The 55,910-nt window shown below is 61.4% G+C and carries 54 protein-coding genes (2 of these 54 only partly in view); 29 read left to right on the forward strand and 25 right to left on the reverse strand.

Annotation, left to right across the window (positions count from 1 at the left end; genetic code table 11):
* Both selD and mnmH read left to right on the forward strand, forming a co-directional pair.
* Positions 1–386, forward strand: the final stretch of a protein-coding gene (gene selD, locus EGM97_RS19465; RefSeq protein WP_238964477.1) for a selenide, water dikinase SelD. 649 nt of this gene lie to the left of the window's left edge; the window shows 386 of its 1,035 coding nt (coding positions 650–1,035); its start codon lies off the left edge, out of view; its stop codon occupies positions 384–386.
* Positions 386–1,489: a tRNA 2-selenouridine(34) synthase MnmH gene (mnmH, locus tag EGM97_RS19470; RefSeq protein WP_238964572.1), complete on the forward strand. Its 1,104-nt coding sequence runs from the start codon at positions 386–388 to the stop codon at positions 1,487–1,489. The genes selD and mnmH overlap by 1 nt, the downstream gene beginning before the upstream one ends.
* 59 nt (positions 1,490–1,548) lie before the next feature.
* On the opposite strand, the gene EGM97_RS19475 is transcribed toward mnmH, so the two are convergent.
* Both EGM97_RS19475 and EGM97_RS19480 read right to left on the reverse strand, forming a co-directional pair.
* Positions 1,549–2,601, reverse strand: coding sequence for a permease (locus EGM97_RS19475; RefSeq protein ID WP_238964478.1), 1,053 nt, complete (start codon positions 2,599–2,601; stop codon positions 1,549–1,551).
* A gap of 90 nt (positions 2,602–2,691) precedes the next feature.
* Positions 2,692–3,366 (reverse strand): histidine phosphatase family protein, encoded by a 675-nt coding sequence (locus tag EGM97_RS19480; protein ID WP_238964479.1) that lies wholly within the window; start codon positions 3,364–3,366, stop codon positions 2,692–2,694.
* Positions 3,367–3,725: 359 nt separating this feature from the next.
* Here EGM97_RS19480 and EGM97_RS19485 point away from each other — a divergent pair, with 359 nt between their 5' ends.
* The 3 genes from EGM97_RS19485 (at position 3,726) to EGM97_RS19495 (ending at position 6,548) form a co-directional block, all read left to right on the forward strand.
* Positions 3,726–4,424 carry a glutathione binding-like protein gene (locus tag EGM97_RS19485; protein WP_238964480.1) on the forward strand — a complete coding sequence of 233 codons (699 nt, stop codon included), beginning with the start codon at positions 3,726–3,728 and terminating at the stop codon, positions 4,422–4,424.
* Positions 4,425–4,432: 8 nt separating this feature from the next.
* Positions 4,433–5,278, forward strand: coding sequence for a PhzF family phenazine biosynthesis protein (locus EGM97_RS19490; RefSeq protein ID WP_238964481.1), 846 nt, complete (start codon positions 4,433–4,435; stop codon positions 5,276–5,278).
* Between the two features lie 175 nt (positions 5,279–5,453).
* Positions 5,454–6,548, forward strand: coding sequence for a DUF1615 domain-containing protein (locus EGM97_RS19495; RefSeq protein WP_238964482.1), 1,095 nt, complete (start codon positions 5,454–5,456; stop codon positions 6,546–6,548).
* Positions 6,549–6,611: 63 nt separating this feature from the next.
* Here the strand turns inward: EGM97_RS19495 and EGM97_RS19500 are convergent, their stop codons facing one another.
* Positions 6,612–7,007 (reverse strand): hypothetical protein, encoded by a 396-nt coding sequence (locus EGM97_RS19500; RefSeq protein WP_238964483.1) that lies wholly within the window; start codon positions 7,005–7,007, stop codon positions 6,612–6,614.
* Between the two features lie 197 nt (positions 7,008–7,204).
* Here EGM97_RS19500 and EGM97_RS19505 point away from each other — a divergent pair, with 197 nt between their 5' ends.
* Positions 7,205–7,831, forward strand: coding sequence for a glutathione S-transferase family protein (locus EGM97_RS19505; protein ID WP_238964484.1), 627 nt, complete (start codon positions 7,205–7,207; stop codon positions 7,829–7,831).
* 15 nt (positions 7,832–7,846) lie between these two features.
* On the opposite strand, the gene EGM97_RS19510 is transcribed toward EGM97_RS19505, so the two are convergent.
* The 5 genes from EGM97_RS19510 to EGM97_RS19530 form a co-directional block, all read right to left on the reverse strand.
* Complete coding sequence (locus EGM97_RS19510) at positions 7,847–8,383, reverse strand: PqiC family protein (RefSeq protein ID WP_238964485.1); 537 nt, start codon at positions 8,381–8,383, stop codon at positions 7,847–7,849.
* Positions 8,384–8,400: 17 nt separating this feature from the next.
* Positions 8,401–10,059 (reverse strand): PqiB family protein, encoded by a 1,659-nt coding sequence (locus tag EGM97_RS19515; RefSeq protein WP_238964486.1) that lies wholly within the window; start codon positions 10,057–10,059, stop codon positions 8,401–8,403.
* Positions 10,040–10,684, reverse strand: coding sequence for a paraquat-inducible protein A (locus EGM97_RS19520; RefSeq protein WP_238964574.1), 645 nt, complete (start codon positions 10,682–10,684; stop codon positions 10,040–10,042). The genes EGM97_RS19515 and EGM97_RS19520 overlap by 20 nt, the downstream gene beginning before the upstream one ends.
* Positions 10,685–10,695: 11 nt before the next feature.
* Positions 10,696–11,292, reverse strand: coding sequence for a paraquat-inducible protein A (locus EGM97_RS19525; protein WP_238964487.1), 597 nt, complete (start codon positions 11,290–11,292; stop codon positions 10,696–10,698).
* 104 nt (positions 11,293–11,396) lie between these two features.
* Complete coding sequence (locus EGM97_RS19530) at positions 11,397–11,837, reverse strand: CBS domain-containing protein (protein ID WP_053154498.1); 441 nt, start codon at positions 11,835–11,837, stop codon at positions 11,397–11,399.
* A gap of 332 nt (positions 11,838–12,169) precedes the next feature.
* Here EGM97_RS19530 and EGM97_RS19535 point away from each other — a divergent pair, with 332 nt between their 5' ends.
* A complete protein-coding gene (locus tag EGM97_RS19535; protein WP_238964488.1) occupies positions 12,170–14,533 on the forward strand; it encodes a DNA polymerase II in 2,364 nt (787 codons plus the stop codon).
* A 143-nt stretch (positions 14,534–14,676) separates the two neighbouring features.
* Here EGM97_RS19535 and EGM97_RS19540 read toward each other — a convergent pair whose 3' ends face one another.
* The 4 genes from EGM97_RS19540 to EGM97_RS19555 all read right to left on the reverse strand — a co-directional run bounded on the left by EGM97_RS19540 (position 14,677) and on the right by EGM97_RS19555 (position 18,269).
* Entirely contained in the window at positions 14,677–16,185 is a 1,509-nt protein-coding gene (locus EGM97_RS19540; protein ID WP_238964489.1) for a tripartite tricarboxylate transporter permease, read from the reverse strand.
* 23 nt (positions 16,186–16,208) lie between these two features.
* Complete coding sequence (locus EGM97_RS19545) at positions 16,209–16,700, reverse strand: tripartite tricarboxylate transporter TctB family protein (protein WP_238964490.1); 492 nt, start codon at positions 16,698–16,700, stop codon at positions 16,209–16,211.
* Between the two features lies 1 nt (position 16,701).
* The gene (locus EGM97_RS19550) at positions 16,702–17,673 is read right to left on the reverse strand and encodes a Bug family tripartite tricarboxylate transporter substrate binding protein (protein WP_238964491.1); all 972 of its coding nucleotides are present in this window, start codon (positions 17,671–17,673) and stop codon (positions 16,702–16,704) included.
* Positions 17,674–17,807: 134 nt separating this feature from the next.
* Positions 17,808–18,269 (reverse strand): Lrp/AsnC family transcriptional regulator, encoded by a 462-nt coding sequence (locus EGM97_RS19555; protein WP_238964492.1) that lies wholly within the window; start codon positions 18,267–18,269, stop codon positions 17,808–17,810.
* A gap of 251 nt (positions 18,270–18,520) precedes the next feature.
* Here EGM97_RS19555 and EGM97_RS19560 point away from each other — a divergent pair, with 251 nt between their 5' ends.
* Entirely contained in the window at positions 18,521–19,762 is a 1,242-nt protein-coding gene (locus tag EGM97_RS19560) for a Zn-dependent hydrolase (protein ID WP_238964493.1), read from the forward strand.
* An 80-nt stretch (positions 19,763–19,842) separates the two neighbouring features.
* Positions 19,843–21,066 (forward strand): diaminopropionate ammonia-lyase, encoded by a 1,224-nt coding sequence (locus tag EGM97_RS19565; RefSeq protein ID WP_238964494.1) that lies wholly within the window; start codon positions 19,843–19,845, stop codon positions 21,064–21,066.
* A 112-nt stretch (positions 21,067–21,178) separates the two neighbouring features.
* Here the strand turns inward: EGM97_RS19565 and EGM97_RS19570 are convergent, their stop codons facing one another.
* Together EGM97_RS19570 and EGM97_RS19575 are read right to left on the reverse strand one after the other, a co-directional pair.
* Positions 21,179–22,000, reverse strand: coding sequence for an aldo/keto reductase (locus tag EGM97_RS19570; RefSeq protein ID WP_238964495.1), 822 nt, complete (start codon positions 21,998–22,000; stop codon positions 21,179–21,181).
* Positions 22,001–22,207: 207 nt separating this feature from the next.
* Positions 22,208–23,359, reverse strand: coding sequence for an aldose epimerase family protein (locus tag EGM97_RS19575; protein ID WP_238964496.1), 1,152 nt, complete (start codon positions 23,357–23,359; stop codon positions 22,208–22,210).
* Positions 23,360–23,652: 293 nt separating this feature from the next.
* Here EGM97_RS19575 and EGM97_RS19580 point away from each other — a divergent pair, with 293 nt between their 5' ends.
* From EGM97_RS19580 to EGM97_RS19590, 3 genes are all read left to right on the forward strand, one after another.
* Positions 23,653–24,402, forward strand: coding sequence for a hypothetical protein (locus tag EGM97_RS19580; protein ID WP_477788836.1), 750 nt, complete (start codon positions 23,653–23,655; stop codon positions 24,400–24,402).
* A gap of 110 nt (positions 24,403–24,512) precedes the next feature.
* Complete coding sequence (locus tag EGM97_RS19585; protein WP_238964497.1) at positions 24,513–25,298, forward strand: sulfite exporter TauE/SafE family protein; 786 nt, start codon at positions 24,513–24,515, stop codon at positions 25,296–25,298.
* Positions 25,299–25,480: 182 nt separating this feature from the next.
* Positions 25,481–26,038, forward strand: coding sequence for a DUF4174 domain-containing protein (locus tag EGM97_RS19590; RefSeq protein ID WP_238964498.1), 558 nt, complete (start codon positions 25,481–25,483; stop codon positions 26,036–26,038).
* Between the two features lie 33 nt (positions 26,039–26,071).
* Here the strand turns inward: EGM97_RS19590 and ampC are convergent, their stop codons facing one another.
* Positions 26,072–27,220 carry a class C beta-lactamase gene (gene ampC / locus EGM97_RS19595; protein WP_238964499.1) on the reverse strand — a complete coding sequence of 383 codons (1,149 nt, stop codon included), beginning with the start codon at positions 27,218–27,220 and terminating at the stop codon, positions 26,072–26,074.
* 291 nt (positions 27,221–27,511) lie between these two features.
* Here ampC and EGM97_RS19600 point away from each other — a divergent pair, with 291 nt between their 5' ends.
* Both EGM97_RS19600 and EGM97_RS19605 read left to right on the forward strand, forming a co-directional pair.
* Positions 27,512–28,390, forward strand: coding sequence for a Dyp-type peroxidase (locus tag EGM97_RS19600; protein WP_238964500.1), 879 nt, complete (start codon positions 27,512–27,514; stop codon positions 28,388–28,390).
* Positions 28,391–28,468: 78 nt separating this feature from the next.
* The gene (locus EGM97_RS19605; protein ID WP_238964501.1) at positions 28,469–29,215 is read left to right on the forward strand and encodes an SDR family oxidoreductase; all 747 of its coding nucleotides are present in this window, start codon (positions 28,469–28,471) and stop codon (positions 29,213–29,215) included.
* A gap of 140 nt (positions 29,216–29,355) precedes the next feature.
* Here the strand turns inward: EGM97_RS19605 and mapR are convergent, their stop codons facing one another.
* From mapR to EGM97_RS19620, 3 genes are all read right to left on the reverse strand, one after another.
* A complete protein-coding gene (mapR, locus tag EGM97_RS19610; protein ID WP_238964503.1) occupies positions 29,356–30,765 on the reverse strand; it encodes a GntR family transcriptional regulator MpaR in 1,410 nt (469 codons plus the stop codon).
* Between the two features lie 172 nt (positions 30,766–30,937).
* Positions 30,938–32,350: a cytochrome c oxidase accessory protein CcoG gene (gene ccoG / locus EGM97_RS19615; protein ID WP_238964506.1), complete on the reverse strand. Its 1,413-nt coding sequence runs from the start codon at positions 32,348–32,350 to the stop codon at positions 30,938–30,940.
* Positions 32,351–32,548: 198 nt separating this feature from the next.
* Positions 32,549–32,782, reverse strand: coding sequence for a DUF3203 family protein (locus tag EGM97_RS19620; RefSeq protein ID WP_238964507.1), 234 nt, complete (start codon positions 32,780–32,782; stop codon positions 32,549–32,551).
* A gap of 134 nt (positions 32,783–32,916) precedes the next feature.
* Here EGM97_RS19620 and EGM97_RS19625 point away from each other — a divergent pair, with 134 nt between their 5' ends.
* Positions 32,917–33,417 carry an MgtC/SapB family protein gene (locus tag EGM97_RS19625; RefSeq protein WP_238964508.1) on the forward strand — a complete coding sequence of 167 codons (501 nt, stop codon included), beginning with the start codon at positions 32,917–32,919 and terminating at the stop codon, positions 33,415–33,417.
* A gap of 136 nt (positions 33,418–33,553) precedes the next feature.
* Here EGM97_RS19625 and EGM97_RS19630 read toward each other — a convergent pair whose 3' ends face one another.
* Positions 33,554–33,718 carry a hypothetical protein gene (locus tag EGM97_RS19630; RefSeq protein WP_238964509.1) on the reverse strand — a complete coding sequence of 55 codons (165 nt, stop codon included), beginning with the start codon at positions 33,716–33,718 and terminating at the stop codon, positions 33,554–33,556.
* A gap of 218 nt (positions 33,719–33,936) precedes the next feature.
* On the opposite strand from EGM97_RS19630, the gene EGM97_RS19635 reads away from it, so the two are divergent.
* From EGM97_RS19635 to glgB, 3 genes are all read left to right on the forward strand, one after another.
* On the forward strand, positions 33,937–35,934 hold the full coding sequence (locus tag EGM97_RS19635; RefSeq protein ID WP_238964511.1) for an alpha-1,4-glucan--maltose-1-phosphate maltosyltransferase: 1,998 nt from the start codon (positions 33,937–33,939) through the stop codon (positions 35,932–35,934).
* A 113-nt stretch (positions 35,935–36,047) separates the two neighbouring features.
* Positions 36,048–39,392, forward strand: a complete 3,345-nt coding sequence (treS, locus tag EGM97_RS19640) for a maltose alpha-D-glucosyltransferase (protein WP_238964512.1) — start codon at positions 36,048–36,050, stop codon at positions 39,390–39,392.
* 11 nt (positions 39,393–39,403) lie between these two features.
* Positions 39,404–41,638: a 1,4-alpha-glucan branching protein GlgB gene (glgB, locus tag EGM97_RS19645; RefSeq protein ID WP_238964514.1), complete on the forward strand. Its 2,235-nt coding sequence runs from the start codon at positions 39,404–39,406 to the stop codon at positions 41,636–41,638.
* 165 nt (positions 41,639–41,803) lie between these two features.
* Here glgB and gudD read toward each other — a convergent pair whose 3' ends face one another.
* Together gudD and EGM97_RS19655 are read right to left on the reverse strand one after the other, a co-directional pair.
* Complete coding sequence (gene gudD / locus EGM97_RS19650; RefSeq protein WP_238964516.1) at positions 41,804–43,147, reverse strand: glucarate dehydratase; 1,344 nt, start codon at positions 43,145–43,147, stop codon at positions 41,804–41,806.
* 28 nt (positions 43,148–43,175) lie between these two features.
* Positions 43,176–44,522 (reverse strand): MFS transporter, encoded by a 1,347-nt coding sequence (locus tag EGM97_RS19655; RefSeq protein WP_238964518.1) that lies wholly within the window; start codon positions 44,520–44,522, stop codon positions 43,176–43,178.
* A gap of 340 nt (positions 44,523–44,862) precedes the next feature.
* Between EGM97_RS19655 and EGM97_RS19660 the strand changes: the two genes are divergently transcribed.
* A complete protein-coding gene (locus EGM97_RS19660) occupies positions 44,863–45,576 on the forward strand; it encodes a FadR/GntR family transcriptional regulator (RefSeq protein WP_053154438.1) in 714 nt (237 codons plus the stop codon).
* Positions 45,577–45,824: 248 nt separating this feature from the next.
* On the opposite strand, the gene EGM97_RS19665 is transcribed toward EGM97_RS19660, so the two are convergent.
* Genes EGM97_RS19665 through EGM97_RS19675 form a run of 3 tightly spaced genes read right to left on the reverse strand, consistent with a single transcriptional unit; the run spans position 45,825 to position 48,417 of the window.
* A complete protein-coding gene (locus EGM97_RS19665) occupies positions 45,825–47,006 on the reverse strand; it encodes an acetyl-CoA C-acetyltransferase (protein WP_238964525.1) in 1,182 nt (393 codons plus the stop codon).
* An 11-nt stretch (positions 47,007–47,017) separates the two neighbouring features.
* A complete protein-coding gene (locus tag EGM97_RS19670) occupies positions 47,018–47,683 on the reverse strand; it encodes a CoA transferase subunit B (protein ID WP_238964527.1) in 666 nt (221 codons plus the stop codon).
* A gap of 35 nt (positions 47,684–47,718) precedes the next feature.
* Positions 47,719–48,417, reverse strand: coding sequence for a CoA transferase subunit A (locus EGM97_RS19675; RefSeq protein ID WP_053154429.1), 699 nt, complete (start codon positions 48,415–48,417; stop codon positions 47,719–47,721).
* 129 nt (positions 48,418–48,546) lie between these two features.
* Between EGM97_RS19675 and EGM97_RS19680 the strand changes: the two genes are divergently transcribed.
* On the forward strand, positions 48,547–49,449 hold the full coding sequence (locus EGM97_RS19680; RefSeq protein ID WP_238964528.1) for a LysR family transcriptional regulator: 903 nt from the start codon (positions 48,547–48,549) through the stop codon (positions 49,447–49,449).
* Between the two features lie 33 nt (positions 49,450–49,482).
* On the opposite strand, the gene EGM97_RS19685 is transcribed toward EGM97_RS19680, so the two are convergent.
* Positions 49,483–50,322: an NAD-dependent protein deacetylase gene (locus EGM97_RS19685; RefSeq protein ID WP_238964530.1), complete on the reverse strand. Its 840-nt coding sequence runs from the start codon at positions 50,320–50,322 to the stop codon at positions 49,483–49,485.
* Positions 50,323–50,513: 191 nt separating this feature from the next.
* On the opposite strand from EGM97_RS19685, the gene EGM97_RS19690 reads away from it, so the two are divergent.
* From EGM97_RS19690 to EGM97_RS19730, 9 genes are all read left to right on the forward strand, one after another.
* Complete coding sequence (locus tag EGM97_RS19690) at positions 50,514–51,023, forward strand: ferritin-like domain-containing protein (protein ID WP_238964531.1); 510 nt, start codon at positions 50,514–50,516, stop codon at positions 51,021–51,023.
* A gap of 61 nt (positions 51,024–51,084) precedes the next feature.
* Complete coding sequence (locus tag EGM97_RS19695) at positions 51,085–51,354, forward strand: hypothetical protein (RefSeq protein WP_238964532.1); 270 nt, start codon at positions 51,085–51,087, stop codon at positions 51,352–51,354.
* A 33-nt stretch (positions 51,355–51,387) separates the two neighbouring features.
* A complete protein-coding gene (locus tag EGM97_RS19700; RefSeq protein WP_238964533.1) occupies positions 51,388–51,642 on the forward strand; it encodes a metallothionein in 255 nt (84 codons plus the stop codon).
* A 413-nt stretch (positions 51,643–52,055) separates the two neighbouring features.
* The gene (locus EGM97_RS19705; protein WP_238964534.1) at positions 52,056–52,433 is read left to right on the forward strand and encodes a con-10 family general stress protein; all 378 of its coding nucleotides are present in this window, start codon (positions 52,056–52,058) and stop codon (positions 52,431–52,433) included.
* A 230-nt stretch (positions 52,434–52,663) separates the two neighbouring features.
* On the forward strand, positions 52,664–53,545 hold the full coding sequence (locus EGM97_RS19710; RefSeq protein WP_238964535.1) for a manganese catalase family protein: 882 nt from the start codon (positions 52,664–52,666) through the stop codon (positions 53,543–53,545).
* Between the two features lie 72 nt (positions 53,546–53,617).
* Positions 53,618–54,547: a ZIP family metal transporter gene (locus EGM97_RS19715; RefSeq protein WP_238964536.1), complete on the forward strand. Its 930-nt coding sequence runs from the start codon at positions 53,618–53,620 to the stop codon at positions 54,545–54,547.
* 213 nt (positions 54,548–54,760) lie between these two features.
* Entirely contained in the window at positions 54,761–55,417 is a 657-nt protein-coding gene (locus EGM97_RS19720; RefSeq protein WP_238964537.1) for a hypothetical protein, read from the forward strand.
* The gene (locus EGM97_RS19725) at positions 55,414–55,845 is read left to right on the forward strand and encodes a phage holin family protein (protein WP_238964539.1); all 432 of its coding nucleotides are present in this window, start codon (positions 55,414–55,416) and stop codon (positions 55,843–55,845) included. The genes EGM97_RS19720 and EGM97_RS19725 overlap by 4 nt, the downstream gene beginning before the upstream one ends.
* Positions 55,842–55,910, forward strand: the start of a protein-coding gene (locus tag EGM97_RS19730) for a DUF3618 domain-containing protein (protein WP_238964544.1). It continues 732 nt past the right edge of the window; the window shows 69 of its 801 coding nt (coding positions 1–69); the start codon lies at positions 55,842–55,844; its stop codon lies off the right edge, out of view. Before EGM97_RS19725 ends, EGM97_RS19730 begins: the two co-directional genes overlap by 4 nt.

A 55,910-nucleotide genomic window follows, 5' to 3' on the forward strand; every position in this document is an offset into this window, starting at 1 on the left:
AGCTCGACGGTGTGACGGCGATGACTGACGTCACCGGCTTCGGCCTGCTTGGGCATCTCGTGGAAATGGCCGATGGCAGCGGCCTCACGGCACGCATCCGCTACGACGCCGTGCCACGCTTGCCGGGTGTCGAGTATTACCTCGACCTGGGCTGCGTGCCGGGCGGCACGTTGCGTAACTACGACAGCTACGCCAGCAAGGTCGGTCGGGTCCAGGAACTGCACAAGCGTGTGTTGTGCGATCCGCAGACCAGTGGCGGGTTGTTGATTGCGGTCAGCCCCGAGGGCAACGAGTCGTTCCTGGCGATGGCCGCCGAGCTGGGCCTTGCGCTGGAACCGATTGGCGAGCTGGTCGAGCGACAGACCAACGCGGTCGAGGTGTCATGATGGCCAATGACATTACCGATTACCGCGAGATTTTCCTCAACGACCGGCCGATGATGGATACCCGCGCGCCCATCGAATTTCACAAGGGGGCGTTCCCCGGCGCGGTCAACCTGCCGCTGATGACGGACATCGAACGGCAGCGGGTCGGTACCTGCTACAAGCAGCAAGGCCAACAGGCGGCCATTGTGCTGGGGCATCAATTGGTGTCCGGTGAGATCAAGGCGCAACGCATCCAGGCCTGGGCCGAGTTCGCCCAGGCTCACCCGGACGGCCTGCTGTATTGCTTCCGGGGTGGTTTGCGCTCGCAGATCGTCCAGCAATGGCTCAAGGACGAAGCGGGTATCGAATATCCCCGGGTTGGCGGCGGCTACAAGGCCATGCGTACCTTCCTGCTGAACACTGTCGAACAGGCAGTTGCCCAGTGCGATCTGGTGTTGCTGGGCGGCATGACGGGCACCGGCAAGACGGAGGTCCTGACCCAGTTGAACAACGGCCTCGACCTGGAAGGCTTCGCCAATCACCGCGGTTCAAGCTTCGGCAAACGTGCTACCGGACAACCTTCGAACATCGATTTCGAGAACCGCCTGGCGGTGGACGTGCTGAAAAAGCGCGCCGCCGGCATCGAGCAGTTCGTGGTCGAGGACGAAAGTCGTGCAGTCGGCAGCTGTGCCTTGCCGTTGCCGTTGTACCAGCGCATGCAGCAGGTTCCGATGGTCTGGCTTGAAGACAGCGTGGAGCGGCGGGTCGAGCGGATCTTGCGGGACTACGTCATCAACCTGAGTGCCGAGTTTGTCGCGGTACACGGCGATGAGGGGTTTACGTTGTTCTCCGAGCGGTTGCTGGCGAGCCTGGACAATATCCATAAGCGCCTGGGCGGTGACCGCCATCGGCGCTTGATGACGATCATGGAAGCCGCCCTGGCCGAGCAGGCCGATAGCGGTGCCGTCGACCTTCATCGTGGCTGGATCGAAGGTCTGCTGCGTGAATACTACGACCCGATGTACGCATTCCAGCGGGAAAAGAAGGGCAGGCGGATCGAGTTTTCCGGCGAGCAGGCCGCTGTGCTGGAATACCTGCGTGAGCGAGCGGCCCGGACAAAGTGAGCAAGCTCAACTCCCACATCGACGGAGGTAGGAGTCCTGCCAAGGGGGCGATAGATGCCTTAAAGCAGCACTGCCCCGATCAACCCGAAGACGATGCCTACCAGGATGGTCAGCAGCGCCACGGTCACCAGCACCCGGGCGTCGAAATCCTTGCGCAACATCAGCAATGACGGCAGGCTGATGCTCGGCAGGGTCATCAACAATGCCACGGCCGGTCCGGTGCCCATGCCCAGGGACATCATGGTCTGGACAATAGGGATCTCTGCCGCGGTCGGTATCACGAACAGCGTGCCGACAATCGCCAGCGGTACCAGCCACACCAGACTGTCGGCCATGGCGCCGTCGACATGAGGAAACAGCCAGACCCGCGCCGCGCCCAGTACCAGCACGGCCAGCACATAGACCGGGATGGTGCTCCAGAACAATTGCCATAAGGTCCGGGCCCAACGGGCCAGGAAGGGTTGCGCATCGACCACCCTGGCCTCGGTCACCGCTTCCACCGCCGCTTCGGGCAGGACCTCCGGTCGTGCGATGCGCTGTGCCACCATCGACACGCCAAACACCAGCACGATACCCGCCACCAGGCGCAGGGCGGTGAAGCCCCAGCCCAGCACGAACCCCATGAAGACCAGGGTCGCGGGGTTGAGTACCGGGTTACCGATCCAGAAAGCCAGCGCCGCGCCCACCGAGACGTTCTGCCGGCGCATGCTGGCCGCCACCGGCGCCGCGCAACATGAGCACATCATGCCGGGCAGGGCGAACAGCCCGCCGCGCAAGGTCGAGGCAAAGCCGGCCTGGCCGAACAGGCGTAACAGCCAGTCGCGGGGGATCAGCACCTGCAACAGGGAGCCGAGGATCACCGCCAGCACGGCAGCTTTCCAGATGGCCAGGAAATACACCTTGGCGTAGGCCAGTGCCGCCATCAGCGGCGCGGTCTGGGCATCGTTGAGAATCGAGTTGCCGATGGTGTGGCTATCGGCGGCGACGAACGCCTTCAGATAATAGGGCGACCATTTGACATAGTAGAGCCCGACAACGGCCACGAGCAGGAACAGGGCGGGTTTCCACCAGAACGACCAGCTCCGGTCGTGGGTGGCAGAGATTGGAGACATGAAAAGCGTCCGGTCAGCTGGAGAGTGGACGCATCATACCTCAGCCTGCCCTGTCCGTGATCTGCCCGGCCTGTAGGAAGTGCCGACAGGTCAGGTCGGACAGGTTTCCTGCCCGTCGTCGAGGCCTTGCTTGTAGGTCCGGCTGGAGAGGCTGGCCTTGCCGTTGTGCCAGGTCAGCGTCAGCACGTACAGCGAATCGAAATCCCCCGACGCCCAGTCTTCGGTGATGGTCTGCTTCTTGCCCACGGCTTCGCCGGCGACCTTGTTGATCAGTTCCGGCAGATAGCCATGTGACCAGGCCGTGTAGATAGTGGCGTTGTGGTATTTGTCTTCCAGCAGTTCATTGGCGAGGTCACTGGTGTCATTGGCCGAATATTCGATATTGACGGGAAGCCCGAGCTTGATGGCGCTGGGACTGATGGTCATCAGCGGACGAATATAGCTGTATGAATTATCCAGCTCACCCTCTTCGACGTTGCGGGTCGGATTGGCCGCGAACACGTAGTCGGCCTTGCCGAATTTTTCCGGCAGCAGGGTAGCCAGATCGATGGCGCGATTAAGTCCTCGGCAGTTGAGCTGGCCCAGGCCGCCGGCGGGTTTCTCGGCGTGGCGCAGGAACACCAGGGTCTGGACGCCATCCACCGGCTGGGCGCGGCTGACACTGGACTCCAGTGACAACACCAGACCGCAGGCTACCAGCAGTGTCGGTAGCATCAGCCATGAACGGGGTTTGAAGCGTCTGGCGAAATTCAGTGGCTTGATCATTGATAGTAGTCTTCGGCTGTCTCGAATCGAACATCGAGTCAGGCTGACAAACCCTGGCACCGCGAAGCGTTTGGCCTCGGGTGTTTTCCCTGTCGTTACGCCCGCTTCGATTCCTCGGGGCATTGCTCAGAGTCCTCTGAAGCCCTTTGGTTCGATCCTGCGGCGGCTTCTTCCATGAGATGGGATGAACGTTAGCGACAGGATGTTGCGAAATTAAGAAGCGTCGGTGTGAATCCCATGACGGTTGCATAGGGACCGGAGCCCGTCATCGACGACGAGCCGGGCGAGGAAACCTCTGATGCCTCCAGGGCGATCCTGAATTATGCTCCATCCTTTTCCAGTCGCTGTGGAGCCCTCCCGTGCCCAACCTGACCTCATTCCCCATCACCCAGAAATGGCCCGCCCAATATCCCGAGTGGATCCAGCTCTATTCCCTGCCAACCCCCAACGGGGTAAAGGTCTCGATCATGCTGGAGGAGATCGGCCTGCCTTACGAGCCCCATAAAGTGGACTTCGGCAGCAACGACCAGTTCTCTCCCGAGTTCCTGTCCCTGAACCCCAACAACAAGATTCCGGCGATCCTCGACCCCCATGGGCCTGGAGACCAGCCGTTGGCGTTGTTCGAGTCCGGCGCGATTCTGATTTATCTCGCGGACAAGAGCGGTCAGTTACTGGCCCAGGAGTCGGCAGCGCGCTACGAGACGATTCAGTGGCTGATGTTCCAGATGGGCGGGATCGGGCCGATGTTCGGGCAGTTGGGCTTCTTCAACAAGTTCGCCGGCAAGGACTACGAGGATAAGCGGCCTCGTGATCGCTATGTCGATGAGAGCAAGCGCCTGCTCAAGGTGCTCGACGGTCGTCTGCAAGGACGGGACTGGATCATGGGCGAGCGCTACACCATTGCCGATATCGCCACGTTCCCCTGGGTGCGCAACTTGATCGGCTTCTATGAGGCGGCTGATCTGGTGGGCATCCAGCATTTCCCGAATGTAACGCGGGTGCTGGAGCGCTTTCTGGCGCGACCGGCAGTGATTCGCGGACTGAAGATTCCGGAGTGAACACCCCCATGGCCCGCCGATTCGATTTCAAGCAACTGGATGTGTTCAGCGAAGTGCCACTCAAGGGCAATCCATTGGCCGTGGTGCTGGGGGGCGACGGGCTCAGTGAGGAGCAAATGATCGCGTTTGCCAATTGGACGAATCTCAGCGAAACCACTGTTTTGCTGGAGCCTCGGCATCCGGAGGCGGATTACCGGGTCCGGATTTTTACCACCTCGACCGAGCTGCCCTTTGCCGGCCATCCGACGCTGGGCAGTTGCCATGCCTGGCTGGAAGCGGGAGGCGTGCCGAAAGGGCAGGAGATCGTGCAGGAGTGCGGTATTGGCCTGGTCAGAATTCGTCGCAGCGAACACGGCTTGGCGTTCCTGGCGCCGCCCTTGATCAAATCCGGTCCGCTGCCTGCGGACATGCTTGAGCGGGTGCGTAACGGGCTCGGGCTGGCGGCCGAAGCGATCGTCGAGGCGCAATGGGTCGACAACGGTGCCGGTTGGCTGGCCCTGATGCTCAGGAACCGGCAACAAGTCTTGACCCTCAAGCCCGATTATCACCAATTGCTGGATCTGGCCGTGGGCGTCGTGGCGCCCTGGGACCCGGTCGTCGATGGTGTCGACGCGCAATTCGAAGTCCGGGGTTTCATTGCCGGCGACGGAATGCCGGAGGACCCGGCCACCGGCAGCCTGAACGCGGGCCTTGCCCAATGGATGCTTGCCAAGGGGCTGGCACCGTCGTCTTATGTGGTCAGCCAGGGGTTGACCATGGGCCGGGCCGGGCGAATTCATGTGGACCAAGTGGGTGAGGAAGTCTGGATTGGCGGCGCGGTGGTGACCTGCATCGATGGCTCGCTGACTTTGTGAGCCGGGAGTCTGCGAACACACGAAACCCAATATGGGAGCGAGCCTGCTCGCGATTGCGGTGGGTCAGTTGCATCGATGTTGAATGTGCCCCCGTCATCGCGGCCAGTTCAGCCTTGCTCCCACATGTCCACCACAGGGTGTCTGGCCACAGAAATAACAAAACTGTTGGAGTTTTATGCGATTCAATCGAGGGTTGATCGGTCTGTTTTCCCTGCTGGCCCTGGCCGGTTGCGGCACTCGTCAGGCCCAGGAGCCTGAACGCCAGCCAGCGCAGGTCAAGGCGCAGATCGTTCAGTTGCTGCCCGCCAGGACGGTAGACCGAGAGGGCTGGGCCACTGATATATACGTTGCGTTTGCCGCACAGCAGATCCCGCCCACCACACAGAATATCTGCTCGGTGCTGGCGGTGACCGAACAAGAGTCCACTTTCCAGGCCGATCCGACGGTGCCGGGGTTGGGCAGGATTGCCCGCCAGGAAATCGACCGGCGCGCGGCGAAGCTGCACATCCCCAATGTATTGGTCAGCGGCGCGCTCCAGGTGCGTTCACCCAATGGCAAGAGCTATGCCGACCGGCTCAACGGGGCGCGCAGCGAGAAGGAACTGAGCGGCATCTTCGATGATTTCATCGGTATGGTGCCATTGGGCAAGACGCTGTTCGATGGCTTCAACCCGGTGCATACCGGCGGGCCGATGCAAGTCAGCATTGCCTTTGCCCAGGCCAACGCCCGTAACTACCCCTACACGGTGGACGGCTCGATTCGTCGCGAAGTGTTCAGTCGTCGAGGCGGCATGTATTTCGGCATCGCTCATTTGCTGGGATACCCGGTGAGCTACACCGAACCGCTGTACCGTTTTGCCGATTTCAATGCCGGCTGGTATGCCAGTCGCAACGCGGCATTCCAGCACGCGGTGAGTCGCGCCTCAGGGATTTCCCTGGCATTGGACGGCGACCTGATCCTGCATGATTCGATCATGCCCGGCAGCACCGAACTGGCGGTGCGCACGCTGGGTAAATCCTTGGGGATGCGTAATCCGACCATCCGTGACCAGTTGGAGTTGGGCGACAGCCTGGCGTTCGAAGACAGCAAACTTTACAAGCGGGTGTTCGAACTGGCCGAGAAAGCCGAAGGTAAACCGTTGCCCCGAGCGGTGTTGCCGGGCATTGTGCTCAAGAGTCCGAAAATCACACGCAAGTTGACCACGGCTTGGTTTGCCAAGCGGGTGGATGAGCGTTACCAGCGATGCATGAGCCGTGCATCACGATCATGAAAAAGCCCGGCGGGTTAGGCCGGGCTTGTATTGGGACGCTTTCGGGTGTTGCGGTTAGAAAACTCATACGCGGTTCTGCGGCAGACGGTCGGAACCCCCTTCAGCTACACGATTCTCGATCAGGCGGTCAGAGCCACCTTCGGCAACGCGATTCTCGATCAGGCGGTCAGAGCCACCTTCGGCAACGCGATTCTCGATCAGGCGATCAGAGCCACCTTCGGCAACGCGATTCTCGATCAGGCGATCAGAGCCACCTTCGGCAACGCGTTTTTCGATCAGACGATCAGAGCCATCTTGTGCAACACGTTTCTCCATCAGGCGGTCGGAACCCCCTTCGGCGACGCGTTGTTCGATCAGTCGATCAGAGCCATCCTGGGCGACGAGCGGATGGGAGGAGGCGGCAAATACGTTAGCGGCCAGAACCGAGAAAGCGAGGCTGAGGATGATTTGGCGTTTCATGATGGTGTGCTCCGGGGTGTTGTGGGTTGGTGTAGCGCCATTGTTGCGCCGGGCAATCATCAAGAGAACTTCATTGACGTGATGGTGAACATCGACGGCAGTGATAGCTGATTGTGGGGAGTGGCCTGTCGTCCATCGGACGGAACATCGACCAACCGCCGGGTTCTATCGTTTGAACCCAACAGGGAGGCTGGCTTATGTACCAGTTATTCGGCCACAGACAATCCGGCTCCTCGGCCGTGGAGATTGCGTTGTGCCTGTGCGGCGTGCCCTATCGCCGGATCGATGCCTACTCGACCGAAGACAGCGAGGCAGCGACAGAACTCGAGGCGTTGAACCCACTGAAACAAGTCCCGACCCTGCAGCTGCCGGACGGCTCGGTGTTGACCGAAGCCGCGGCCATACTGATTCATCTGGGGTTGACCTTTCCTGCGTCGAAGTTGTTGCCGGACGATCCCGGGCAGCGCGCACAAGCCATACGGGGTCTGGTCTACATCGCCGCCAATTGCTATACACCCATCGGCATCATCGATTTTCCGGAGCGTTGGCTGGAGGCGGACGACGCCACCCTGCAGCAGTTGGTGTCGGGCACGAAGCAACGGCTGTACCGCAACTGGGCGTTGTTTGCCGATCAATTCCCGGCACAACCCTTCCTGAGCGGCGACGAACCCGGCGCCCTGGATATTCTCGCCGCTGTCATCACCAAATGGGTTGGAACGCGAGAGGCCATGCTCAGCGCGCGGCCAGACTTCCATAGTGTGCTGGAGCGTATCGACCAGCACCCGCGGATCGCGCCAGTGTTGTCGCAGCACTGGCCGTCGTAGGCGCGGCCGAAAGGATCATGGGCAGGTTTTACGGGCAGCGGTCCGGACAACCAGGTCGGCGAATTGCCGCACGTTGGTCTGATGGGCTGTCACCAAATCGTCGAGGGCGCCTGATGCCGGTGTTTGCAGTGTGCTGCGGCAGGTGAGGGGAGAGGCTTCGTTGCCAAGGCTACGCATGCGCCATTGCACATCCATACGGGCATAACGGCCAGGGATCGAGTCGAAACGCTGCACATCCACGCGCAACAATAATCGGGCAGCCCCAGGGTTGCTCAGTTGTTCCTCCAGACTGCTGCGCAGCTCATCCGCGAGGCTGGCACCCCACCATTCGGTTTCCAGGATGACCAGGCCACTGTTGCCTTGGCGTATGACCATCTGGGGGCGATCCACCTGGGGTGGAACGCTCACTTGCTCGATCCGGATGTCGACGTTGGCGGGTGGTTGGCTCGCCGGTTGGGCCGGGCTCAAGGTGTGGTAATGGACCGGATCGCTGCGGCAGGCACCGAGCAGCAGCAGGGCGGCAATCAGGGCGGATTTCAGCATCGACGGCATGGGGCGGGCTCCTGTGATCATTCGTCCACCGGGAATGTGAGGTTCTGCGCCGGAGCGTCCTTGGGACGGCCGCGAAGCAGCGATTCAGGATGGCGGCTCAGGTAGTCGGACAGTTCACGCAGCGAACGTGACATGCGGCCCAGATCGTCGAGCGTCTGGGTCAGTTGTTCGCGCTGCGGCGAATCTTCGGCCAGGGTCGAGTTGGCCGATTGCAGGGTCTTGCTGACGTCCTGCAAGGTGTTCTGCACCCCCGGCAGGGTCTTGCTGTTGAACTGCGTCAGGCCTTTGCGCAACTCCACCAGGTTGCCATCCAGGTTGCTGGCGATGCTTTCCAACGGCAATTTGTTGATCCGCTCGACCACCGACTGCAGTTGCTCCTGCAACTGCTGCAGGCTTCCCGGGATGGTTGGGATACGGACAGGACGGGCATTCGGATCGAACGCGACTTTTTCGGCCTTGGGGTAGAAATCCAGGGCAATGTACAACTGTCCGGTCAGCAGACTGCCGTTACGCGCTTGGGCACGCAGACCCCGCTCGACGAAACTGCCCATCAGACGGGCCGAGGCGGCTTCGTCCTCCGGGTCGTGATTGAGCGCCTTGAGCAATTTCTCGTGGGCTTTACCCAGCCGCTGGGGATAGATCACAACGCCGACGTTGATCGGGAAATTGCGCTGTTTCTCGTCAAAATCCAGATTGATAGCCACCACCCGACCCACCTCTACGCCCAGGAATTCGACCGGTGCGCCGACCCGCAATCCACGTAATGCCTGATCGAAACGAAGCGCAAGGTATTGTGCCTTGCCGTTGGGTGGCGCCAGGGCACTCTGCTCATCGGCGAACAGTTCGAAGGTCTTGTCCTCGCTGGCGGAGGTGTCGTTGGGGCTGTATTCCGGGGCCCGAAACGCGATACCGCCCAACAGCAGCGCCGAGAGCGATTCGGTCTTGACGGCAAATCCGTTGGCGCCGACGTTCAGGTCCACGCCGCTGACGTTCCAGAACCGGGTGTTTTCGGTGACGTACACATCGTTGGGCGCGTTGATGAACACGTCGATATTGACGCCTTTGCCGTCGGCGTCCAGCCCGTAGGAAACGACCTGGCCCACCGGGATCTTGCGCAAGTACACGGGGGAACCGATGTCCAGGGAACCGAGGTCCTGGGAATGGAGGGTGAAGCGTTTGCCCGGTTCGCCGTAGGTGATCGGCGGTGGGGCCTCCAGGCCAGTGAACGACTTGGCGCGCACCTTGGACTGGCCGGCATCGGCGCCGATGAAATCGCCGGAGAGCAGGGTGTCGATCCCGGAGATGCCGCCAGCGCCGATGCGCGGCCGTACCACCCAGAACACCGAGTCCTCGTGCGTGAACGTGTCGGCGGTCTTGGCGAGCTTGACCGTCGCGGTGACGTTTTTCTGATCGTCGCTCAGTTGCACGTCGGTGACCTGGCCAATCACCACGTTGCGATATTTCACCTGGGTCTTGTTGGCGGTCAGGCCCTGGCCGGTCTTGAAGGTAATGGTGATGGTCGGCCCCTCCTGCAGCCAGTTATTGACCACCAGGGACAACCCCACCAGCACCGCAATGATCGGCACCACCCACACCAGCGACACCGTCCAGCGGCGGCTGGTGACATGGGCGCGGCCCGGTAACGGTTTGTGTCCGTCAGTGGCTTGTGACTTCATCCGTGGCCTCCTCGGATGGTGGGGTGTCCCAGATCAACCGTGGGTCGAAACTCATGGCCGACAGCATGGTAAACAGCACCACGAGACCAAAGAACAGAATCCCCGGTCGTGGTTCGATATCGCTCAGTGCCTGGAATTTCACCAGGGCCGCCACCAGGGCCACCACCAGCACGTCGAGCATCGACCAATAGCCGATGACTTCCACCAGCCGGTAGAGCTTCGCCCGCTGGAGCTGGGCCCAGGTGCTGCGCCGCTGGACGGTCACCAGCAGCAGGGTCAGAACCACGAACTTGATGCCCGGCACCGCGATACTGGCGATGAAGATAATCAGGGCGATGTCCCAGGCCCCGCTATGCCAGAACTCGATAACACCGCTGATGATGGTGCTGTCGGCGCCGTCGCCGAGCATCTGCGTGTTCATCACCGGAAGCAGGTTGGCTGGAATATAGAACACCAGCGCGGCCAGCATATAAGCCCAGGTGCGAGTGATGGGATCGGGTTTGCGTCGATGCAGGACGGCGTCGCAACGGGGGCACGTCTGGGGTTCGTGGGTCATGTCGCAGGCCAGGCCGCAGCCATGGCACAGGCACAGGTTCAGGTCGCTGGCCTGGGGTGGGGTGCCCAGCGGCTCGCCGTTCACAGGGTGTCCCAGAGGTCGCGGACGTCGCGCCCGGCAATCCGGATCATCAGCAGGCTCAAGGCCGCCAGGGCGAACAGGCCGATGCCGGGCAGCACGTCCAGCAGCCCGGCGAGCTTGATCACCGCCACCAGGGCCCCCAGCAGACAGACCTCCAGCATGCTCCACGGCCGCAGGGTTTCCAGGCTGCGCATGCACAGGTTGAACCCCGGCGCCCGCCGGTTGCCGTAGGCGTGGCCCAACACCCAGAGCAGAAGCACCAGTTGCAGAGCCGGCGCGATGATGATTGCCACGGCGGCGACCAGCGCGATGAAAGTGATCGGCCCCTGGCTCAGCGCCACGATGGAGTCCCACAGCGTGGCGCTGTTGCTCAGGCCTTGGAAGTGGATATTCATCACCGGATAGACATTGGTGAAGGCCCACAGCACGGCGGCCGTCACGCTCAGGGCGAGGCGCTTTTCGATGGTCAGGCCGTTGTAGCGCTGAATCACCGCATGGCATCGCACGCACGAGGCTTTCTGGTGCGCCATGAGTACGACCGGCTCGTACACCGCATCGCAATGCTCACAGATGATCAGTCGGTCGGTATCGGCCATGGGGATGCTCGGCAGGACAACCCCTTCAATATAGAAGTCCGTCGAGAATGAGCAACCTGTCTGACGGGCCGCGTGAGAATTCACCTCACACGGCCCGGGATCGATCATTCTCCGCGGATGTATTGCTCCAGTTGCCGGATCAGGTCGGCTTGTTCGGCGATGGCTTCCTTGACCAGGTCACCGATGGACAGCAGGCCGACCAGCTTGCCGTCTTCCACCACCGGCAAGTGGCGCAGGTGTTTTTCGGTCATGATGCTCAGGCAGGTCTCGACGTTCTGGTGCGGGTCGATCGTGATCACGGGCGATACCATGATCTCGCTGACGCGCGTGCCCACCGACGAGCGACCATGCAGGACCATTTTGCGGGCATAGTCGCGCTCGCTGATGATGCCCAGCACTTCATCATTTTTTACCACCAGCAAGGCACCGACATTCTTTTCGGCCATGCGCATCAGCGCCTGCAACACCATGTCGTCCGGTGAGACGGTGTGTACTTGCTGGTTCTTCTCGTCTTTCATCCGGAGCAACTGTGCGACGGTTTTCATGAAGGGCCTCGGGTGTGTTTTTGCGGGTGGTAAAAGAATCGTAGACCCAACGGCACAGAGCAAGCGGTAAAGCGGCGGCCAGTCGTCCAAAAGCGCCATCGGTAGCGAATTTACCCCGATTCTGCGCCATACATTTTGTGGCGAGGGGATTTATCCCCGCTGGGGTGCGAAGCAGCCCCAAGACAGTCAACTTAATCTGTCTGATGCACCGAGGTGTCAGGATTCAGGGCTGCTCCGCAGCCCAGCGGGGATGAATCCCCTCGCCACAGGTCACTGCTTGCCTGGGAGATGGCGGTAGAATCACCCCTTACCCAAGATTTGAGGTCACCGCGGTGGATCTACAACAGGGCTTCGTCCTGACCCGGCATTGGCGCGATACTCCTGCGGGCACCGAAGTCGAGTTCTGGCTGGCCACCGATGCCGGGCCACAGCGCGTGCGCCTGGCGGTGCAGCCGTCGGTGGCGTTCGTGCCGCAGATCCAGCGCGGCCAGGCACAAGCGTTGTTGCAGGGAGAAAAAGACGTCGAGTTGCGTCCCCTCGACCTGCTGGACTTCGAGCATCGTCCGGTGCTGGGCCTGTATTGCCGCCAGCACGCTCAGCTGATGCGGCTGGACACCACCCTGCGCCGGGCCGGGGTAGAAGTGTTCGAGGCTGATATCCGACCGCCGGAGCGTTACCTGATGGAGCGCTTCATCACCGCGCCGGTCTGGTTCGGCGGCACCCCCGCCGCCGACGGCCTGCTGCTCGACGCCCAGATGAAACCCGCCCCCGACTATCGACCGGCGTTGCGCCTGGTGTCCCTGGACATCGAAACCACCGCCCAGGGCGAGTTGTATTCCATTGCCCTGGAGGGCTGCGGTGAGCGTCAGGTGTACATGCTCGGCCCGCCCAATGGCGATGATAGCGGCGTGGATTTCCAGCTCGAATACTGCGAGTCCCGCACTTTGCTGCTGAAAAAACTCAACGACTGGTTCGCCCGTTTCGATCCTGACGCGATCATTGGCTGGAACCTGGTGCAGTTCGATCTGCGCGTGCTGCACGAACACGCCCGGCGCCTGGCGGTACCGTTGCGCCTGGGACGCGGGGGTGAAGAGATGCAGTGGCGCGAGCATGGCGCACGCAACAACCATTTCTTCGCCTCGGCGGCCGGACGGCTGATCATCGACGGCATCGAGTCCCTGCGTTCGGCGACGTGGAGTTTCCCTTCGTTCAGCCTGGAAAACGTCGCCCAGACCTTATTGGGGGAAGGTAAGTCCATCGACAACCCCTACCAGCGCATGGACGAAATCAACCGCATGTTCGCCGAGGACAAGCCTGCCCTGGCTCGCTATAACCTCAAGGACTGCGAGCTGGTGACGCGTATTTTCGCCAAGACCGAACTGCTCAAGTTCCTGTTGGAGCGAGCCAGCGTCACCGGCCTGCCGGCGGATCGCAGCGGGGGTTCAGTGGCTGCGTTCACGCATTTGTACATGCCGCTGATGCACCGCCAGGGGTTCGTTGCGCCGAATCTTGGTCAACGCCCGCCCCAGGCCAGCCCGGGCGGTTTTGTCATGGACTCTCAGCCGGGGCTCTACGAATCGGTGCTCGTTCTGGACTACAAGAGCCTGTATCCATCGATCATCCGCACCTTTCTCATCGATCCGGTGGGCTTGATCGAAGGCTTGCGTCACCCGGACGACCGCGAGTCGGTACCCGGTTTTCGCGGCGCTCGGTTCTCGCGCACGCGGCATTGCCTGCCGTCCATCGTGGCACGGGTCGCCGAAGGCCGGGAAACCGCCAAGCGTGAGCGCAATGCGCCGCTGTCCCAGGCCCTGAAGATCATCATGAACGCCTTCTACGGCGTGCTCGGTTCCAGTGGCTGTCGCTTCTTCGATCCGCGGCTGGCCTCGTCCATTACCTTGCGCGGCCACCAGATCATGCAGCAGACCCGGCAGTTGATCGAAGCCCGGGGGCATGTGGTGATCTATGGTGACACCGATTCCACGTTCGTCTGGCTGCGCCGTGCCCACGGCGAGGAAGAGGCGGCCGGCATCGGCCGCGAACTGGTGGCGTACGTCAACCAGTGGTGGCGCGAATACGTGCACGAAGAATTTGGGTTGGAGAGCGCCCTGGAGTTGCAGTTCGAAACCCATTTCAAACGCTTCCTGATGCCGACGATCCGGGGTGCCGAAGAGGGCAGCAAGAAGCGTTACGCCGGGCTGGTGACCCGCGACGACGGCAGCGACGAAATTGTCTACAAGGGGCTGGAGGCCGTGCGCACCGACTGGTCGCCGTTGGCCCGGCAATTCCAGCAGGAGTTGTATGAGCGGATCTTCCACCGCAAGCCTTACCAGGACTACGTGCGCGACTACGTGCACCAGACCCTCGCCGGGGCGTTCGATGATCGGCTGATCTACCGCAAGCGCCTGCGCCGGCCCCTGGACGACTACGAGCGCAACGTTCCACCCCATGTGCGGGCGGCGCGGATTGCCGACGAGTTCAACCAGCGCCAGGGCCGTCCACGGCAATACCAGAGCGGCGGCTGGATCAGTTACGTCATCACCGTCGCCGGCCCCGAGCCGCTGGAAACCCGCAGCGCGCCCATCGATTACGACCACTACGTGACCAGGCAGCTGCAACCGGTGGCGGATGCGATCCTGCCGTTCGTGGGGGATGATTTCCTGACCCTGGTGGGTGGGCAGATGGGGTTGTTCTGAGGGACCTTGATCCGACTCAAGACATACGGGGGGAGCTTCTGTGGGAGCGAGCCTGCTCGCGATGACGGCGGAACATTCAGCATCGACGTTGCTTGACCCACCGCCATCGCGAGCAGGCTCGCTCCCACAGGTGTTTCCGCTGGTCAATCATCCTCGTGCAGGCGAATACCCCGCCGGTGAAGCAGATGAGGCACCACCAGCACCAGCAACGTCAGCCCCAGAAACGTGGCCGAAATGGGTTCGGTCAGGAACACCGTCCAGTCGCCCTGGCTGATGGATAACGCGTTGCGCAGCTGTTTCTCCGCCATCGGCCCCAGCAGCATGCCAACGATGACAGGCGCGACGGGAAAATCGAAACGCCGCATCAGCACGCCGGCCCAACCGATCGCCAGCATCAGCATCAGGTCGAACGAGGAATGGCGCATGCCGTACACGCCAATGGAGGCAAACACCAGGATGCCCGCATTGAGGTAGGGCCGTGGGATCTGCAGCAGCTTCACCCAGAGACCCACCAGCGGCAGGTTAAGCACCAGCAGGATCAGGTTGCCGATGTACAGCGATGCCACCAGCGTCCAGACCAACTCACCCGACGTCTGGAACAGCATCGGGCCCGGTTGCAGGTTGTAGTTCTGAAAGGCCGCCAGCAGTATCGCCGCCGTGGCCGAAGTGGGAATGCCAAGGGTCAGCAGCGGTACCAGGGAGCCTGTGGCGCTGGCGTTATTGGCCGCTTCCGGGCCCGCCACGCCTTCGATGGCGCCCTTGCCCCTGCTGGCGGCGAATTCTTCCGGGTGCTTGCTCAACTTGCGCTCGGCCGAATAGGACAGGAAGGTCGGGATCTCGGCGCCACCAGCGGGAATGGAACCAAAGGGAAAGCCGATCATCGTTCCGCGTATCCAGGCGGGAACGGAGCGTTTCCAGTCGGTACGGGTCATCCACAACGAGGTCATCCGATGCCGTCCGGTCGTTTCTTCCCCTTGGTAGAGCAGGCTGTACAACGCCTCGGCCACGGCAAACAAGCCAACCGCCACCAGCACCACTTCAATGCCGTCCACCAACTCGGGCACACTCAGGGTGTAGCGGGCGATGCCCGAGGTGGAGTCCAGGCCGATCAAGCCGATGGTCAAGCCGATGCCCAGGGACGCGAAGCCGCGCAGCATGGACGCGCCCAGGACCGCCGACACCGTGGTGAACGACAGCACCAGGATGGCAAAGTACTCCGCCGGCCCGAATCTGAGGGCCAGCGTCGCGACGAGGGGGGCGAACAGGGTCAGCAAGAGGGTGGCGACCGTGCCGGCCACGAACGAGCCGATGGCAGCCGTCGCCAGGGCAGGCCCAGCGCGGCCGTTGCGGGCCATGAGGTTGCCTTCCAGGGCCGTGATCATCGACGACGACTCGCCCGGCGTATTGAGCAGGATGGAGGTGGTCGAGCCGCCGAACTGGGCGCCGTAATAGATCCCGGCGAACATGATCAAGGCGCCGGTCGGGTCGACCTTGGCGGTGATCGGCAGCAGCAACGCCACCGTCAATGCCGGTCCGATCCCCGGCAACACACCAATGGCGGTGCCGAGCAAACAACCGATGAAGCCCCATAGCAGGTTGATCGGATCCAGCGCCGAAGCAAAACCCGAAGCCAGGTTCAAGAGAATGTCCACTGCATGATCTCCTTCGACCCAAATCAGATCCAGGCATTGATCAGGGGCGGCAAAGCGACCCCCAACCCGGCATTGAACAGCCAGTAGATCGGCAGCGTCAGGGCGATGCCGATGGCGAGATCACGCAGGGGATGGCGGCTGCCGAACCCGCGTGCCGAGCAGGCGAACAGCAGCGCCGCGGCCAATACGAACCCGATGACATTGATGAGCAGGGCGATCGCCACAATGCCGGCGGTTACCCAGGCCGCTCCCGACTTTCCGTTGGCCTGCAGGCTGGAGGCTTGAAGATCCTGCGACAGTTCACGAAAACCGCCTGTCATCGCCTGGTAGCTCAGCACCACGCCCACCCCGGCCAGGAACACGGCCACGGCGCACGGATAGACGTGAGCCCCCAGGATGACGAAACCCATTTCGGGGGGAAAGCGCAAAGCGCCAATCGCAAGGACCAGGCCGATGGCGATCACGCCGACGCCGATGGCCAGTTGGATTGGCACTATTGCGTTCGGGCGGGCCATGTCAGAGCAATCCGACCTTCACCAGCATGGCTCGCAGGCGCGCATGCTCCTCATCGACGAATTTGCCGAACTCGTCACCGGTCAGGATGACCTGGGTCCAGGCGTTGGCCTTGATGTTTTCCTGCCAGACCTTGCTGTGGGTGGCGGCCAGTACGGCGTCGGTGACTTGCTGGCGTTGTTCCGGCGAGAGATTCGCCGCGCCGTAAACGCCACGCCAGTTGCCGATGGTCACGTCATAGCCGCTTTCCTTGAGGGTCGGCGCGTCGATGCCTTCGACACGGTTGGGCGCACCGATGGCCAAAAGGCGGAACTGCTTGGATTGCACATACTTGGCCAGCTCGGCATAGCCCCCGGTGATCACGGTGATGTGTCCACCCAGGGTCGCGGCGACGACTTCGCCGCCCCCGGCATAGGCGACGTAGTTCACCTGATTGACCGGGATGTCCATCTTGCTCGCCAGATCAGCGATGCCGATGTGATCGATCGAACCCTTCGAGCCGCCGCCCCACTTGATACTGGAAGGCTTGGCCTTGAAGTCTTTCAACAGGTCATCCAGGTTTTTGTAGGGCGAATCCTGGCGGACGGCAAGCACGTTGTATTCGGTGAACAGCCGGGCGATGGGGGTCACATCCTTCAAGGTGATCTGCGGTTTGTTCTGCTCCACCGCCGTGACCATGATCGCGCCTACCACCAGCAGTGCGTTGGGATCGCCCTTGGTGCTGTTGGCAAACTGCGCCAGGCCCAACGTACCCCCGGCACCCCCCTTGTTCTCGAACGTAACGGACTTGGCGGCCTCGGCCTCGACCAGTGCCTTGCCCAGGATCCGCGCGGTCTGGTCGTAGCCTCCGCCCACGGAGCCCGGGGCCATGAATTTCACGGTGTCCAGTGCTAGGGCGGGCAGGGCGAGCGTTGTAGCGCCAAGGGCTACGGCGAGGGCGACGCAACGGCTGAAGGGGTGAATTTTCGTGAGCATGAGGTTTCTCCCGCGATTATTGTTTTTGTCGGTACCGGTTGATCCAGCCTAGCAGTGCCGCGGGATTTTGGGAGAGCGAGACAGGCAGGCATCATTCCCTTGACGGCTAAGAAGCCCCCAACAACCTGGAGGACTCACGAGACCGGCACGTACAGGTCTGACTTGATGTTGCTCATCGACACCAGCGTCTTGAACCGCTTGACGTTGTTGCTTTCGAAAAACAGTTCGCGGGTCAACTGCGTGTACTGCTCCATGTTTTTCACCAGCATGATCAGCAGGAAATCGCATTCGCCCGCCACGTAATAGCACTGCTGGACTTGAGGGCAGGCAAGGAAGGTGCGCTTCATGGCGTCCAGCAGGTCGAGGCGTTCGTTTTCGACTTCAACTTCAGTAATGACGGTCAAGGTATAGCCCAGGGCAGCCGGGTCGACACGGGCGACGGTCCCAAGCACGACACCTTCGGCACTCAGTTTCTTCAGTCGCCGGTTCACGGCAGCCGAAGACAGGTTTATCCGGTCTCCAAGATCCTGCTGGGAAGTGGTGGCGTCACGCTGGACGGCGTCCAGCAGGGCAAGGTCGAAAGAATCCAGGCTCATGAAAGGTCTACTCGAAAGTTCAGTTTGCACAATCCCTTGTGGGAGCGAGCCTGCTCGCGATAGCGGTAGGGCAGCTTGAATCGATGTTGAATATGCCGACGCCATCGCGAGCAGAGCTCGCTCCAACAGGGGTATTGGCGTGATCGCTTGTGATAACGCAATAAAAGTTCATCTTTATCGCGAAAATCAAGATTTTCATGCATCTGAGGGGAATAGAATTTCTCCACACCAGACACCCCTTGGAGAATCTGATGAACGAGCTGCGACTCAACGGCACCCTCATGCTTCAGCAGATTCAAACCCTCGGTCAGTTGGGGGCCGACGCGGAAAACGGCGGGCGTACTCGAATCGCGCTCACCGATGCCGATAAGGCCGGGCGCGATCGGGTGCAGGGATGGATGCGTGAGCTGGGGCTGGATATCCAGATCGACCGGATCGGCAATCTGTTCGGCACGTTGCGCTCGGCGAGCGAACAGGGCGACCAGCGTCCGCTGATGATGGGTTCGCACATCGACACGGTGACCAATGCCGGTGCGCTGGACGGCTGTTACGGTGTACTTGCCGGGTTGGCCGTCATTCGTGCTTTTCGCGAGGCGGGTGTGTTTCCCGGACGCTCCATCACGGTCGGTGCTTTCACCAACGAGGAAGGCGTGCGCTACCAGCCCGATATGATGGGTTCGCTGGTCTATGCGGGCGGGCTGTCGGTCGAGGCAGCGCTCGACACCATCGGCACCGACGGTTCGCGTCTTGGGGATGAACTCGAACGCATCGGCTACGCCGGCACCCTGGAACCGGGCGCGATTGTCCCTCATGAATATATTGAGCTGCACATTGAGCAGGGGCCGATCCTGGAAGCCGAGGACACCTTGATCGGTGTCGTCGAAAACCTCCAGGGCATCTCTTGGCAACAGGTGGAAGTGAAGGGCAATGCCAACCATGCGGGCACCACGCCCACGCACCTGCGACACGATGCCGGCCTGGTCGCCAGTTCTATTGTGGTTGAACTGCGTCGAATCGCGGTGGAGACCGGGACCACCCTGGCCACTGTCGGCTGCATGAAGTTCGAACCGAATGTCATCAACGTGATTCCCCGCAAGGCGACCTTCACCGTCGACCTGCGCGATCCCGACGAGGCAAAGCTGGTCGCTGCCGAAAACCGGTTGTCCAGGTACCTCGGTCATATCGCCGAGCAGCAGGGCGTCAACATCTCGACCGAACAGCTGGTACGTTTCCAGCCGGTGATCTTCAACGCCACGCTGGCCGACGAAATCGAAGCCAGCGCCAAGCGCTTCGGGTTCAGTCACCGTCGGATGACCTCCGGTGCGGGGCATGACGCGCAGATGATCGCCCGCATCGCACCGGCCGCGATGATCTTTGTCCCCAGCCGTGGCGGGATCAGCCATAACCCCCGCGAGCACACCGACGACGATCAGTTGATCAAGGGCGCGCAGGTGCAGCTCGATGTCGTCGTGCGACGTCTCAACGCCGCCTGATACCTGAAACGTTTTTGCCTGTCCGTTGGTTTCAACACCGACGGCACGGGTTTGCTATTGCCTGTTCATTGGAGATTCCCATGTTCTTCGCTAATCCCAAGGCCACTCGCCAACCGTATCCCGAAGCCCTGCGCACAATCATGAGTGTCGAAAAAGCCAACGAGAGCCGGCAGTGGCTTGCGCAATGGTCGCGTCTGAATGCCTCGGCAACGCCCCTGTACGAACTGCCCGACCTGGCGGCGGAACTTGGGGTCGCGCAGATCCTGCTCAAGGACGAGTCGCAGCGTTCGGTCCTGGGCAGCTTCAAGGCACTGGGTGCGCCCATCGCCCTGGTGCGTTTGATCCTGCGGACCTTCCCTGAGCAGCGCTTCTTGCCCCGCGATCTGCTGGAAGGCAAGCATGCCGATGCGTTGGCAGGCTTCACCGTGATCAGCGCCACGGATGGCAACCACGGCAGGGCGCTGGCCGCGGCGGCCCAGAGTATCGGTTGCCAGTGTCACATCGTCCTGCACGCGAACGTCAGTATCGAGCGCGAAGAGGCCATTGCGGCCTATGGCGCCACGATCGTGCGCATCACCGGCAACTATGACGAGTCGGTGGAGGCCGCCGCCGCGCTGGCCGCCGCCCATGACTGGATCGTGGTCTCCGACACGTCCTACGAAGGGTACGAAGTGATTCCGCGGGATGTCATGCAGGGTTACGGCACGATCTCGGCTGAAGTGCTTGAAGCGTTGCAGGCTGATGCGCCAGTTACCCACGTGTTCCTACAGGGCGGCGTCGGTGGCCTCGCTGCAGGTATCGCCAGTTATCTGTGGGAGCAATACGGCGAGCGGCGGCCAGTATTCGTCGTGGTGGAGCCGAAGCAGGCTGACTGCCTGTATCAGAGCGCGGTCGAGGGGCGGGCCGCCAAAGCGACCGGCTCGGTCGACTCGGTGATGGCGGGCCTGGCCTGTGGCGAGACGTCCCCGCTGGCCTGGCGTTTTCTTGAGCCCTGTGTCGATTTCTTCATGACCATCGAGGACGACGAAGCCGTGACCGCCATGCGCCGCCTGGCGGCGGGCAGTGCCCGTGACATTCCACTGGTAGCGGGAGAGTCGGGTGTGGCAGGCCTCGCCGGCCTGATGCATGTGATCGCGGCGCAAGGCGTTGCGGCCGACCTGGGTATCGACACCGATTCCCGAGTCCTGGTGGTGAACACCGAAGGTGCCACCGCGCCGGGTGTGTATGCCGAACTGTTGGGCGAAAGCGCTGTTGTCGTGCAGCAGCGGCAGGAGGCCTGGACAACCGCTGTCGGTGAAAATTGAAACCCGGTGGGAACAAAGCTTGCTCGCGATGATGGCAGTCCATTCAGACTGACCGCTATCGCGAGCAAGCTTTGCCCACAGGCTGCTTATTCGTCCTAGTTGCCTGACTGACTCACACCATCGCCAGCCGCTGCTTACCCTGGGGCTGCGGGAAGATCAGGTCGAGGGCGGCGAGGTCCTGGGGGGCGAGCTTGAGATTCGCCGCTTCGGCGTTCAAGCGTACGTGTTCCGGTTGTACGGCTTTGGGGATGGCGATGACGTTGTCCTGGCGCAGCAACCAGGCCAGGGCGATCTGCGCCGGCGTCGCGCCGTGTCTTTCGGCGATCTGGCGCAGGGTGTGATCCTTGAGCAGGTGTCCACCTTGACCGACCGGGCAGTAGGCCATGATCGGCAGGGATCGTTGCTGACACCAGGGCAGCAGGTCGTATTCGATGCCACGCTCCTGCAGGTTGTACAGCACCTGATTGGTGGCGCAGGCAGGGGAGGCCAGTTCTTCAAGGTCGGCGACATCGAAGTTCGAGACGCCCCAGCGACTGATCTTGCCCTCTTCGCGCAGACGTTCGAAGGCCTCGACGGTTTCTTCCAGTGGGTATTGGCCGCGCCAATGCAGCAAGTAGAGGTCGATGTAGTCGGTGTCCAGTCGCCGCAGGCTACGTTCGCAGGCTTGCGGGATGCCCTTGCGGCTGGCGTTGTGGGGGTAGACCTTGCTCACCAGGAACACCTGATCCCGCAGGCCGGTGATCGCTTCGCCGACCACTGCCTCGGCACCGCCCTCGGCGTACATCTCCGCCGTGTCGATCAGGGTCATGCCCAGTTCGATGCCCAGGCGCAGGGCCGCGACTTCTTTTTTGTGCTGGGATGGCTCTTCCCCGATACGCCAAGTGCCCTGGCCGATCACCGGTACGGACATGCCTGCCAATTCGAGAGTGTTCATGCCTGCCTCCTGTGTGCTTGAACATCAAACGTGTTGCAGCAGGATAGACCAAGTGTTCGATATCCGATCCTCTGTTCTGTGGGAGCGAGCCCGCTCGCGATAACGGTGGGTCAGTTGGCGATGATGTTGCCTGTGACGCCGCCATCGCGAGCAGGCTCGCTCCCACAGGGTGACGGCTTGCGCCGGACGATGCGGGAGCGATCAGGTTTACTTCGCCGAGAACTTCAACACCATGGTCTGGGTATAGGTCTGGCCTGGATCAAGCCGTGTGGAAGGGAACGCCGGCTGGTTTGGCGAGTCGGGAAAGTGTTGGGTTTCCAGGGTAAACGCGCCCCAGTGCGGGTAGGTCTTGCCTTGCTTGCCCTTGACCGTGCCATCGAGGAAGTTGCTGGTGTAGAACTGCACGCCAGGCTCCGTCGTGAAGAGCTCCAAACGCCGTCCCGACTGCGGGTCGTAGACATCGGCGGCCGGTTTGCTCACGTCACCCTTGGCATCGAGGACCCAGTTGAAATCGAAACCACCCTGTTTCGGTTCGGCGAACTTGAGTTGGGGATGGTCAGCCTTGATATGGGTGCCGATGGCGGTCGGTTTGGTGAAGTCCATCGGGGTGCCCGCCACGGGCGCCAGTTCCCCGGTGGGGATCAGCTTGCCGGTGACCGGCGTGTAGCGGGCGGCATGCAAGGTCGCCACCTGTTTCAGGATGTCGCCATTTCCGGCACCGGCGAGGTTGAAGTAGCTGTGGTTGGTCAGGTTCAGCACCGTAGGCTTGTCGGTGGTGGCCTTGTACTCAATGCGTAACTCGTTCTGTTCGTTGAGGCTGTAGGTGACGTCGGTTTTCAGTGCACCGGGAAAGCCCATCTCGCCATCGGCTGACAGGTAGGTCAGGGTCACGCCCACCGAGTCCTTGCCGTCATGGGGTACGGCCTTCCATACACGTTTGTCGAAGCCTTGCGGTCCGCCGTGCAGGGAGTTGCCATGGTCGTTCTGCGGTACCTGGTAACGCTTGCCGTCCAGCTCGAATGCGCCGTCGGCCAAGCGATTGCCGAAGCGGCCGATGGTGGCGCCGAAATACACGTTGCCGTTCTTTTGATAACCCTGGACATCATCGAAACCGAGCACCACGTCGGCGGTCTTGCCCTGTTTGTCCGGCACGATCAGCGACTGGAGTATCCCGCCGTAAGTAATGACGGTGGCCTCCATGCCGTGACTGTTACGCAGGACATATTTCTCCACTGGCGTGCCGTCGTCGGTCTTGCCGAACGCGCCGTGTTCATTGGTCAGGCCGGCGGCCTGGGAGGCGGGGGTGGCGATCATCAGAGACACTCCGAGGGCCGTGAGCAACTGTCTGGATTCAAGCATGGTGTGACCTTCCTGTGGTTTTGTTGTTGTTTTGAACGCGCGTCGAGTCCGTTACTGGTCGGACAGCGTTGAAGGTTTTTCTGTTCAGTAGTCTTTCTATTTGAATGGGGAGAAACGATTTATAGCTATAAATCGAGAATTTTCAATTAAAAAGTCAGACTAATTCAGTGGCGCGAATCACGTCCCGGTGTGAGGCCCATCGCCGGGCACTGCACTTTTATGATTTTTGCCGCTCTATCCATGGCCAGGAAGCGGCGAGCCCCACCGCCTCCCCCTGCTCAGATCGAGAGTCGATGGCCGATGTTTTTTATCCCTTGAGGGAATTACGACGTTGCGGTCCGATGCTACCGGCCGTGGTCCTCATGCTGCTCAGTGGCGGTTGCACTCATCAGCAGGGCCAGGACATGGTCACGCAGTTCAGTAACACCAAGCCCCAGGAGTTTCTGCAGACCAGTGTCGACCGCATGGCCACGCTGTCCATGCATGACAACCTGCAGAGCCTTTATCTGCTGATGAACAAGCTGTACCTGCGCAATCCCGAAGAGCTGCGCAAGTCGGGTTTCCTCGATGCACGCAGTGCTGAAAAGCAGGTGCGTATGGCGATCGAGCAACAGCAGCCTCTGCCGACCCTGGGTGGAAAAAAGGACCTTGCAGCGCTGAGCTATGCCATGAGCCCGGAATTTCTCGGCGACCGGGTGGGTGCCTTTATCTACGCCATCGGCAGCATGCTGGTCACGGCCCATGGCAACCGGCTCGAGTTCTACATGACCGACACCATCGACCCACGCTTTGTCAGCAACGCGGCGCGCAATATCGAGAAGGCCACCTGGCTGCTAAGCCAGCGACAGGATAAGGACGGCAAGTTATTGCTGTTCTCCAATGAGATTTCGGAGGAGGGCAGTAACCTTAGCTTCGCCGTCGAGTTCGGCAAAATCGTTGCGCGATTGGACCTGCTGACGCAGATGCTGGATGAGCGTTACCGGCGAATCGGGTTGAACTACGCCCAGAGCCTGCTGTTTCTCAACTTCTTGCCTGTGCAATAGCTTAAAGCCGAAAAGCATAAAGATAGATCACAATGATATAGGGGCGTTATAAGAAAAATCGCTATGCTCGCGGCCAGTTTTTTCCTTGCGGTTGCGCTGAGACGGGTTTGATGGATTTCGGTAATGTCGGTTTAGTCGTAGCGGGCCTGGTGGTCGGTTTCATCGTCGGAATGACCGGCGTCGGCGGTGGTTCGTTGATGACCCCCATTCTGTTGTGGTTCGGCATCAATCCTGCAACGGCGGTAGGAACGGATCTGCTGTATGCGGCTATTACCAAGTCCGGTGGTGTCCTGGTTCACGCCAGGAACCGCAATATCGATTGGGCTATCACGGGTTGGTTGACGTTGGGCAGCGTGCCGGCGGTCGGGCTGACGCTGTGGTTTCTCAGCAGCCTGCACAGTTCGCCCGACGCCATGAACGCGGTGATCAAGCAGGCCCTGGGGTTCGTGCTGTTTGCCACGGCACTGGCGATCCTGTTCAAGAAACGCCTCCTGCAATTCGCCCACGATCGCGCCGGCGGACACTACAACCCCACGGGTTCGCGACTCAACCTGCTGACCGTAGTCACCGGCCTGGTGTTGGGGACGATGGTTGCATTGACGTCCATCGGCGCCGGCGCCCTGGGCACCGTCGCCTTGTTCATCCTCTATCCGTTTCTGCTGACCAAGCGCCTGGTGGGGACGGAAATCGCCCACGCCGTGCCACTGACCCTGGTTGCCGGCCTGGGCCACGCCAGCATGGGCAACATGGACTGGCACATCCTTGGCTTCCTGTTGGTCGGCTCGTTGCCGGGTATCTACCTGGGCAGTCACTTGTCGGGCCGCATCTCCGATGACCTGCTGCGTCCGTGCCTGGCGGTGATGCTGGCGATGATCGGGTTCAAGTTAGCGTTCTGAACTCATCCTGGCCCCCTGTGGGAGCGAGGCATGGCTGACTCCCGCCCCCTCGCGCCCCGGTTGCGCAATGAACCTGCTGGCCTAAGCTTCAAGGCAGACAGGCGCTGTATCGGGCGACTCTCTCACGGAACATTCGCCGCCCTGTGCAATCAGTACAGCGTGAATATCAAAAGGAGAGGCGCATGCTCATTCGGTCATTGACCTTCGCTACCTTGCTGGCCGTCGCCGGCCCCTTGTTCGCCGCCGATGGCGACTCCCCTTTGTTGGCGGAGGCAGGCAAGTCCCGCCCGTTGATCGTCATCGCCCCCAGTACTGTCGACCCGACCTGGGTCAGCCTGAAAAAGGCCCTGGAGGAACCAGCGGGCAAGCAAGGCTTTTCCGAACGCAACATGGTGCTTTTCACCGTGCTCAACACGATAGGGCAGCGAGACGGCAAAGACCTGGACCCGCAGAGCACCATGGCGTTGATCCGTTCACTCAAATTGGGTGCCGGTGCCCAGACCAAGATCATCCTGGTGGGCAAGGACGGGGAAAAGAAGCTTGAACATTCCGGGGCAATTGCACTGAAAGACATTTTCGACACCGTCGATAAATTGCCGGCAGCCGAAAAAGAAGCCACTCCTCCAGCCCCGCCACCCGCGCCGGAACCCGCACCGACCAAGGATGCGAAGGGCACCAAGCCCGGCAAGGCGGGCAAACCCGCGAAATCGACGGAGACACCGAAGCCGTTGGATGACTGAGCTAATGGGAGCAGGCTTGCTCCCACTTTGCTCTTACTTTTCCGCCAACGCCGTCAGGATCCGGTGCGCCACTTTCACCCGTTCCTCGATCGGGTAGTTTTTGTTCGCCAGTAGCACGATGCCCATGTTCTGCGCCGGCACGAACGCCACGTAGGCGCCAAACCCGCCCGTCGACCCGGTCTTGTTGATCCAGGCATTGTCCGGCGCCGGGCGAGGTGGATCGAGGGGGACTGCTTTCTGTGGCGTGAGCGCCATCTGTGGCGAGTTGCCGGCCAGCAGCGCTTCCAGGCTGATCGGGTAAGGGTAGAACTCCCAGCCCAGCCCCTGGGTCATTCCGCCGACCTGGTAGAACCCGGTGTGCGTGGTGGCGATGGCCTGGCGCAGGTTGGCGTCCAGTTTTTCAGGATGCAGGTTGGCCTCGACAAAACGAATCAGGTCCGACGAACTTGTTTTCACGCCATAGGCCTCGGCATCCAATGCGCCGGGACCGACCCGGACGGGTTTACCGTCCTTGGCATAGCCTTGGGCATATCGGCTCGACTGCTCCGACGGCACATGCAGATAACTGTGCTTGAGACCCAGCCCCGGCATCACCACGTTTTCCATTGCCTCGTCGAACGGCCGATCCAGGCTGCGGGCCGCCAGGTAGCCGAACAGGCCGATACTCGGATTCGAGTAGAGGCGCTGGGTGCCGGTCGGGTAGAGCGGTTTCCAGGCCTTGAAATAATCGAACATCCGCTGCGGGTGGTCGGCCTCATCGGGGAACTGCAACGGCAGCCCACCGGGGGTATAGGTGGCGAGATTGAGCAGGGGAATGCTGTCCAGGGCGCTGCCTTGCAGCTCGGGAGCATAACGGCCGGCCGGGTCCGAGAGGGAGAGCTTGCCCTGGGCCAGGGCATAGGCGCCGAGGGTGGCGGTGAAAGTCTTGCTGACCGAGCCGATCTCGAAGAGGGTCTGCTCGGTGACAGGTTTTTTCGTATCCTTCGACGCGACACCGTAGTTGAAATAGCGGGATTGGCCGTCCACCGTGACCGCGACGGCCATGCCAGCGATGTCCTGTTGTTTCATCAAGGGCCGGATCGCCGCGTCGACCGTGTCCTCGATACGGTCCTGGGCAAAGCCCTGCGGCATTCCACACAGCAGGACGAAAGCACCTGCGAGTAGCGATTTGGCAATGTACATGTCTGACCGTTCTCCGTGGATCGACGGGTTCAAGCGCACTCTGCATCTGCGCATGTGCATCAAGTGACTTTCGGCGCCTGAGTGCACCGAGGGGTGGTCAATCTAGGCACTTTTCAATGAGCAGGCAACGGGAGGTCATTCACGCCAAGCCTGGTTCCGAGTCCTCCGACGGTGTTGCCAGAGAGTTCCTACGCCGGGTAGGAGTCGGCCCGGGCGTATCGGGCATCGTACGGCAGTCACCACAAACCTGCGGCCGGCGGGTAAACTCTCGTTCTTTCCAGAGGAGATCACATGAGTTACTACCAGCCCGGCATTCTCGCCACCCCTGTTCCGCCTCAGGCCCGTCATTTGTTTTTCGCCCTGGAATCGGTCGAGGCGCTGCCGGCTGCGATCGATAGATTGTCGCTGCAACTGGACGGTCGCGCGGTGATCGGCTTTGGGGAATCGCTGGTTCAGGCGCTGGGTGCGCACATTGAAGGCCTGCGGGCATTCCCTGCCCTGGCCGGCGTGGGCGTTGATAACCCGTCGACCCAGCACGCACTGTGGTGCTGGCTGCACGGCGAAGACCGTGGCGAACTGCTGCACCGTAGCCGCGCCATCGAGGCGGCGCTGGCGCCGGCGTTGCGCCTGGTGCAGATGAATGAAACCTTCCGCCACATGACCGGCCACGACCTGACGGGCTACGAAGACGGCACCGAAAACCCCCACGACGAAGCCGCCATCGCCGCAGCCCTGGCCCAGGGGATCGACGGGCTTCGCGGAGGCAGCTTCGCCGCGATCCAGCAGTGGCAGCACGATCTGGACGGGTTTGCTGCGATGCAGCCCCATGAGCGCGACAACATCATGGGCCGGCGCCTGAGCGACAACGAAGAACTCGACGATGCACCGGAGTCGGCTCACGTAAAACGCACCGCCCAGGAAAGTTTCGCCCCGCAGGCCTTCGTCGTGCGCCGCTCCATGCCATGGATCGAAGGCGACCGTGCCGGCCTGATGTTCCTGGCCTTCGGCTTCTCCCTCGACGCGTTCGAAGCCCAACTGCGGCGCATGAGCGGCCTGGAGGACGGCATCACCGATGGGCTGTATCGCATGAGCCGGCCGATCACCGGCGGTTACTACTGGTGCCCGCCACTGCTGGACGGACGGCTGGATCTGCGAGCCCTGGCCCGTTAAGCGCAGCGGTGTGTGCAAAGCGCGGCGTGAACGCTATTCTTGGCCCGGACGTCTATCCGGGGAACGGGAGAAGCAATCGTGGATAAAGTCATCGTCATCACCGGGGGCGGCCGAGGCATCGGAGCCGCCACGGCGCTGCTGGCTGCCGAACAGGGGTATCGGATCTGCATCAACTACCAGTCCGATGAGAACGCCGCGCATGACGTGCTCGAACAGGTCCGCGCCAAGGGCGCCCAGGCGATCGCCGTGCGGGCCGACGTCAGCATCGAGGACGAGGTGGTCGGCCTGTTCCACCGGGTGGACGCTGAGCTGGGGCGCGTGACGGCCCTGGTGAACAATGCCGGGACGGTGGCCCACAAGTCCCGGCTCGACGAAATGTCCGAATTCCGCATCCTGAAAATCATGAAGACCAATGTGCTGGGCCCGATTCTCTGCGCCAAGCATGCGGTGTTGCGCATGTCGCCCAGGCATGGCGGGCAGGGCGGCAGCATCGTCAATGTCTCGTCGGTGGCCGCGCGCCTGGGTTCGCCGAACGAATACGTCGACTATGCCGCGTCCAAGGGCGCACTGGACACGTTCACGGTCGGTCTGTCCAAGGAAGTGGCCGGTGAAGGTATCCGCGTCAATGCGGTGCGTCCGGGTTACATCTACACCGATTTCCACGCCTTGAGTGGCGATCCGGACCGGGTCAGCAAGCTGGAATCGGCCATCCCCATGGCCCGGGGCGGTCGTCCGGATGAAGTGGCCGAAGCGATTATCTGGTTGTTGTCGGACAAGGCTTCGTATGCCACAGGAACATTTGTGGATCTGGGTGGGGGGCGCTGAGCCGGGTTATCTGTGCCGGCCTCATCGCGAGCAGGCTCGCTCCCACATTTGGATCGTTTCGACCATGAGTCTGCGGCTGCACGCGGTCCAGTGTGGGAGCGAGCCTGTTCGCGATGAGGCCTGCACAGGCAACCCCCAAATCAGAACGACCGAATAATCCGCCCCAACGTCTCCATGGCCTTCTCCGACGCTTCTGTCCACGGGCTGCCATAGTTCAACCGGATGCAGTTCCTGAACCGTCGGGTCGGTGAAAAGATCGGGCCTGGCGCGATGCTGATGCCCTGGGCGAGGGCCATCTGGAACAGTTTCAGCGAGTCCATCTGCTCCGGCAATTCCAGCCACAGGAAATAGCCGCCCGCCGGCTGGCTGACACGGGTCTGGGCCGGGAAGTGGCGGGCGATGGCGGCGAGCATCGCGCTCTGCTGTTCTTCCAGGGCGTAGCGCAGTTTGCGCAGGTGCCGGTCATAGCCACCGTGTTGCAAATAGTCGGCAATGGCGGCCTGGGCGGGCATCGAGGCGCACAGGGACGTCATGAGCTTCAATCGCTCGATCTTCCGGGCATAGCGACCGGCGGCGACCCAGCCGATGCGGTAGCCCGGTGCCAGACTCTTGGAGAACGAACCGCAGTGCATCACCAGCCCTTCGGTGTCGAAGGCCTTGGCCGGTTTCGGCGCCTGCTGGCCATAGTAGAGTTCGGCGTAGACATCGTCCTCGATCAGCGGTACCTGATGACGGCGCAGCAGGGCCACCAATGCCTGTTTCCGCTCTTCGGGCAGGGTTGCGCCCATGGGGTTCTGGAAACTGGTCATGCACCAGCAGGCCTTGATCGGATGGCGCTCCAGCGTCTGTTCCAATACATCCAGGTCGATACCGTCGCGCGGGTGCACGGGAATTTCCACGGCCTTGAGCTTGAGTCGTTCCAACACTTGCAGACTGGCGTAGAACGCCGGCGCCTCGATCGCCACCAGATCGCCGGGCTCGGTCACGGCTTGCAGGCACAGGTTCAGGGCTTCAAGGGCGCCGTTGGTGACCAGCAGTTCCTCCATGGGCAACATCAGCCCGCCGACCATGTAGCGCAGGGCGATCTGCCGACGCAACTGCGGGTTGCCCGGCGACATGTCCGTGACCACCACCCGCGGGTCCATGTCTCGTGTGGCGCTGGACAACGAGCGGGACAAGCGTTGCAGGGGGAACAGCGTCGGGCTGGGAAACGCCGAACCAAAGGGGACGGTCGCGGGGTCCTTGATCGACTCCAGCACCGAAAACACCAGCTCGCTGACGTCGACTTTGGTGGATTCATGCACCTGGCTGCTGATCACCGGCTCGGAAAACGGACTCGGTGCATGGTGGTTGACGAAGTAGCCGGAGCGCGGCCGGGCCCGGATCAGCCCGCGTCGTTCCAGCAGGTAGTAGGCCTGGAACACCGTGGAAGGACTGACGCCATAGGTCTGGCTGGCGTAACGCACCGACGGCACCCGCTGCCCCGGCCCCAGCATGCCGGAGCGGATCAGTTCTGCGATGTCGTCGGCGAATTTCTCGTAGCGTTTCATGGCGGGTCCGGTCTCAAAATACATGGGTTGCATTCTCTCAACCTGTGGGAGCGAGCTTGCTCGCGATGGCGGCTGTACCTTCAGCATTGATGCAGGCTGACCCTCCGCTATCGCGAGCAAGCTCGCTCCCACAGTGTTTTGCATCTCCACAGGTGCTTCGCATCTTAAAGCGTCACCGATTCATCGGCGCCACAAAACGGCTCTTGGCCACGCTGTAGATCTCGGGTTCGTCACTGTCGACCACCTTGAAAGTCATCTCCTGCGAGCCGCTGCGGGGCCGTTCGCTGAGCATTGCCACCGACACCGGGACATCGACGATCTCCCCCGGCGCCAGGCTCAGTTGCGTCTTGCCCTGCAGGACGAAGCCATCGCCTTCCACCAGGGATACGCGATAATCCTGGCGCTGCTGGGTCTTGTTGATGATCTTCAGGCTGTAGATGTTCTCGATCAGGCCCTGGCTGTTTTCGCGGAACAGGCCGCGGTCCTTGCTGACGTCCAGCGAAACCATGGGCCGCTCCACGAGCGCCACCACCAGCGCCGCGATCATCACCAGCAGCACGGCGGTGTAGCCGATCAGCCGGGGCCGCAGCAGATGCGTCTTGCCCCCTTGCAACTGATGCTCGGAGGTGTATTTGATCAAGCCACGGGCGTAGCCCATCTTGTCCATGATCGAATCGCAGGCGTCGATGCACGCCGCGCAACCGATGCATTCCATCTGCAGGCCGTCGCGGATGTCGATGCCGGTGGGGCAGACCTGCACGCACATCTGGCAGTCGATGCAATCGCCCAGGCCGATATTGGCCGGGTTCACCTCGCGTTTGCGCGGGCCCCGGATCTCGCCACGGGCGGCGTCATAGGAAATGGTCAGCGTGTCCTTGTCGAACATCACGCTCTGGAACCGTGCGTAGGGGCACATGTGCATGCACACCGCCTCACGCAGCCAGCCGGCGTTGAGGTAGGTCGCGCCGGTGAAGAACAGCACCCAGAACAGGCTGATACCGGCTATTTGCAACGTCAGCAACGCTTCGGCCAACGGCCGGATCGGGGTGAAATAGCCGACGAAGGTGAGGCCGGTGAGCAGGCTGATGCCCAGCCACAGTGTGTGCTTGGCTGAGCGGCGCAGCAGCTTGTTCAGGCTCCAGGGCGCGGCTTGCAGCTTGATCCGCTGGTTACGATCGCCTTCGGTGATTTTTTCACACCACATGAAGATCCAGGTCCAACTGCTTTGCGGACAGGTGTAGCCGCACCACACCCGACCGGCGAACACGGTGATCGCAAACAGGCCGAAGGCGGCGATGATCAACAGTCCCGACAGCAGGATGAAGTCCTGGGGCCAGAAGGTCGCGCCGAAGATGTGGAACTTGCTTTCCGACAGATCCCAGAGCACCGCCTGGCGCCCGCCCCAGTTCAACCATACCGTGCCGAAGAACAGCAGGAACAGAAAACCGGCACCGCTCATGCGCAGGGTGCGGAACAGACCGGTGAAGCTGCGGGTGTGGATCAGGTTATCGGTGGTCCTGGCCGTTGACTTGCGCGGCGAAGGTTCGAAGGTCTGTATCAACTGGACGGGGATTCTATCGCTCATGGTCGGTGCTCATCAGCCGCTATCTGGCTGGCGCACTATGACCATGGAACTGTTTTCATAACAGACTCAGGTATCTCGATAAAAACCGTATCAGATGCGCTGGAGCCCAAGCCCTGCGACACTTTGATGCACCTGGCAAGACCGAACACCGCGATAGCGAGGGAACCGATTCCGTTGCTACCGCAGTGTTCGGCAACTTCAGATCACCGAGTCACTGTCCGTAGCCTTGAGGTTGCGACGTCCATCGGTCGCACCGGCGACGGTCAGCGCGTCGGCTTCGGCTTCGGTGATGTAGATCCGTTCACCGTTGAGCTCCACGGCCGACATGGCTTTGTCGGCGTCGGTGATGATCGTCAGCTCATTGGCCTGGCACTGTATCGGGCCGTTCAGCGTGTCGAACTGATAGGTATTGTCGACGATGCTCATGGTCATGATGCTGCTCCTTTGTGGGGTGATAAGCGTTAGGCGTCGCCCCAAAGTCAGGGTTCGCCATGTCGGATCAGCGGTCGGCCGCACCTCTGGCGCCGCTTGCGGTCCATCGTTTATCGGCTGCAAGAGGAGGCTGTATGGAAACGTGGTGGCATCAAGTCTGGATCACCCTGCAATCCGAATTCGCCGACATTGGCGACACGCAACAGATGACACGGGTCACCGTGCGCCTGGTCATGGCCGCGTTGCTTGGCGGGATCCTGGGCTTCGAACGTGAACACAAGGGCAAGGCCGCCGGCGTGCGGACCCACATGCTGGTGGCGCTGGGCGCGGCCTTGTTTGTGCTGGTGCCGCAGATGTCCGGCTCAGAGGCCGATGCCATGAGCCGGGTGATCCAGGGGGTCGTCGCGGGGATCGGCTTTCTTGGCGCGGGCACTATCCTGAAAAACAATGACGGTGATGAAAGCCACGTAAAAGGCCTGACCACCGCCGCCGGTCTGTGGATGACCGCCGCGATCGGGGTGGCTGCCGGGCTCGGTCGGGAAGCGACGGCGGTGCTCAGTACGATTCTGGCGCTGGTGATTTTCAGCGTGATGCCGGTGATCGTCCGGGCGTTGGAGAAGGAGGATAAGCCGTGACTTGCCAGGTCAAGTCATATTTGTGGGAGCGGGCTTGCTCGCGAAAGCGGTGTGTCAGTGGATACTTCAGTGGCAGGCAGGTCGTTTTCGCGAGCAAGCTCGCTCCCACAGGTTTTTTGTAGCCCAGGTCGATTTGTCAAACCCGCTCCGGCGGCTTCTCGTTCGGTGGATCCCCCAACGGCGGCTGTGGATCCAGCGGGGGATCGTTTTCCGGAATGGGCTCCGGGTCGGGGCCTGGAGGCGGCAGGGTGGGGTCGTCGATGTTGGGGTCAGGGGTTTCGGCCGGGATGGGGATATTCATCGGGACGGGTCTCCGTGAGGCACATGGCGTGAGTCGTGCTTATGCTTGTTGACCATGTCGGGCCGGCTTTGATCCCGAGTGCATCGAGGCAAATCGCGCTGAACTTTTGGTCGCCGGTCCGGTTCGGAGTTTAAGTGAGTTTTTTCAGGGATCTTCTTTCAAGGACTGCTGGGCCTTACTGCCACAACGTCCATGGGGCGTAAAAGGAGCGATGCTCGATGACTGCTGAACACCCGACTGACTTGGCGTACAACCCGCACTTGCCGCTGTCCCACGCCTTGTTGCTGCCGCGTATTGCAATTGAAAACACCATGCCTGTGATCGATGGCGGGCAGTTTGCCGCCAAGGCTGTGGCGGGGCAGGACGTGACGGTGACCAGCAAGGTGTTTGCCGATGGTCACGATAAATTGGCCGTGCGGATCCGCTGGCGGGCGCTGGACGATGAAGTCTGGAACAGCGAGGTCATGACCGACCTGGGCAACAACAGCTGGCGAGGCCAGTTCAACGTACCCGCGCAGGGCCGTTATGTGTTTTGCATCGAGGCCTGGTTCGACCAGTTCGCCAGCTTTCGTTATGAGCTGGAAAAGAAATACGGCGCCGGCGTGCCCATCAGCCTGGAATTGCAGGAAGGGCGCAACCATGTGCAACTGGCCGCCGAGCGCAGCGACGGCGAGTTGAGCGAGCAACTGGCCGCGTTGCACCATGAACTCTCGGGCCTGCTGCCGGAGGAGCAGGTGGCGCTGTTCCTGGCGCCACGCAGCGCCGATCTCATGTCGTTGGCCGACCACCGGCCCTACCTGAGCATCAGTCCCGAATACCCGCTGGATGTGGAGCGCAAGGAGGCAGAGTTTGCCAGCTGGTATGAGCTGTTTCCCCGCTCGATAACCGACGATCCCAACCGTCACGGCACATTCAATGACGTGCATTCGCGCCTGCCCATGATCCGTGACATGGGTTTCGACGTGCTGTATTTCCCGCCGATCCATCCCATCGGTCGCAGCTTCCGCAAGGGGCCGAACAATTCCCTGACCGCCGGGCCCGACGATCCGGGCAGCCCGTATGCCATTGGCAGCGAGGAGGGCGGTCACGAGGCGATCCATCCACAATTGGGCACGCTGGAGGACTTCCGGCGCCTGGTGGCGGCTGCCGCGGATCATGGTCTGGAGATTGCCCTGGACTTCGCCATCCAGTGTTCCCAGGATCACCCTTGGCTCAAGCAGCATCCGGGCTGGTTCAGCTGGCGGCCGGACGGCACGATCAAGTACGCCGAGAACCCGCCGAAGAAATACCAGGATATCGTCAACGTCGATTTCTATGCGGCCGATGCCATCCCCAGCCTGTGGATGGAGCTGCGGGACATCGTGGTGGGCTGGGTCAAAGAAGGCGTGAAGATGTTCCGCGTCGACAACCCGCACACCAAGCCGCTGCCGTTCTGGCAATGGATGATCGCTGATGTGAGGGCGCAGTACCCCGAAGTGATTTTTCTCGCTGAAGCCTTCACCACGCCGGCGATGATGGCGCGGCTGGGCAAGGTCGGTTATTCCCAGAGCTACACCTATTTCACCTGGCGCAACACCAAGGCCGAGCTGGCCACCTACTTCACCGAGCTCAACCAATCGCCCCTGCGCGAGTGCTACCGGCCGAACTTTTTCGTCAACACCCCCGACATCAACCCGGCCTTTCTCCACGAGTCGGGACGCCCGGGCTTTCTGATTCGCGCGGCGCTGGCGACCATGGGCTCGGGTTTGTGGGGCATGTACTCGGGGTTCGAATTGTGCGAATCGGCGCCGGTACCGGGCAAGGAGGAGTACCTCGACTCGGAAAAATACGAGATCCGTCCAAGGGACTTCACTGCGCCGGGCAACATCATTGCCGAGATCGCCCAGCTCAACCGTATCCGTCGGCAGAACCCGGCGCTGCACACTCATCTGGGCCTGAAAATCTATAACGCCTGGAACGACAACATTCTGTTTTTCGGCAAGCGCACGCCCGACGGCAGCAATTTTGTCCTGGTGGCGGTGAGCCTGGACCCGCACAACCCCCAGGAAGCGAATTTCGAGTTGCCCCTTTGGGAAATGGGCTTGCCGGACGACGCCCAGACCCAGGGCGAGGATTTGATGAATGGACACCGCTGGACCTGGTACGGCAAGTACCAGTTCATGCGGATCGACCCAGCCTACCAGCCATTCGGGATCTGGCGGATCAGCGCGGCGTAAGGCTGTGTAACGAGAGATGCCAGCGGGAGCCTTTGTGAAGAGAGGATGTATCCCCTCGCCACAAATGAGCCCTTGTGTCCCAACGGCCTTATTGAATTCATCAGGAGTTGCAAATGGCGAAAAAACCGCGGTCCGCCACGTTCATCAAGGATCCGCTCTGGTACAAGGATGCGGTGATCTACCAGGTCCACGTCAAATCGTATTTCGATTCCAACAACGACGGCATCGGCGATTTTCCTGGCCTGATCGAGAAACTGGATTACATCGCCGACCTGGGCGTCAACACCATCTGGTTGCTGCCGTTCTACCCATCACCCCGGCGCGACGATGGCTACGACATCGCCGAATACCGTGGTGTCAGCCCGGACTACGGCACCATGGCCGATGCCCGGCGCTTCATTGCCGAAGCCCACAAGCGCAACCTGCGGGTCATCACCGAGCTGGTCATCAACCACACCTCGGATCAGCATCCGTGGTTCCAGCGGGCCCGCAAGGCCAAGCGGGGCTCGGCGGCGCGGGATTTCTACGTCTGGTCCGATGACGATCACAAGTATGACGGCACGCGGATCATTTTCCTCGATACCGAGAAATCCAACTGGACCTGGGACCCGGTGGCCGGCCAGTACTTCTGGCACCGCTTCTATTCCCACCAGCCCGATCTGAACTTCGACAACCCGCAGGTCATCAAGGCCGTGTTGTCGGTGATGCGCTACTGGCTGGACATGGGCATCGACGGCCTGCGCCTGGACGCGATCCCGTATCTGATCGAGCGTGACGGCACCAACAACGAGAACCTGCCCGAGACCCACGATGTCCTCAAGTTGATCCGCGCCGAGATCGACGCCAACTACCCGGACCGCATGCTGCTGGCCGAGGCCAACCAATGGCCGGAAGACACCCAGTTGTACTTTGGCGATGTCGATGCCCAGGGCCTCAATGGCGACGAATGCCACATGGCGTTCCACTTTCCGTTGATGCCGCGCATGTACATGGCGCTGGCCCAGGAAGACCGTTTCCCCATCACCGATATCCTGCGCCAGACCCCGGAAATTCCCGCCAACTGCCAATGGGCGATCTTCTTGCGCAACCACGATGAGTTGACCCTGGAGATGGTCACCGACAAGGAGCGCGACTACCTGTGGAACTACTACGCCGCCGACCGGCGGGCGCGGATCAATCTGGGGATTCGTCGACGCCTGGCGCCGTTGATGGAGCGCGACCGTCGCCGCGTCGAACTGCTCAACAGCCTCTTGCTGTCGATGCCTGGCACGCCGACCTTGTACTACGGTGACGAGATCGGCATGGGCGACAACATCTACCTGGGCGACCGCGATGGCGTACGCACGCCAATGCAATGGTCGATCGACCGCAACGGCGGCTTCTCCCGGGCCGACCCGGCCAGCCTGGTGCTGCCGCCGATCATGGACCCGCTGTACGGCTACCAGTCGGTCAACGTCGAGACCCAGTCCGGCGATCCGCATTCGCTGCTCAACTGGACCCGACGGATGCTGGCGGTGCGCAAGCAATCCAAGGCGTTCGGTCGTGGCACCTTGAAGATGCTGTCGCCGAGCAATCGCCGGATTCTGGCCTATACCCGCGAATACACCGGGCCCGACGGCAAGCACGAAATCATCCTGTGCGTGGCCAACGTGTCCCGTAGCGCCCAGGCCGCCGAGCTGGATTTATCCGCGTATGCCGGCATGGTCCCGGTGGAGATGCTGGGAGGCAACGCCTTCCCGCCTATTGGCCAGCTGAATTTCCTGCTGACCCTGGCACCGTACGGTTTCTATTGGTTTGCCCTGGCGGCGGAAAACCAGATGCCGAGCTGGCATGTGGAACCGGCCCAGAGCCTGCCGGACTTCACCACGCTGGTGCTGAAAAAACGCCTGGAAGAATTGCTCGAAGCCCCGGCGCGCACCACGTTGGAGCAAACCATCCTGCCGAGCTGGTTGCAGAACCGGCGCTGGTTCGCCGGCAAGGACAGTGCCATCGAAAAAGTCGACATCGTCTATGGCGTGCGCTTTGGTGAGCCACAGCATCCGGTGCTGCTCAGTGAAATCGACGTGACCAGCGCCGGGCAGACGCTGCGCTATCAATTGCCGTTCGGCCTGCTGGCCGAGGATCAGGTGGGGGCGGCGTTGCCACAGCAACTGGCGCTGTCGCGGGTTCGTCGGGGGCGTCAGGTGGGGCTGATCACCGATGCGTTCAGCCTGGAAACCTTCGTACGGTCCGTGCTGCAAAACATGCAGGCCGGTACGGTGCTGCCCTGCACGGACGGTGAGCTGCGTTTCGAACCCACCGAAGGGCTGGCTGCGCTGAACCTTGGGGACGTGCCGGAGGTGCGTTACCTGTCCGCCGAGCAGTCCAACAGCTCGGTGGTGGTGGGCGGCAGCCTCGTCCTCAAGCTGATCCGCAAGGTCGCGTCCGGCGTGCATCCGGAGCTGGAGATGAGCGCGTACCTGACGGCGGCGGGCTTCAGCAATATCTCGCCGCTGCTGGGGGCGGTGATTCGCCGCGACGCCCAGGGCGAGGATGCGTTGCTGATGATTGCCCAGGGCTACCTGAGCAATCAGGGTGACGCCTGGGAATGGACCCAGAACAACCTGGAGCGGGCCTTGCGCGACGAGTTGGCCGATGCCGTGTCCGAGCAGGAGCAGCATTACAACGCCCTGGGCGAACTGAAGGATTTTGCCGGCATGCTCGGTCAACGCCTGGGGGAAATGCACCAGGTACTGGCCCAGGCCACCGACAATCCGGACTTCGCTGCGCAGAAAACCACTGCCAAGGATGCCCAGGCCATCGGCAAGGACGTGGCCGCCCAAGTGGAAAATGCCCTGCGCCTGCTTAAACAGCACCAGGATCAATTGAACCCTACGGACCAGGCGATGGTCGCACGCTTGCTGGAACACAGGAAAACCGTTCTGGCTCATGTACAGGAACTGGCCGGCAAGGCTGCCGGTGGCTTGCGCATCCGCGTCCATGGCGATTTGCATCTGGGGCAAGTGCTGGTCATCAAGGGCGACGCCTACCTGATCGACTTCGAAGGCGAGCCGGCGCGGCCGTTGCATGAGCGGCGGGGCAAGCACAGCCCGTACAAGGACGTCAGCGGCGTGCTGCGCTCTTTCGACTATGCGGCGGCCATGGCGATTCACTTGCACACCGTCGACAGCACGGCCGATGCCGACGCGGCCCGGCAACGGGTAGCCAATCGTTATCTGACAGAGGCTCGCCAGGCATTTGTCCAGGCATATCGGCTGGCGGCAGCTAGTCTTGCCCATGAGTGGAAGGATGCTGAAGGCGAAGACGCCGCGCTGGCGTTGTTCGGCCTGGAGAAGGCGGCCTATGAAGTGGCCTATGAAGCCGAGAATCGCCCCGCCTGGCTGCCCGTGCCGTTGCACGGTCTGTACGGGCTGTTGAGTGGGCTAAAACCCTTTTCCGACTTAGCCGGACCGATTTAGTGGAGAGAATCATGAGTGTCTCGAACAAGGATCCACAGGGGCAGGCCAAGGAGTCATTGCTGCCGTCCCTGCGTGACATCGACGCGTTGGTGCGCGCCGAACACCACGACCCGTTTTCCATACTGGGACCTCACAGCGATGGTGCTGGCGGACAGTTTATCCGGGCTTACCTGCCCGGTGCCCTGAGCGTGCAGGTCGTCGCCCGTGATGGCGGTGAAGAACTGGGTGAACTGCAACTGACCGAAACGCCGGGTCTGTTCGTGGGCCATTTCGACCGCGCCCAGGCCTACCTGTTGCGCACTCGCTGGGCCGGAGGCGAGCAACTGGCCGAAGACCCTTACAGCTTCGGGCCGCTATTGGGGGAGATGGACCTTTATCTGTTCGCGGAAGGCAATCACCGCGACCTCAGTTCCTGTCTCGGTGCACAACTGACCACCGTCGATGGTATCGAAGGCGTGCGCTTTGCCGTCTGGGCGCCAAATGCGCGACGGGTCTCGGTGGTGGGGGATTTCAACGTCTGGGACGGACGTCGCCATCCGATGCGCATCCGTTATCCGTCGGGCGTCTGGGAGTTGTTCATCCCCCGCCTGGGCGCCGGGGAAGCCTACAAATACGAAATTCTCGGCGCCCACGGCATCCTGCCCCTCAAGGCGGATCCGGTGGCGCTGGCCAGCCAGATGCCACCCGATACCGCTTCGAAAGTGGCCACGCCGTTGAAGATCGAGTGGCAGGACGACGAATGGATGCAGCATCGACGCGAGCGCCAGCTACCCGGCGCGCCGTTGTCGATCTACGAACTGCACGCCGGCTCCTGGCAATGCGAAATCGACGAGGCAGGGGAGGTGTCTCGCCAATACAACTGGCATGAACTGGCCGAGCGGTTGATCCCCTACGTCAAGGAGCTGGGCTTCACCCATGTCGAGTTGATGCCGATCATGGAGCACCCGTTTGGTGGCTCGTGGGGGTATCAACCGCTGTCGCAGTTCGCCCCGACGGCGCGTTACGGTTCGCCGGATGACTTTGCCGCATTCGTCAACGCCTGCCACCAGGCCGGCATCGGTGTGATCCTCGACTGGGTGCCGGCGCATTTCCCCACCGATACCCACGGCCTGGCCCAGTTCGATGGCACCGCGCTCTATGAATATGGCAATCCACTGGAAGGCTTCCACCAGGATTGGGACACCCTGATCTATAACCTGGGCCGTACCGAAGTCCATGGCTTCATGCTGGCTTCGGCGCTGCACTGGCTGAAGCATTTCCACGTGGACGGCCTACGGGTGGATGCCGTGGCGTCGATGCTGTATCGCGATTATTCGCGCAAGGCCGGCGAGTGGGTGCCCAACCGCCACGGCGGACGCGAGAACCTGGAAGCCATCGATTTCTTGCGGCATCTCAACGATGTGGTGGCGCTGGAAGCACCCGGTGCCCTGGTCATCGCCGAAGAGTCCACCGCCTGGCCCGGCGTCAGCCAGAGCACGCAACAGGGCGGCCTGGGCTTCGCTTACAAATGGAACATGGGCTGGATGCACGACTCGCTGCATTACATCCAGCAGGATCCGGTGTACCGCGCCCACCATCACAACGAACTGAGTTTCGGCCTGGTGTACGCCTGGTCCGAGCGGTTCGTCCTGCCGATCTCCCATGACGAAGTGGTCCACGGCAAACGCTCGTTGATCGACAAGATGCCCGGCGACCGTTGGCAGAAATTCGCCAACCTGCGGGCGTATCTCAGTTTCATGTGGGGCCATCCGGGCAAGAAGTTGCTGTTCATGGGCTGTGAGTTCGGCCAGTGGCGCGAATGGAACCACGACCAGCAATTGGACTGGTACCTGACGCAATACGCCGAGCACCGTGGGGTGCAGAAGCTGGTCAGCGATTTGAACCGCCTCTACCGCGAGGAGCCGGCGCTGCATGACCAGGACGATGCGCCGCAAGGCTTCCAGTGGTTGATTGGCGACGATGCGATGAACAGCGTCTATGCGTGGCTGCGCTGGAGCAAGGAGGGGCGGCCGGTATTGGTGGTCGCCAACTTCACGCCCGTGCCGCGCGAGCGCTATCGGGTCGGCGTACCGTTCGCCGGACGCTGGGTGGAATTGCTCAACAGCGACGCCGACACTTACGCCGGTTCCAACTATGGCAACGGTGGCGGCGCCTCCGCCGAGGAAGTGCCCAGCCATGGCCAGGCGCTGTCGCTGGAACTGAACCTGCCGCCGTTGGCGGTGTTGATCTTGCGGCCGGAGGGTTAGTTGCCGATGGCTGTGGTGGTCCTGAATCAGGATCACCACAGGTCCCATGTGGGAGCGGGCTTGCTCGCGAAGAGGGCCTGACAGCCACTGTCAATGTCGACTGTCACACCGCTTTCGCGAGCAAGCCCGCTCCCACAGGGGGGGCGCAGGAGGCCGGTGGCCGCTTCAGCGCACCAGGCACGGCTGTTTGTTATTGAACGTCCAGCCTGGAATCAGGTACTGCATCGCCACCGAATCGTCCCTTGCCCCCAGGCCCATGCCTTTGTACAGCTCATGGGCCTTGGCCAGTTGATCCGTGTCCAGCTCGATTCCCAATCCCGGTTTTTTTGGCACTTGCACGCAACCGCCCTGGATCTGCAAAGGCGCCTTGGTCAGGCGCTGGCCGTCCTGCCAGATCCAGTGGGTATCGATGGCGGTGATGTCGCCCGGCGCGGCGGCGGCCACGTGGGTGAACATTGCCAGGGAAATATCGAAGTGATTATTGGAATGAGAGCCCCAGGTCAGGCCCCATTCGTTGCACATCTGCGCGACACGAACCGAGCCCTGCAGGGTCCAGAAGTGGGGATCGGCCAGGGGAATGTCCACCGACTGCAAGGTGACCGCATGGCCCATCTCGCGCCAGTCGGTGGCGATCATGTTGGTGGCGGTTTTCAGTCCGGTGGCGCGACGGAACTCGGCCATGACTTCACGGCCCGAATAGCCGTTCTCGGCACCGCAAGGGTCTTCCGCATAAGCGAGGACCTTATGCTGGTCACGGCACAAGCGGATCGCTTCCTTGAGTGACCACGCACCGTTCGGGTCCAGCGTGATGCGGGCCTGGGGAAAGCGTTCGGCCAGGGCAGTGACAGCCTCGATCTCTTCATCCCCCTTGAGCACGCCGCCCTTGAGCTTGAAATCCTGGAAGCCGTAACGCGCATGCGCCGCTTCGGCCAGGCGCACCACGGCGTCGGCATCCATGGCTTTTTCGTGACGGAGCCGGAACCAGTCATTGTCGGCATCCGGCTCACTGCGGTAAGGCAGGTCGGTCTGCTGACGATCGCCCACATAGAACAGATAGCCGAGCATCTTCACTTCGTCGCGTTGCTGGCCCTGGCCCAGCAAGGCTGCGACCGGTACGTCCAGGTGCTGGCCCAGCAGGTCCAGTAGCGCTGCTTCCAGGCCGGTGACGGCATGGATGGTGATGCGCAGGTCGAATGTCTGCAAACCACGGCCACCCGCATCGCGGTCGGCGAACGCCTGGCGAACGCTGTTGAGAATCTTCTGGTACGTACCGATGGGATTGCCGACCACCAACGCGCGAGCATCTTCCAGCGTCTGGCGGATGCGTTCGCCACCGGGCACCTCGCCCACGCCGGTGCGGCCGGCGTTGTCCTTGAGAATCACGACATTGCGGGTGAAGAACGGGCCATGGGCGCCGCTGAGGTTCAGCAGCATGCCGTCATGGCCGGCCACTGGCACGACTTGCATGCTGGTGATGATCGGGGCTTTGCTGGCTTCTTGTGGACTCATGTGCACTTATCCTTGAACGAATCGAATGTCAGACGTGGCTGGCCGCAGTGTCGGCCGGCGTCGTTGCAGATTTGGGCTTGGGTGTATTGCGTGCTGCGAAGACGATGATCGCGGCGATGATCGAAGTGGTTGCCAGGCCGTAGAGGCCGCCCTGGATCGAACCGGTGTGCTGCTCCAGCAGGCCGAATGTGGTCGGTGCGACGAACCCACCGAGGTTGCCCACGGAGTTGATCAGTGCAATCACGCCAGCAGCGATCCGTGCGTCCAGGTAAGCCTGGGGAATCGGCCAGAACAGCGACGAGGCCGATTTGAACCCGAGTGCCGCGAAGCAGATGGCGACGAACGCGAAGATCGGCCCGCCCGTAGTGGACATGAACATCCCGGCCGCTGCGATCAGCAGGGCTGTGGCCACCCAGGCCTGTTGGAATTTCCATTTGGCGGACACCGAAGCGAAGGCGTACATGCCAACGATGGACAGCAGCCAGGGGATGGAGTTGAACATCCCGACCTGGAGGTCGCTGAGTTCGCCCATCTTCTTGATGATGCTCGGCAGCCAGAACGTGGCGGCGTAGATCGTCAATTGAATGAAGAAGTAGATCAGGCAGAACAGGATGATCTGACGATCCTTGAGCAACTGGCCGATGGACAGTTTGATCGGCGTGGCCGCTTCGCGTGCCCGCTGTTCATCGTCGATGGCCTTGACCAGGGCGTCCTGCTCATCGCGGTTGAGCCATTTGGCATCGTGAGGCTTGGAGTCCAGCCAGAACCAGACGAAGGCGCACAGGCACACCGAGAACATCCCTTCGATGAAATACATCCACTGCCAGCCGTGCATGCCCAGGCCGTTGATCTGCAACAGCAACCCGGACAACGGACCGGAGATCAGCGAGGCGATGGCCGAGCCGCTGAGGAAAATGGCGATGGCCTTGCCGCGCTCAGCGCCGGGTAACCAGCGGGTGAAGTAATAGATCACGCCAGGGAAGAAACCGGCCTCGGCCACGCCCAGTAGAAAGCGCAGGATGTAGAAGTGGGTTTCGTTCTGGATGAAAGCCATGGCTGCCGCCACCAGGCCCCAGGTGAGCATGATGCGAGTCAGCCAGATACGGGCGCCGATTCGTTGCAGAAGGATGTTGGACGGGACTTCGAACAGCGCATAGCCAATGAAGAACAGGCCGGCGCCAAAGCCGTAGGCCGCGGCACCGATCCCGAGGTCGTGCTCCATGTGCGTGCGCACGAAGCCGATGTTCACTCGGTCGATGTAGTTGACGATAAACATGATGACGAACAGCGGCAGGATGTGGCGCTTGACCTTGGCAATGGCCGACAGCAGCACCGGATCCGCGCCGGCATTCGCCTGGAGGCTGGATGTGTTCACTGGTATTTCTCCCACTCGTTATTTTTATGCGGGGCATCGCACAAAACGTGTCGATGTTGATAGACATCATACAACTTGATTTTTTTCGATGACAAGCGCTTTTTGATCACGAATGGATCGGACGGTTGAAGTTTTTATACCTTTGTTTGCTGGGTATTGTGGCGATTTTTAAATTTATAGTGGGTGCCGCAGGAGGTGGATGGCTGCTACGTGCGGCGTCAATAAGGCCACTAAAAACGCCCGTTGATGAGTGTTGTCATACAAGTTGGCGCATAAGGGATGCTTACTCCAGTGGGCGCTGGTGATAGGATCTCAGGCCTGTATCCGAGGAATTCTGGTGATGCCGCAAGACACCGACGCGCCCCTGCGCAAACGTACCCATAACCTGGCCCATGAGTTGGTGGCAAAGCTCAGCCAGAGCATCTTGTTGGGTCAGTTGAAACCGGGGCAGAAGCTGCCATCGGAAGGTGCCATCGTGCAGGAGCATGGCGTCAGCCGCACGGTGGTGCGCGAGGCCATTTCCAAACTGCAGGCTTCAGGGCTGGTGGAAACCCGGCATGGCATCGGCACCTTCGTGCTGGAGCAAACCGGCGAGCCGGGGCTGCGCCTCAATGTCGATACGGCGGCTGGCGTGCGGGGGATCCTGGAACTGCGCCTGGGCCTGGAAACCCAGGCGGCGGCCCTGGCGGCCCAGCGTCGCAGTGAACGCCAGTTGCAGCAAATGCGCCAGGCGCTGGATGACTACCAGCGGCTGCTCAGCAACAACGACAGTTGTGTGGAAGCCGACCGGCGCTTTCACCTGCTGATCGCCGAGGCGACAGACAACACCTGTTTTGTGGAAATCATGCAGCACTTGGGCAGTGCAATGATTCCGAGGACCCGAGTGAACATGGCAGAGCGCGGCCAGGCGGATCTGGGAAAACTGGCGCAGTTGGCCAACCTGGAACACGAAGCCATTTTCAATGCCATCAAGCGCCAGGACCCCGACGCGGCCCGCGCCGCGATGTGGTTGCACCTGACCAACAGCCGCGACCGGTTTGGTGCCAGGTCCTGACGGCGCATCATCGTCTGGGGCATCGCTATCGCGAGCAGGCTCGCTCCCACATTGATTTGCGGTGTCCTGTCATTTTGTGTCCACCCGAGATCCTTGTGGGAGCGAGCCTGCTCGCGATGGGGCCGGCAAGTTCTCGGATAAAAACAACAGGCAAAAAAAACCGGCGCAACCCAAGTTGCGCCGGCGCTGTTGCCGATGACCGTGCGGCTATTCGTGGGGCCGCACGGCCACCGTTGAACCCGGTCCTGTCAGGCGCGTTCCAGCGCCAGGGCCACGCCCTGGCCGCCACCGATGCACAGGGTAGCGAGGCCTTTTTTGGCGTCGCGCTTGATCATCTCATGCAGCAATGACACCAACACCCGGCAACCGGAAGCCCCAATCGGATGGCCCAGGGCAATGGCGCCGCCGTTGACGTTGACCTTGTCCATGTCCCACTTCAGTTCCTTCGCCACCGCCAATGACTGGGCGGCGAAGGCTTCGTTGGCTTCGATCAGGTCCAGCTGGTCCAGCGACCAACCAGCCTTGTCCAGGCAGCGGCGAGTGGCCGAGACCGGTCCGATGCCCATGATGGCCGGGTCGACGCCGGCGTTGGCGTAGGCACTGATTTTCGCCAGCACGGGCAGGCCCAACGCCTTGGCTTTTTCCGCGCTCATCAGTACAACGGCGGCTGCGCCGTCATTGAGCGAAGACGCATTACCGGCGGTCACGCTGCCATCTTTCTTGAAGGCAGGCTTGAGCTTGGCCAGGGATTCGGCGGTGGTGCCGGCCCGAGGCTGTTCGTCGATGGCGAATGCCACGGGATCGCCCTTGCGCTGGGGGATCAGGATCGGTGTGATCTCATCGGCGAAGCGACCGCCTTCGATGGCAGCAACGGCCTTTTGCTGGGAGGCGGCGGCAAAGGCATCCTGCTCTTCGCGACTGATGCCGTACTTGTCCACCAGATTCTCGGCGGTGATGCCCATGTGGTAATCGTTGAAGGCATCCCACAGGCCATCGGTGATCATGCTGTCGATCATCTTCGCGTGGCCCATGCGCAGGCCGGTGCGCGCAGCCGGCAGTACGTAGGGGGCCAGGCTCATGTTTTCCATGCCGCCGGCGATGATGACGTCGGCGTCGCCGCAGCGGATCGCCTGGGCACCGAGGTGCAACGCCTTGAGACCCGAGCCGCAGACCTTGTTCAGGGTCAGCGCCGGGACGGCGTGGGGCAGGCCGGCGAGGATCGATGCCTGCCGGGCCGGATTCTGCCCTGAGCCGGCGGTCAGTACCTGGCCGAGGATGACTTCATCGACCTGCTCGCCGGACAGCCCGGTCTGCTCCAGCAGGCGACGGATCACTGCTGCCCCGAGCTCCGGCGCGGGGATGGAAGCCAGCGAACCCTGGAAACTGCCGATAGCGGTACGGGTAGCGGCGACAATCACGACTTCTTGCATCGAATCTCTCCTCACTGGGCAGCGAACTGCATTTCAGGGACGTGGTCTGGCACGATCAGTTTGCCGGCGGTCTTGGCGACGATTTCCTCGACGCTGACGCCCGGGGCGCGTTCCTTGAGGATGAAGGCTCCGTCCTGGATTTCCAGGTAAGCCAGGTCCGTCAGTACACGCTTGATGCAACCGGCACCGGTCAGCGGCAGGCTGCAACGTGGCAGCAGTTTCGACTCGCCGTCCTTGGACGCGTGGGTCATGGTGACGATGATGTTTTCGGCTCCGGCCACCAGATCCATGGCGCCGCCCATGCCCTTGACCAGCTTACCGGGAATCATCCACGAGGCAATGTTGCCTTGCACGTCCACCTCGAACGCGCCGAGCACGGTCAGGTCGATGTGGCCGCCGCGGATCATGGCGAACGATTCGGCCGAAGAGAAGATCGAAGCGCCGATACGCGCGGTGACGGTCTGCTTGCCGGCGTTGATCATGTCGGCATCGACTTCGGCTTCGGTCGGGAACGCGCCCATGCCGAGCAAGCCGTTTTCCGACTGCAGCATGACTTCCATGCCTTCGGGGATGTAGTTGGCGACCAGGGTGGGGATGCCGATGCCCAGGTTCACGTAGTAGCCGTCCTGCAGTTCGCGGGCGACGCGTTGAGCCATTTGTTCGCGGGAAAGTGCCATGGTGTTATTCCTTCATTCGGGCCGGGGGCAGGGGATCACTTGCGTACGGTGCGTTGTTCGATGCGCTTTTCGAACGTGCCGCAGATGATCCGGTCGACGTAGATGCCAGGGGTATGGATCTGTGTCGGGTCCAGTTCGCCGGGCTCGACGATTTCCTCGACTTCCACCACGGTGATCTTGCCCGCCGTTGCGGCCAGCGGGTTGAAGTTCTGAGCGGTATGGCGATAGACCACGTTGCCGAAATGGTCGGCTTTCCAGCCTTTGACGATGGCGAAATCGCCGGTAATGGACTCTTCCATCAGGTATTGGCGACCGTGGAATTCACGGGTTTCCTTGCCTTCGGCCACGGGGGTGCCGACGCCGGTTGCGGTGAAGAAAGCCGGGATGCCCGCGCCACCGGCGCGCATTTTCTCGGCGAGGGTGCCTTGGGGCGTGAGCTGGACTTCGATTTCGCCACTGAGCAATTGCTGCTCGAAGAGCGCGTTTTCACCCACGTAGGACGCGATCACCTTGCGAATCTGCCGGTCTTCCAGCAGCACCCCAAGGCCGAAACCGTCGACGCCGCAGTTGTTGGAAACCACGGTAAGGTCGCGAATGCCCTTGCGCTTGATCTCGGCGATCAGGTTCTCCGGAATGCCGCACAGGCCGAAGCCGCCGGCGATGACGGTCATGCCGTCCTTCAAGCCTTCCAGCGCTTCTTCATAAGAGCTCACGCGTTTGTCGAAACCTGCCATAGACACCTCTTTTATTCTTGATGGGGTCGCAATGAAAGGCAGTGTTGCGCCAAGTCATATATTTGTTAAGTTGATTTTTAAGGTAGATTAATTTGTAAAACTCAATAATTGAATGGGAGCTCGGCGCCAATGACGCTCAAACAGATCCGCGCCTTTCTCGCCGTGGCGCAGAGCCTGAGTTTTGCCGTGGCCGGCGAGCGGTTGCATTTGTCCCAATCCGCCCTGAGCCTGACCATCAAGGCGTTGGAGGAGGGCCTGGGTGGCCGCCTGTTCAGCCGCAACACCCGCAACGTGGCACTGACCCCCGAAGGCGAATCCTTGTTGCCGCTGGCACGACGATTGATTGCCGACTGGGATAACGCCGAGGATGAAATGCGTCAGCGCTTCACCCTCCAGCGAGGCCGCGTGACGCTGGCGGCGATGCCGTCGTTTGCCGGTAACCTGCTGCCCCCGATCCTGAAGACTTTCCGCGTCCGCTATCCGAACGTCAACGTCACCGTCAACGACGTGATCAACGAACAGGTATTGGAGATGGTGCGTGATCGCCACGTCGAACTGGGCGTTGCGTTCGAGCCGATGCAGGGCTCGTCCCTGGCGTTCACGCCGTTGTACCTGGACCGTTTCGTCGCGGTGGTGCCGTTGGATTCTCCTCTGGCCCAGCGCAGCGAAGTCCAGTGGCAAACCTTACTTGAACAACCGTTCATCACCCTGCAACGACCCTCCACCGTGCGGGTGATGCTGGAAGAACATCTACAGGCCCGTGGCATGAAACTGCCGGTGGAGTTCGAAAGCCACCAGTTGGCGACGGTCGGGCGCATGGTCGCCAGCGGACTGGGAGTGAGCGCGGTGCCAGCGCTGTGTGTCGGGCAGATGCATGAGTTGGGAGCGCGTTGCATCACCCTCAGCGATCCGGTGGTCGAGCGGGCCATTGGCGTGTTGACCAAGCCGGGGCATGAGTTATCAGCGGCGGCGCAGGCGTTGTTCGACACATTCAGGGATCAGCAGTTGGGCGTACAACTCACCAGAGGCTGAGCACCGTCTCCCACAGGGGATCTGCGGTGATCATCAGGTTCGGCGCTCGGCGAGCAACGGCAACACCTGCTCACAGGACACTTCGACCTTGAGATCCAACAAGTCATCTGCCCGGGTCTTGCCCTGGTTGATCGCCAGCAGCGGTTTGCCCTGCTCCTTGATGGCCCGGCACAAGCGAAACGCCGACCAGGCCATCAGTGATGACCCCACCACCAGCAGACCGTCCGCCGACTCGACGGCTTGGGTCGCGCGGGTGGCGGTGGAGGCGGCGACGTTTTCGCCGAAAAACACCACGTCGGGCTTCAGGCGATCACCCTCGCAATGAGGGCAGCGGGGCACCTGGAAGCGTGCTTCGAATGCCGGGTCCAGCAGGGTATCGCCGTCGGGCGCCTGGGTTGCGTCGACGCCGGCCAGATAAGGGTTTTCAGCCTCCATCAGTTTCTGGATCTGCTGGCGTTCGCTGCGCTGGTTGCAATCCAGGCATAACACACGGTGCAGGCTGCCATGGAGTTCGATCACGTCCCGGCTGCCGGCCCGGTCATGCAGGGTGTCGACGTTCTGGGTGATCAGGTGGCTGATGCGTCGTTGTGCCTGCAACACCGCCAACGCTTCATGAGCCGCATTCGGTCGGGCCTGTTGCAGGCGCGGCCAGCCGAGCATTGCCCGAGCCCAGTAGCGCCGTCTCGCTTCGGGCCTGGCGAGGAATTCCTGGTACATCATGGGTTGCCGACCCCGTCGCACGCCTTCGCTGTCCCGGTAGTCGGGAATGCCGGAGGGGGTGCTGATCCCCGCGCCGGTGAGCACCAGGAAACGGCGTCCGGTCATTTGCGCCTGCAACTGATCGATCGGTTCGAGGTGCAGATCGTCGGGCATCTGTGTTCTCCGTTGTCCTGGAGTGTTTGAGATTAGCATTGGGTTTGGCCAGCGGTCGCTCATGGCGCCTTTCGTCGCCCTGCACCAACGTTGCTTCAAACTTTCTCCCTGCCCGGAACATCCACCTCTATGTGCGGTACTTCAGAACTGTCGCGCTGTCGTGCAGTGCGACCACGGGTAAGGAGAAGCAAATGGCAACGCCTAAAGAGAACCTGCTGGACTGGCTCAACGACGCCCATGCCATGGAGCAGCAAGCGGAGAAAATGCTCAAAGCCCAGGCCGAGCGGCTGGAGCATTATCCAGTACTCAAAGCCCGGATCGAAGAGCACATCCAGGAAACCCTCGGCCAACAGAAATTGGTGGAACAGTGTATCCAGCGCCTGGGCGGCAGCACTTCGATGCTCAAGGACATGGCTGGCAAGCTCATGGCTTTCGGCCAGGCTGTGGGCGGCATGACGATGAGCGATGAGGTGGTCAAGGGCGCCATGAGCGGTTACGTGTTCGAGAACCTGGAAATTGCCTCCTACACGGTGCTGATCGAAGCGGCGAAAGTGGCCGGCGACGTCGAAACGCAGCGGGCCTGCGAACAGATCCTGCCGCAGGAAATCGCCATGGCCGATTGGCTGCGCGACCATCTGCCGGAAATTACCCAAGCGTTCCTCGAACGTTCGGCAAATCCGCATACCGAAGCCAAGCGCTGAGGTCACCAAAGCGCTCGGCCGTGTCCGGTCGCTCCCTGAACTTGCCAGGAAGAGGAGAGATATGAAGCAGACCACCGGTGAGGTGCGGGCCATCAATCGACAGAGCGCGATGGCGGGGGTGTACGTCACGGAAGAGGACGGTCACACCGTGCTTGAACTGCGTTCGGCCCAGGACATCGATATCGGCGACATTCTCGAATGGGACAGCGGCGATGCCCTGGGCACCCAGCCCTATCGCAATTTGACCAAGGGCTGGAGCGCAGAGGTGTATGTGGTCAAGCACGGCGTTGCGGCCGCCAACCTGGAAGTCCAGTTGCTGGTGGGATCTTGAATGGGGTCATGAAGCGTACCCAGGAGAAGGAGTATGAGCGAATCGAAATTGAAATGTGGCTGTCCCGATTGCCAATGCGAGGTCGACCCGCAACGGGTGTTCAATCACGACGGTGAGGCGTATTGCTGCCAGGCCTGTGCGGAACAACACCCCAACGGCGAGCCTTGCCCATCGCCCGATTGCCACTGTGAGCGCAGCGGCAAGGTCGATGAGCGGAACATCACCAATAACCAACTGGACGATGCGCTGGAGGAAACGTTTCCGGCCAGCGATCCGATTTCTCCCTGAGCATTTTTTATCCGGGTATCGGCGACAGGGTATCCGGACACCGCAAGCCGGTCAGTGCGGTGGTGCAGGACAACACCGGCAGCCCGCGAGTTTTGGCTTCCTGGAACGGCGCGAGGCCAGGGTGACGAGACCGGTGCAATGGGGTGCCGGCGCCGCCCGACCTTTGGCAGACGGCGTGGAAAGACACGCACTGTTTTAATTCGGCGGACAGTGTCTGAAAGTTTAAGCCTGTTTATCGAAGTCCGTTTGTTTAATAGGGTGCGCTTATGCCGCGCGTTATTAAATAAAGTGAACTCGATGGCGTCGACCGTTCGTCGCTGCTTGCGACAGTCAATTAAAACCTTGGTCAGCGCAAGCTTTCCGAATAAGACGAGCCAACTGGTTCGCTAACAGCAACTAACGAGGTGAATGAAATGGCTAACACAGGCAATAACAACCCTGGCAATTTCGCTAACGATCGTGAGAAGGCATCGGAAGCCGGCAAAAAAGGCGGCCAGGCGTCGGGCGGCAACTTTGCCAATGATCCGGAACGCGCAGCCGAGGCTGGGCGCAAAGGTGGGCAAGCTTCGGGCGGCAATTTCGCCAACGACCCCGAGCGCGCCGCAGAAGCCGGCCGTAAGGGCGGCCAAGCCTCGGGTGGCAATTTCGCCAACGACCCTGAGCGCGCTTCGGAAGCCGGCAGAAAAGGTGGTCAGGCCTCTGGTGGCAACTTCGCCAATGACCGTGAGAAGGCCTCGGAAGCCGGTAAAAAAGGTGGTGAAAACAGCCACGGCGGCGGTCGCAAATCCTAAGTACTAAAAGCCTGCAGGTCCCCGGCTATTAGCGGGGGCCTGCATCGGTCGGTTATATATCGCCGGTCCGCAAATACTTTTATTGCGTGACGATTTATACGACTCGTATAAGTTACCGTTCGTCTCGTTTATTGAATAAAAGATAAATTTTATTTCGTTAACTTCTTCAGACGCTTATGGGCCTGCTATTTGGCAGCTCATGACCCGTGCCTTGATCGAGGAGTTCAATCATGTTTTTACACAACAAACGATTGCAGTACACCGTGCGTGTCTCCGAGCCTAATCCGGGACTCGCGAACTTGTTGCTGGAGCAATTTGGCGGCCCCCAGGGTGAACTGGCAGCGGCCTCGCGTTACTTTACCCAGGCCTTGGCGGAGGATGATCCTGGTCGCAAGGACCTGCTGATGGATATCGCCACCGAAGAGCTCAGCCATCTGGAAGTGATCGGTTCGATCATCGTGATGTTGAACAAGGGCGCCAAAGGCAAAATGGCCGAAGGCGTCGACGAGGAAGGCCAGCTGTACCGTGACATCAACGGCGCCGGCAATGACTCCCACGTCACCAGCCTGCTTTACGGTGCCGGCGCGCCGCTGATCAACTCGGCTGGTGTGCCCTGGACCGCTGCCTATGTCGACACCATTGGCGAGCCCACTGCGGACATGCGCTCCAATATTGCTGCCGAGGCCCGGGCGAAGATTGTCTATGAGCGTCTGATGAACCTCACTGACGATCCAGGTGTGAAAGAAGCGCTGGGCTTTTTGATGACGCGCGAAATTGCGCACCAGATGTCGTTCGAGAAAGCCTTGCACTCGATCCAGCCCAATTTCCCACAAGGTAAATTGCCAGGCATGCCGGAGTTCACCAACGTGTACTTCAATATGTCGCAAGGCGAACCGACCGTGCGCGGACCCTGGAACCAGGGCGATGAGTGGGAGTTCGTCGAGAACCCGACGCCGGCGGTGGATGGCGGTGACGGCATGGCCAGCGTGCAACTGAGCGAAAAAGATGAAGCGCTGCTGATGGACATGAAAGCGCGGACGATGTCCAACCCTGAAAGCGACCCGACCACGGGGGCTGACTTGGGTTCGGGGATGCAAGGTGACAAACTATAGAAACAAAGCGACCTGTAGAAACAAAACGGCGAGGGGCCTCGCTTCCTCGCCTGACACCTTTAAGGATATTCGATGGACCAGCCCACTTCCCGGATCCGATCCCCCTGGCGTACCTGGCTGGATCCGGTGCAAAACAATCCTCTGCTGGGGGCGAGCTTCTGGATCGGCTTGATCACGGTCGCCGCGCTGCTGCTCTATAGCGGCTATAACGCGCTGGTGGGGGCTGACCGACATAACCTGGGCTATGCGGTACTGGGCGGCACCTCCGGATTCGCCGCCACGGCCCTTGGCGCCATCATGGCGGTGGTGCTGCGGGATATCTCGTCGAGAACCCAGGACATCATGCTGGGGTTCGCCGCGGGCATGATGCTGGCGGCCAGTTCGTTCTCGCTGATACTGCCCGGCATCGAAGCCGCCCAGGTCATTTGCGGCAATCAGTTGCTCGCCGCGTTTGTCGTCGTCCTCGGCCTGGGGCTCGGCGTTGCGCTGATGATCGGCCTCGACCGTTTCGTCCCCCACGAACACGAGTTGAGTGGCCGCCGAGGCCCACAAGCCGAGCGTATCAACCGGGTCTGGTTGTTCGTGCTGGCGATCACCCTGCACAACCTGCCCGAAGGCATGGCCATTGGCGTGAGTTTCGCCGACGGCGACTTCAAGGTCGGTCTGCCGCTGACCACGGCGATTGCCATCCAGGACATCCCGGAGGGACTCGCCATCGCCATGGCGCTGCGGGTCACCGGTATCAGCACTTTGCGCGCTGCGCTGATCGCGGTGGGTTCCGGGCTGATGGAACCCCTGGGCGCTGTGATTGGCCTGGGCATGTCCTCGGGGGTGGCCGTGGCTTATCCCATCAGCCTGGGCCTGGCGGCCGGAGCGATGATTTTCGTGGTGTCCCACGAGGTGATTCCCGAGACTCACCGCAATGGTCACGAAACACCTGCAACCCTGGGGTTGATGATGGGGTTCGCGGTGATGATGTTCCTCGATACGGCGCTGGGTTGAAGGCGATTCCCGCCGAAAAAAATCGGGCACTGGCCCGATTTTTTTTCGCCTGCACGTCATCAAGCGGCGATGAATACCGCACAGCGTCCAATGCCGAAACTCGTTGGAACTACCCTTCGCCGCACTCCGTCACTTGTTCTGAGAGGCACATAGTCGGGCATCGCTTTGGTGGTTGCCCGTTAATGAGTTTTCATCAAGCAGGCGTAGACAGACATGACTATCCCGGACAACAACTCCGAGCGACAACGCGGTAATTCAGGCCAGCCCCGGCCTGAAGATCACCTGAACCACATCAAGGAGGACGTGAACGAGACTCTCGGCAGCGCCCGCGAACAGGCCGATGCGCAGTTCGGTCGTTACCGCGATACGGCGGCGGACCAGATCGATGCCCTGGCACGCGGTGCCAAGTCGGCCATGTCGGAACTCGAAGCCAACGACACCCTCGGCTTGTCCCACTACCTGGCGGACATGGCGGATTCGATGACCGGCTTGGCCGGCAAACTGCGCAACATGAGCGCCGAGCAACTGCTGCATGATGGTTCCCGGCTGGCGAAGGAAAACCCGGGGCTGTTCCTGGCCGGCAGCATCGCGGTGGGCTTCGGGCTGTCGCGGTTTCTCAAGGCGGGTAGTTCGCCGGTGAGCGCCGAGGTGGAGGACCCGGCCGCCGGTCATTCCAACCCGCCGCAGGGTGGTTTTGCCGGACGCGAGCCCTTCGATCCGATCCCTGATCCCATCGGCCCTGGCGCTGGCACCGCCAATGGCCTGGCCACCGGCATCACCCCCACGTCCCCCTGTGTCCAGGATCACCCCGGTGATGCCGCCACAGGCGGGCTGCCGGGCTCGACCAACAGCAGAGGAGAATGGCAATGAATCGACCTGACCCAGATATCCAGCGTTCGACTGGCGCTTCCGTCGCCGATAACGATGCCTCCGTGGTGGGGTTGCTCAAGCAACTGACCCATGAAGTCCCCTCGCTGTTCACCAAGGAACTGGCTTTGGCCAAGGCCGAATTCCAGGCCAGCCTCACCACCCTCAAGGCCGGTATCGCCGCCGTGGCGGGCGGTGCAATCGTGCTGCTGGCCGGTTTCATCATTCTGCTGATGGCGGTGGTCTACGGCCTGAGCACGATCATGCAGCCGTGGTTGGCGGCGCTGATCGTGGGTGTGGTGGTCATGGTCATCGGTTTTGTCATGGTGCAGTCGGGCAAAAAGCAGTTCGAGCCATCCCACTTCAAGCCTGACCGTACGCTCGATGCGCTGAACAAAGACCAGGACGCCTTGCGGAGGAAAGCCTCATGAAGGATGAATTCAAAACCGAATCGCAGAAGAGCCCGGAAACCATCGAGCGGGAAATCGATGAGCAG

It is taken from the genome of Pseudomonas sp. AF32 (assembly GCF_022342325.2).
Taxonomy (GTDB): domain Bacteria; phylum Pseudomonadota; class Gammaproteobacteria; order Pseudomonadales; family Pseudomonadaceae; genus Aquipseudomonas; species Aquipseudomonas uvaldensis.

What these genes read in the sequence shown, in the direction of transcription:
- EGM97_RS19705 (WP_238964534.1), top strand. Translation starts at nt 52,056, where the DNA reads ATGGCTAACACAGGCAATAACAACCCTGGCAATTTCGCTAACGATCGT.
- EGM97_RS19570 (WP_238964495.1), bottom strand. Translation starts at nt 22,000, where the DNA reads ATGAACACTCTCGAATTGGCAGGCATGTCCGTACCGGTGATCGGCCAG.
- EGM97_RS19625 (WP_238964508.1), top strand. Translation starts at nt 32,917, where the DNA reads ATGGAAACGTGGTGGCATCAAGTCTGGATCACCCTGCAATCCGAATTC.
- EGM97_RS19700 (WP_238964533.1), top strand. Translation starts at nt 51,388, where the DNA reads ATGAGCGAATCGAAATTGAAATGTGGCTGTCCCGATTGCCAATGCGAG.
- EGM97_RS19630 (WP_238964509.1), bottom strand. Translation starts at nt 33,718, where the DNA reads ATGAATATCCCCATCCCGGCCGAAACCCCTGACCCCAACATCGACGAC.
- EGM97_RS19480 (WP_238964479.1), bottom strand. Translation starts at nt 3,366, where the DNA reads ATGATCAAGCCACTGAATTTCGCCAGACGCTTCAAACCCCGTTCATGG.
- gudD (WP_238964516.1), bottom strand. Translation starts at nt 43,147, where the DNA reads ATGAGTCCACAAGAAGCCAGCAAAGCCCCGATCATCACCAGCATGCAA.
- EGM97_RS19580 (WP_477788836.1), top strand. Translation starts at nt 23,653, where the DNA reads ATGGCCGATGTTTTTTATCCCTTGAGGGAATTACGACGTTGCGGTCCG.
- EGM97_RS19560 (WP_238964493.1), top strand. Translation starts at nt 18,521, where the DNA reads ATGAACGAGCTGCGACTCAACGGCACCCTCATGCTTCAGCAGATTCAA.
- EGM97_RS19685 (WP_238964530.1), bottom strand. Translation starts at nt 50,322, where the DNA reads ATGCCCGACGATCTGCACCTCGAACCGATCGATCAGTTGCAGGCGCAA.
- EGM97_RS19675 (WP_053154429.1), bottom strand. Translation starts at nt 48,417, where the DNA reads ATGGCAGGTTTCGACAAACGCGTGAGCTCTTATGAAGAAGCGCTGGAA.
- EGM97_RS19555 (WP_238964492.1), bottom strand. Translation starts at nt 18,269, where the DNA reads ATGAGCCTGGATTCTTTCGACCTTGCCCTGCTGGACGCCGTCCAGCGT.
- EGM97_RS19475 (WP_238964478.1), bottom strand. Translation starts at nt 2,601, where the DNA reads ATGTCTCCAATCTCTGCCACCCACGACCGGAGCTGGTCGTTCTGGTGG.
- glgB (WP_238964514.1), top strand. Translation starts at nt 39,404, where the DNA reads ATGAGTGTCTCGAACAAGGATCCACAGGGGCAGGCCAAGGAGTCATTG.
- EGM97_RS19710 (WP_238964535.1), top strand. Translation starts at nt 52,664, where the DNA reads ATGTTTTTACACAACAAACGATTGCAGTACACCGTGCGTGTCTCCGAG.
- EGM97_RS19495 (WP_238964482.1), top strand. Translation starts at nt 5,454, where the DNA reads ATGCGATTCAATCGAGGGTTGATCGGTCTGTTTTCCCTGCTGGCCCTG.
- EGM97_RS19550 (WP_238964491.1), bottom strand. Translation starts at nt 17,673, where the DNA reads ATGCTCACGAAAATTCACCCCTTCAGCCGTTGCGTCGCCCTCGCCGTA.
- ccoG (WP_238964506.1), bottom strand. Translation starts at nt 32,350, where the DNA reads ATGAGCGATAGAATCCCCGTCCAGTTGATACAGACCTTCGAACCTTCG.
- EGM97_RS19695 (WP_238964532.1), top strand. Translation starts at nt 51,085, where the DNA reads ATGAAGCAGACCACCGGTGAGGTGCGGGCCATCAATCGACAGAGCGCG.
- EGM97_RS19590 (WP_238964498.1), top strand. Translation starts at nt 25,481, where the DNA reads ATGCTCATTCGGTCATTGACCTTCGCTACCTTGCTGGCCGTCGCCGGC.
- EGM97_RS19490 (WP_238964481.1), top strand. Translation starts at nt 4,433, where the DNA reads ATGGCCCGCCGATTCGATTTCAAGCAACTGGATGTGTTCAGCGAAGTG.
- EGM97_RS19720 (WP_238964537.1), top strand. Translation starts at nt 54,761, where the DNA reads ATGACTATCCCGGACAACAACTCCGAGCGACAACGCGGTAATTCAGGC.
- mapR (WP_238964503.1), bottom strand. Translation starts at nt 30,765, where the DNA reads ATGAAACGCTACGAGAAATTCGCCGACGACATCGCAGAACTGATCCGC.
- EGM97_RS19530 (WP_053154498.1), bottom strand. Translation starts at nt 11,837, where the DNA reads ATGAAAACCGTCGCACAGTTGCTCCGGATGAAAGACGAGAAGAACCAG.
- EGM97_RS19545 (WP_238964490.1), bottom strand. Translation starts at nt 16,700, where the DNA reads ATGGCCCGCCCGAACGCAATAGTGCCAATCCAACTGGCCATCGGCGTC.
- EGM97_RS19715 (WP_238964536.1), top strand. Translation starts at nt 53,618, where the DNA reads ATGGACCAGCCCACTTCCCGGATCCGATCCCCCTGGCGTACCTGGCTG.
- EGM97_RS19515 (WP_238964486.1), bottom strand. Translation starts at nt 10,059, where the DNA reads ATGAAGTCACAAGCCACTGACGGACACAAACCGTTACCGGGCCGCGCC.
- EGM97_RS19690 (WP_238964531.1), top strand. Translation starts at nt 50,514, where the DNA reads ATGGCAACGCCTAAAGAGAACCTGCTGGACTGGCTCAACGACGCCCAT.
- EGM97_RS19510 (WP_238964485.1), bottom strand. Translation starts at nt 8,383, where the DNA reads ATGCCGTCGATGCTGAAATCCGCCCTGATTGCCGCCCTGCTGCTGCTC.
- mnmH (WP_238964572.1), top strand. Translation starts at nt 386, where the DNA reads ATGGCCAATGACATTACCGATTACCGCGAGATTTTCCTCAACGACCGG.
- EGM97_RS19525 (WP_238964487.1), bottom strand. Translation starts at nt 11,292, where the DNA reads ATGGCCGATACCGACCGACTGATCATCTGTGAGCATTGCGATGCGGTG.
- EGM97_RS19725 (WP_238964539.1), top strand. Translation starts at nt 55,414, where the DNA reads ATGAATCGACCTGACCCAGATATCCAGCGTTCGACTGGCGCTTCCGTC.
- EGM97_RS19505 (WP_238964484.1), top strand. Translation starts at nt 7,205, where the DNA reads ATGTACCAGTTATTCGGCCACAGACAATCCGGCTCCTCGGCCGTGGAG.
- EGM97_RS19575 (WP_238964496.1), bottom strand. Translation starts at nt 23,359, where the DNA reads ATGCTTGAATCCAGACAGTTGCTCACGGCCCTCGGAGTGTCTCTGATG.
- treS (WP_238964512.1), top strand. Translation starts at nt 36,048, where the DNA reads ATGGCGAAAAAACCGCGGTCCGCCACGTTCATCAAGGATCCGCTCTGG.
- EGM97_RS19635 (WP_238964511.1), top strand. Translation starts at nt 33,937, where the DNA reads ATGACTGCTGAACACCCGACTGACTTGGCGTACAACCCGCACTTGCCG.
- EGM97_RS19500 (WP_238964483.1), bottom strand. Translation starts at nt 7,007, where the DNA reads ATGAAACGCCAAATCATCCTCAGCCTCGCTTTCTCGGTTCTGGCCGCT.
- EGM97_RS19660 (WP_053154438.1), top strand. Translation starts at nt 44,863, where the DNA reads ATGCCGCAAGACACCGACGCGCCCCTGCGCAAACGTACCCATAACCTG.
- EGM97_RS19670 (WP_238964527.1), bottom strand. Translation starts at nt 47,683, where the DNA reads ATGGCACTTTCCCGCGAACAAATGGCTCAACGCGTCGCCCGCGAACTG.
- EGM97_RS19600 (WP_238964500.1), top strand. Translation starts at nt 27,512, where the DNA reads ATGAGTTACTACCAGCCCGGCATTCTCGCCACCCCTGTTCCGCCTCAG.
- EGM97_RS19565 (WP_238964494.1), top strand. Translation starts at nt 19,843, where the DNA reads ATGTTCTTCGCTAATCCCAAGGCCACTCGCCAACCGTATCCCGAAGCC.
- EGM97_RS19585 (WP_238964497.1), top strand. Translation starts at nt 24,513, where the DNA reads ATGGATTTCGGTAATGTCGGTTTAGTCGTAGCGGGCCTGGTGGTCGGT.
- EGM97_RS19680 (WP_238964528.1), top strand. Translation starts at nt 48,547, where the DNA reads ATGACGCTCAAACAGATCCGCGCCTTTCTCGCCGTGGCGCAGAGCCTG.
- EGM97_RS19620 (WP_238964507.1), bottom strand. Translation starts at nt 32,782, where the DNA reads ATGACCATGAGCATCGTCGACAATACCTATCAGTTCGACACGCTGAAC.
- ampC (WP_238964499.1), bottom strand. Translation starts at nt 27,220, where the DNA reads ATGTACATTGCCAAATCGCTACTCGCAGGTGCTTTCGTCCTGCTGTGT.
- EGM97_RS19665 (WP_238964525.1), bottom strand. Translation starts at nt 47,006, where the DNA reads ATGCAAGAAGTCGTGATTGTCGCCGCTACCCGTACCGCTATCGGCAGT.